The organism is Bradyrhizobium sp., assembly GCF_030646015.1.
In the GTDB taxonomy this organism is placed as follows: domain Bacteria; phylum Pseudomonadota; class Alphaproteobacteria; order Rhizobiales; family Xanthobacteraceae; genus Bradyrhizobium.
Map to the genome: position 1 here is coordinate 1 of NZ_JAUSLT010000045.1, position 54,379 is coordinate 54,379.

At 64.6% G+C, this 54,379-nt stretch carries 60 protein-coding genes and 1 pseudogene (1 of these 61 cut by a window edge); 35 read left to right on the plus strand and 26 right to left on the minus strand.

Annotated elements, in window-relative coordinates:
- Positions 1–108 precede the first annotated feature (108 nt).
- From acsA to Q7T45_RS06525, 5 genes are read left to right on the plus strand one after another with little or no spacing between them, the layout of a single operon-like run.
- Positions 109–1,866: an acetate--CoA ligase gene (acsA, locus tag Q7T45_RS06505; protein ID WP_304868925.1), complete on the plus strand. Its 1,758-nt coding sequence runs from the start codon at positions 109–111 to the stop codon at positions 1,864–1,866.
- Positions 1,863–2,855 carry a pyruvate dehydrogenase (acetyl-transferring) E1 component subunit alpha gene (pdhA, locus tag Q7T45_RS06510; protein WP_304868927.1) on the plus strand — a complete coding sequence of 331 codons (993 nt, stop codon included), beginning with the start codon at positions 1,863–1,865 and terminating at the stop codon, positions 2,853–2,855. The genes acsA and pdhA overlap by 4 nt, the downstream gene beginning before the upstream one ends.
- Before the next feature lie 6 nt (positions 2,856–2,861).
- A complete protein-coding gene (locus Q7T45_RS06515; protein ID WP_304868929.1) occupies positions 2,862–3,869 on the plus strand; it encodes an alpha-ketoacid dehydrogenase subunit beta in 1,008 nt (335 codons plus the stop codon).
- Between the two features lie 3 nt (positions 3,870–3,872).
- Positions 3,873–5,090, plus strand: coding sequence for a dihydrolipoamide acetyltransferase family protein (locus tag Q7T45_RS06520; RefSeq protein ID WP_304868932.1), 1,218 nt, complete (start codon positions 3,873–3,875; stop codon positions 5,088–5,090).
- Entirely contained in the window at positions 5,087–5,344 is a 258-nt protein-coding gene (locus Q7T45_RS06525; protein WP_304868933.1) for an acyl carrier protein, read from the plus strand. Before Q7T45_RS06520 ends, Q7T45_RS06525 begins: the two co-directional genes overlap by 4 nt.
- An 85-nt stretch (positions 5,345–5,429) precedes the next feature.
- On the opposite strand, the gene Q7T45_RS06530 is transcribed toward Q7T45_RS06525, so the two are convergent.
- A complete protein-coding gene (locus Q7T45_RS06530; RefSeq protein ID WP_304868935.1) occupies positions 5,430–6,419 on the minus strand; it encodes a DUF2778 domain-containing protein in 990 nt (329 codons plus the stop codon).
- Between the two features lie 282 nt (positions 6,420–6,701).
- On the opposite strand from Q7T45_RS06530, the gene Q7T45_RS06535 reads away from it, so the two are divergent.
- The 5 genes from Q7T45_RS06535 (at position 6,702) to Q7T45_RS06555 (ending at position 11,430) form a co-directional block, all read left to right on the plus strand.
- A complete protein-coding gene (locus Q7T45_RS06535) occupies positions 6,702–7,571 on the plus strand; it encodes a xanthine dehydrogenase family protein subunit M (RefSeq protein WP_304868937.1) in 870 nt (289 codons plus the stop codon).
- Positions 7,572–7,575: 4 nt separating this feature from the next.
- Positions 7,576–8,058 (plus strand): (2Fe-2S)-binding protein, encoded by a 483-nt coding sequence (locus Q7T45_RS06540; RefSeq protein ID WP_304868939.1) that lies wholly within the window; start codon positions 7,576–7,578, stop codon positions 8,056–8,058.
- Positions 8,055–10,316, plus strand: a complete 2,262-nt coding sequence (locus Q7T45_RS06545; RefSeq protein ID WP_304868941.1) for a xanthine dehydrogenase family protein molybdopterin-binding subunit — start codon at positions 8,055–8,057, stop codon at positions 10,314–10,316. Before Q7T45_RS06540 ends, Q7T45_RS06545 begins: the two co-directional genes overlap by 4 nt.
- Before the next feature lie 63 nt (positions 10,317–10,379).
- On the plus strand, positions 10,380–10,601 hold the full coding sequence (locus Q7T45_RS06550) for a hypothetical protein (protein ID WP_304868943.1): 222 nt from the start codon (positions 10,380–10,382) through the stop codon (positions 10,599–10,601).
- 85 nt (positions 10,602–10,686) lie between these two features.
- A complete protein-coding gene (locus Q7T45_RS06555) occupies positions 10,687–11,430 on the plus strand; it encodes an enoyl-CoA hydratase/isomerase family protein (protein ID WP_304868945.1) in 744 nt (247 codons plus the stop codon).
- Between the two features lie 47 nt (positions 11,431–11,477).
- On the opposite strand, the gene Q7T45_RS06560 is transcribed toward Q7T45_RS06555, so the two are convergent.
- Together Q7T45_RS06560 and Q7T45_RS06565 are read right to left on the minus strand one after the other, a co-directional pair.
- On the minus strand, positions 11,478–11,945 hold the full coding sequence (locus tag Q7T45_RS06560) for a hypothetical protein (RefSeq protein WP_304868947.1): 468 nt from the start codon (positions 11,943–11,945) through the stop codon (positions 11,478–11,480).
- A gap of 189 nt (positions 11,946–12,134) precedes the next feature.
- A complete protein-coding gene (locus Q7T45_RS06565; protein WP_304868949.1) occupies positions 12,135–13,271 on the minus strand; it encodes a GGDEF domain-containing protein in 1,137 nt (378 codons plus the stop codon).
- A 204-nt stretch (positions 13,272–13,475) separates the two neighbouring features.
- Here Q7T45_RS06565 and Q7T45_RS06570 point away from each other — a divergent pair, with 204 nt between their 5' ends.
- Positions 13,476–13,811, plus strand: coding sequence for a hypothetical protein (locus Q7T45_RS06570; RefSeq protein ID WP_304868951.1), 336 nt, complete (start codon positions 13,476–13,478; stop codon positions 13,809–13,811).
- Between the two features lie 143 nt (positions 13,812–13,954).
- Here Q7T45_RS06570 and Q7T45_RS06575 read toward each other — a convergent pair whose 3' ends face one another.
- The 3 genes from Q7T45_RS06575 to Q7T45_RS06585 form a co-directional block, all read right to left on the minus strand.
- Positions 13,955–14,230, minus strand: a complete 276-nt coding sequence (locus tag Q7T45_RS06575; protein ID WP_304868954.1) for a transglycosylase — start codon at positions 14,228–14,230, stop codon at positions 13,955–13,957.
- 159 nt (positions 14,231–14,389) lie between these two features.
- Positions 14,390–14,578 (minus strand): hypothetical protein, encoded by a 189-nt coding sequence (locus tag Q7T45_RS06580; protein ID WP_304868956.1) that lies wholly within the window; start codon positions 14,576–14,578, stop codon positions 14,390–14,392.
- A gap of 134 nt (positions 14,579–14,712) precedes the next feature.
- Entirely contained in the window at positions 14,713–14,952 is a 240-nt protein-coding gene (locus tag Q7T45_RS06585; protein ID WP_304737757.1) for a hypothetical protein, read from the minus strand.
- Positions 14,953–15,337: 385 nt separating this feature from the next.
- Here Q7T45_RS06585 and Q7T45_RS06590 point away from each other — a divergent pair, with 385 nt between their 5' ends.
- Positions 15,338–15,496, plus strand: coding sequence for a hypothetical protein (locus Q7T45_RS06590; RefSeq protein ID WP_304868958.1), 159 nt, complete (start codon positions 15,338–15,340; stop codon positions 15,494–15,496).
- Entirely contained in the window at positions 15,487–15,699 is a 213-nt protein-coding gene (locus Q7T45_RS29015; protein ID WP_370691223.1) for a nucleotidyltransferase family protein, read from the plus strand. Before Q7T45_RS06590 ends, Q7T45_RS29015 begins: the two co-directional genes overlap by 10 nt.
- 80 nt (positions 15,700–15,779) lie before the next feature.
- On the opposite strand, the gene Q7T45_RS06595 is transcribed toward Q7T45_RS29015, so the two are convergent.
- The 4 genes from Q7T45_RS06595 to Q7T45_RS06610 all read right to left on the minus strand — a co-directional run bounded on the left by Q7T45_RS06595 (position 15,780) and on the right by Q7T45_RS06610 (position 19,446).
- Complete coding sequence (locus Q7T45_RS06595; RefSeq protein ID WP_304868960.1) at positions 15,780–17,540, minus strand: hypothetical protein; 1,761 nt, start codon at positions 17,538–17,540, stop codon at positions 15,780–15,782.
- Positions 17,537–17,983: a DUF3617 family protein gene (locus Q7T45_RS06600; RefSeq protein ID WP_304868962.1), complete on the minus strand. Its 447-nt coding sequence runs from the start codon at positions 17,981–17,983 to the stop codon at positions 17,537–17,539. Before Q7T45_RS06600 ends, Q7T45_RS06595 begins: the two co-directional genes overlap by 4 nt.
- A 79-nt stretch (positions 17,984–18,062) precedes the next feature.
- A complete protein-coding gene (locus tag Q7T45_RS06605) occupies positions 18,063–18,344 on the minus strand; it encodes a hypothetical protein (RefSeq protein ID WP_304868964.1) in 282 nt (93 codons plus the stop codon).
- A 178-nt stretch (positions 18,345–18,522) separates the two neighbouring features.
- The gene (locus tag Q7T45_RS06610) at positions 18,523–19,446 is read right to left on the minus strand and encodes a 2-dehydropantoate 2-reductase (protein ID WP_304868966.1); all 924 of its coding nucleotides are present in this window, start codon (positions 19,444–19,446) and stop codon (positions 18,523–18,525) included.
- A 130-nt stretch (positions 19,447–19,576) separates the two neighbouring features.
- Between Q7T45_RS06610 and Q7T45_RS06615 the strand changes: the two genes are divergently transcribed.
- On the plus strand, positions 19,577–19,792 hold the full coding sequence (locus Q7T45_RS06615; protein ID WP_304868968.1) for a hypothetical protein: 216 nt from the start codon (positions 19,577–19,579) through the stop codon (positions 19,790–19,792).
- Between the two features lie 132 nt (positions 19,793–19,924).
- Positions 19,925–20,116 (plus strand): hypothetical protein, encoded by a 192-nt coding sequence (locus Q7T45_RS06620; protein WP_304868970.1) that lies wholly within the window; start codon positions 19,925–19,927, stop codon positions 20,114–20,116.
- Between the two features lie 202 nt (positions 20,117–20,318).
- Here Q7T45_RS06620 and Q7T45_RS06625 read toward each other — a convergent pair whose 3' ends face one another.
- Positions 20,319–21,764 carry a short-chain fatty acyl-CoA regulator family protein gene (locus Q7T45_RS06625; protein WP_304868972.1) on the minus strand — a complete coding sequence of 482 codons (1,446 nt, stop codon included), beginning with the start codon at positions 21,762–21,764 and terminating at the stop codon, positions 20,319–20,321.
- 183 nt (positions 21,765–21,947) lie between these two features.
- Here Q7T45_RS06625 and Q7T45_RS06630 point away from each other — a divergent pair, with 183 nt between their 5' ends.
- The 4 genes from Q7T45_RS06630 (at position 21,948) to Q7T45_RS06645 (ending at position 25,348) form a co-directional block, all read left to right on the plus strand.
- Positions 21,948–23,585, plus strand: a complete 1,638-nt coding sequence (locus Q7T45_RS06630; RefSeq protein WP_304868974.1) for an isocitrate lyase — start codon at positions 21,948–21,950, stop codon at positions 23,583–23,585.
- Positions 23,586–23,606: 21 nt separating this feature from the next.
- On the plus strand, positions 23,607–23,816 hold the full coding sequence (locus Q7T45_RS06635) for a hypothetical protein (RefSeq protein WP_304737740.1): 210 nt from the start codon (positions 23,607–23,609) through the stop codon (positions 23,814–23,816).
- Between the two features lie 226 nt (positions 23,817–24,042).
- Complete coding sequence (locus Q7T45_RS06640) at positions 24,043–24,600, plus strand: hypothetical protein (protein WP_304868977.1); 558 nt, start codon at positions 24,043–24,045, stop codon at positions 24,598–24,600.
- A 19-nt stretch (positions 24,601–24,619) separates the two neighbouring features.
- Positions 24,620–25,348 carry a hypothetical protein gene (locus Q7T45_RS06645; RefSeq protein WP_304868979.1) on the plus strand — a complete coding sequence of 243 codons (729 nt, stop codon included), beginning with the start codon at positions 24,620–24,622 and terminating at the stop codon, positions 25,346–25,348.
- 149 nt (positions 25,349–25,497) lie between these two features.
- Here Q7T45_RS06645 and Q7T45_RS06650 read toward each other — a convergent pair whose 3' ends face one another.
- Positions 25,498–26,388: a metallophosphoesterase gene (locus Q7T45_RS06650; RefSeq protein WP_304868981.1), complete on the minus strand. Its 891-nt coding sequence runs from the start codon at positions 26,386–26,388 to the stop codon at positions 25,498–25,500.
- 147 nt (positions 26,389–26,535) lie between these two features.
- Between Q7T45_RS06650 and Q7T45_RS06655 the strand changes: the two genes are divergently transcribed.
- The 3 genes from Q7T45_RS06655 (at position 26,536) to Q7T45_RS06665 (ending at position 28,605) form a co-directional block, all read left to right on the plus strand.
- A complete protein-coding gene (locus Q7T45_RS06655) occupies positions 26,536–27,021 on the plus strand; it encodes an NUDIX domain-containing protein (protein WP_370691225.1) in 486 nt (161 codons plus the stop codon).
- Between the two features lie 65 nt (positions 27,022–27,086).
- The gene (locus Q7T45_RS06660; protein ID WP_304868985.1) at positions 27,087–28,022 is read left to right on the plus strand and encodes a glycosyltransferase family 2 protein; all 936 of its coding nucleotides are present in this window, start codon (positions 27,087–27,089) and stop codon (positions 28,020–28,022) included.
- 70 nt (positions 28,023–28,092) lie between these two features.
- On the plus strand, positions 28,093–28,605 hold the full coding sequence (locus tag Q7T45_RS06665) for a GNAT family N-acetyltransferase (protein WP_304868987.1): 513 nt from the start codon (positions 28,093–28,095) through the stop codon (positions 28,603–28,605).
- A gap of 280 nt (positions 28,606–28,885) precedes the next feature.
- Here Q7T45_RS06665 and Q7T45_RS06670 read toward each other — a convergent pair whose 3' ends face one another.
- From Q7T45_RS06670 to Q7T45_RS06695, 6 genes are all read right to left on the minus strand, one after another.
- Entirely contained in the window at positions 28,886–31,270 is a 2,385-nt protein-coding gene (locus tag Q7T45_RS06670; RefSeq protein ID WP_304868989.1) for a TonB-dependent receptor domain-containing protein, read from the minus strand.
- A 157-nt stretch (positions 31,271–31,427) separates the two neighbouring features.
- Positions 31,428–31,838 carry a DUF2946 family protein gene (locus Q7T45_RS06675; RefSeq protein ID WP_304868991.1) on the minus strand — a complete coding sequence of 137 codons (411 nt, stop codon included), beginning with the start codon at positions 31,836–31,838 and terminating at the stop codon, positions 31,428–31,430.
- A 162-nt stretch (positions 31,839–32,000) separates the two neighbouring features.
- Positions 32,001–34,064 (minus strand): hypothetical protein, encoded by a 2,064-nt coding sequence (locus tag Q7T45_RS06680; RefSeq protein WP_304868993.1) that lies wholly within the window; start codon positions 34,062–34,064, stop codon positions 32,001–32,003.
- Between the two features lies 1 nt (position 34,065).
- The gene (locus Q7T45_RS06685; RefSeq protein WP_304869044.1) at positions 34,066–36,885 is read right to left on the minus strand and encodes a DUF4159 domain-containing protein; all 2,820 of its coding nucleotides are present in this window, start codon (positions 36,883–36,885) and stop codon (positions 34,066–34,068) included.
- The gene (locus Q7T45_RS06690; RefSeq protein ID WP_304868995.1) at positions 36,885–37,829 is read right to left on the minus strand and encodes a DUF58 domain-containing protein; all 945 of its coding nucleotides are present in this window, start codon (positions 37,827–37,829) and stop codon (positions 36,885–36,887) included. The genes Q7T45_RS06685 and Q7T45_RS06690 overlap by 1 nt, the downstream gene beginning before the upstream one ends.
- Positions 37,829–38,833 (minus strand): MoxR family ATPase, encoded by a 1,005-nt coding sequence (locus Q7T45_RS06695; RefSeq protein WP_304868997.1) that lies wholly within the window; start codon positions 38,831–38,833, stop codon positions 37,829–37,831. The genes Q7T45_RS06690 and Q7T45_RS06695 overlap by 1 nt, the downstream gene beginning before the upstream one ends.
- Positions 38,834–39,108: 275 nt before the next feature.
- On the opposite strand from Q7T45_RS06695, the gene Q7T45_RS06700 reads away from it, so the two are divergent.
- The 5 genes and pseudogenes from Q7T45_RS06700 to Q7T45_RS06720 all read left to right on the plus strand — a co-directional run.
- Positions 39,109–39,744, plus strand: a complete 636-nt coding sequence (locus Q7T45_RS06700; RefSeq protein WP_304868999.1) for a DUF1285 domain-containing protein — start codon at positions 39,109–39,111, stop codon at positions 39,742–39,744.
- Between the two features lie 8 nt (positions 39,745–39,752).
- On the plus strand, positions 39,753–40,412 hold the full coding sequence (locus tag Q7T45_RS06705; protein ID WP_370691224.1) for a CoA pyrophosphatase: 660 nt from the start codon (positions 39,753–39,755) through the stop codon (positions 40,410–40,412).
- Positions 40,409–40,672 carry a DUF6111 family protein gene (locus tag Q7T45_RS06710; protein ID WP_304869004.1) on the plus strand — a complete coding sequence of 88 codons (264 nt, stop codon included), beginning with the start codon at positions 40,409–40,411 and terminating at the stop codon, positions 40,670–40,672. Before Q7T45_RS06705 ends, Q7T45_RS06710 begins: the two co-directional genes overlap by 4 nt.
- Positions 40,669–41,925, plus strand: a complete 1,257-nt coding sequence (locus Q7T45_RS06715) for a CCA tRNA nucleotidyltransferase (RefSeq protein WP_304869006.1) — start codon at positions 40,669–40,671, stop codon at positions 41,923–41,925. The genes Q7T45_RS06710 and Q7T45_RS06715 overlap by 4 nt, the downstream gene beginning before the upstream one ends.
- Positions 41,926–41,949: 24 nt before the next feature.
- Positions 41,950–42,060: pseudogene (locus Q7T45_RS06720) on the plus strand (sulfite exporter TauE/SafE family protein); the annotation flags it as partial.
- Positions 42,061–42,538: 478 nt separating this feature from the next.
- Here the strand turns inward: Q7T45_RS06720 and Q7T45_RS06725 are convergent.
- On the minus strand, positions 42,539–42,931 hold the full coding sequence (locus Q7T45_RS06725) for a cupin domain-containing protein (RefSeq protein WP_304869008.1): 393 nt from the start codon (positions 42,929–42,931) through the stop codon (positions 42,539–42,541).
- 223 nt (positions 42,932–43,154) lie between these two features.
- Here Q7T45_RS06725 and Q7T45_RS06730 point away from each other — a divergent pair, with 223 nt between their 5' ends.
- Entirely contained in the window at positions 43,155–43,979 is an 825-nt protein-coding gene (locus Q7T45_RS06730; protein ID WP_304869010.1) for a sensor histidine kinase, read from the plus strand.
- 227 nt (positions 43,980–44,206) lie between these two features.
- Complete coding sequence (locus tag Q7T45_RS06735; RefSeq protein ID WP_304869012.1) at positions 44,207–44,521, plus strand: hypothetical protein; 315 nt, start codon at positions 44,207–44,209, stop codon at positions 44,519–44,521.
- A 10-nt stretch (positions 44,522–44,531) separates the two neighbouring features.
- Here the strand turns inward: Q7T45_RS06735 and Q7T45_RS06740 are convergent, their stop codons facing one another.
- Positions 44,532–45,287, minus strand: coding sequence for a Crp/Fnr family transcriptional regulator (locus Q7T45_RS06740; RefSeq protein ID WP_304869014.1), 756 nt, complete (start codon positions 45,285–45,287; stop codon positions 44,532–44,534).
- A gap of 78 nt (positions 45,288–45,365) precedes the next feature.
- Entirely contained in the window at positions 45,366–46,040 is a 675-nt protein-coding gene (locus Q7T45_RS06745; protein WP_304869016.1) for a Crp/Fnr family transcriptional regulator, read from the minus strand.
- A 297-nt stretch (positions 46,041–46,337) separates the two neighbouring features.
- On the opposite strand from Q7T45_RS06745, the gene Q7T45_RS06750 reads away from it, so the two are divergent.
- From Q7T45_RS06750 to Q7T45_RS06760, 3 genes are all read left to right on the plus strand, one after another.
- A complete protein-coding gene (locus Q7T45_RS06750; RefSeq protein ID WP_304869018.1) occupies positions 46,338–46,796 on the plus strand; it encodes a Spy/CpxP family protein refolding chaperone in 459 nt (152 codons plus the stop codon).
- 131 nt (positions 46,797–46,927) lie between these two features.
- Positions 46,928–47,101 (plus strand): CsbD family protein, encoded by a 174-nt coding sequence (locus Q7T45_RS06755; RefSeq protein ID WP_304869020.1) that lies wholly within the window; start codon positions 46,928–46,930, stop codon positions 47,099–47,101.
- Positions 47,102–47,277: 176 nt separating this feature from the next.
- Positions 47,278–47,442: a DUF3309 family protein gene (locus Q7T45_RS06760; protein WP_304869022.1), complete on the plus strand. Its 165-nt coding sequence runs from the start codon at positions 47,278–47,280 to the stop codon at positions 47,440–47,442.
- Positions 47,443–47,853: 411 nt separating this feature from the next.
- On the opposite strand, the gene Q7T45_RS06765 is transcribed toward Q7T45_RS06760, so the two are convergent.
- The 5 genes from Q7T45_RS06765 to Q7T45_RS06785 are packed head-to-tail and all read right to left on the minus strand — an operon-like array spanning position 47,854 to position 50,967.
- Positions 47,854–48,597 (minus strand): HAD family hydrolase, encoded by a 744-nt coding sequence (locus tag Q7T45_RS06765; protein WP_304869024.1) that lies wholly within the window; start codon positions 48,595–48,597, stop codon positions 47,854–47,856.
- Positions 48,588–49,475: an oxygen-dependent coproporphyrinogen oxidase gene (hemF, locus tag Q7T45_RS06770; protein ID WP_304869026.1), complete on the minus strand. Its 888-nt coding sequence runs from the start codon at positions 49,473–49,475 to the stop codon at positions 48,588–48,590. Before hemF ends, Q7T45_RS06765 begins: the two co-directional genes overlap by 10 nt.
- 9 nt (positions 49,476–49,484) lie before the next feature.
- Positions 49,485–49,850, minus strand: a complete 366-nt coding sequence (locus Q7T45_RS06775; RefSeq protein ID WP_304869028.1) for a 6-carboxytetrahydropterin synthase — start codon at positions 49,848–49,850, stop codon at positions 49,485–49,487.
- Between the two features lie 17 nt (positions 49,851–49,867).
- On the minus strand, positions 49,868–50,500 hold the full coding sequence (gene queE / locus Q7T45_RS06780; protein ID WP_304869030.1) for a 7-carboxy-7-deazaguanine synthase: 633 nt from the start codon (positions 50,498–50,500) through the stop codon (positions 49,868–49,870).
- Positions 50,497–50,967 carry a tRNA (cytidine(34)-2'-O)-methyltransferase gene (locus Q7T45_RS06785; protein WP_304869032.1) on the minus strand — a complete coding sequence of 157 codons (471 nt, stop codon included), beginning with the start codon at positions 50,965–50,967 and terminating at the stop codon, positions 50,497–50,499. Before Q7T45_RS06785 ends, queE begins: the two co-directional genes overlap by 4 nt.
- A gap of 277 nt (positions 50,968–51,244) precedes the next feature.
- Between Q7T45_RS06785 and petA the strand changes: the two genes are divergently transcribed.
- From petA to Q7T45_RS06800, 3 genes are all read left to right on the plus strand, one after another.
- The gene (gene petA / locus Q7T45_RS06790) at positions 51,245–51,775 is read left to right on the plus strand and encodes a ubiquinol-cytochrome c reductase iron-sulfur subunit (protein WP_304869034.1); all 531 of its coding nucleotides are present in this window, start codon (positions 51,245–51,247) and stop codon (positions 51,773–51,775) included.
- A 63-nt stretch (positions 51,776–51,838) separates the two neighbouring features.
- Positions 51,839–53,908, plus strand: coding sequence for a cytochrome c1 (locus tag Q7T45_RS06795; RefSeq protein WP_304869036.1), 2,070 nt, complete (start codon positions 51,839–51,841; stop codon positions 53,906–53,908).
- Between the two features lie 276 nt (positions 53,909–54,184).
- A protein-coding gene (locus Q7T45_RS06800) for a dienelactone hydrolase family protein (RefSeq protein WP_304869038.1) crosses the window boundary here: on the plus strand, positions 54,185–54,379 show its 5' portion. Its footprint extends 480 nt past the window's final position; 195 of the gene's 675 nt are visible here — the first part of the coding sequence; the start codon lies at positions 54,185–54,187; its stop codon lies off the right edge, out of view.

Genomic DNA, 54,379 nt, shown 5'->3' on the forward strand with positions numbered 1-54,379 from the left:
CGGTTTCGCTCGGCATGGATTGCGCGGGTTCGCGGGCTTGACCCACGTCAAGGCCGCTCGAAATCGGCCATGTAGCCTTTTGACCACAGATCACCTTCAAGGTCGGCCATGGACTGGGAGCGTATCCGGAAGCAGCCCGAGGATTACGTCGGCGCCAACCTTCAGGATTATCAAGAATACGCGGGACGATTTGCGTGGTCGCAGGCGCGGGCGCTGCTCGATGGTCTGCCCAATGGCGGGATCAATATCGCGTTCGAGGCCGTCGACCGGCACGTGCTGGCGGGACGCGGCGACAAGCTTGCGCTGCGCTGGATCGGGCGCGGCGATCAGGTTCGCGATTTCAACTACCTGGCTCTGCGCGCGCAGATCAACCGGTTTGCCAATGTCCTGGCGGAGCGCGGGGTCGCCAAGGGCGATCGGATATTCTCCCTGCTCGGCCGGGTGCCCGAACTCTACATCGCGGCCCTCGGCACGCTGAAGAACGCAAGCGTCTTCTCGCCATTGTTCTCGGCGTTCGGGCCGGATCCCATCAGGGCCCGCATGGCGATCGGCAATGCCAAAGTGCTGGTCACTTCCGAGGCATTTTACCGGCGCAAGATAGAGCCCTGGCGAAAAGAACTCGCGAGCCTCGAGCACGTCTTCCTGACCGAATGTTCAGATCGCCTTCCAGCCGATACGATCGATCTGTCCGCGGCGCTGGCGCAGGCTTCGGATTCGTTCGAGACGGTGTGGACGGGGCCCGAGGACATGGCCTTGCTTCACTTCACCAGCGGGACGACCGGACGCCCAAAGGGCGTCGTGCATGTCCATGAAGCCGTCGTCGCCCATCATATCACCGGCCGGCTCGCGCTCGATCTGCGTCCCGATGACGTCTTCTGGTGCACCGCCGACCCCGGATGGGTGACCGGGACATCCTATGGCATCATCTCGCCGCTCACCAATGGCGCGACCATGATCGTCGACCAGGCCGAATTCGACGCGGAACGCTGGTATCGCATCCTGCAGCAGCAGAACGTCACCGTCTGGTACACGGCGCCGACGGCGATCCGCATGTTGATGAAGGTCGGAACCGAAATTACCAAACGGTTCGATCTTTCCAAAGTACGCTTCATGGCCAGTGTCGGCGAGCCGCTCAATCCCGTGGCCGTGGCGTGTAGCGCGGCCACCTTCGGCAAGCCGTTCCACGACAACTGGTGGCAGACGGAGACCGGCGGCATCATGATCTCCAATTACCCCTCGATGGACGTCAAGCCGGGCTCGATGGGCCGCCCGCTGCCGGGGGTGACGGCCGGCATCGTGGAGCGCCTTGAAGGCGGCGAGTTGCGCGAAATCACCAAACCGATGGCGATGGGCGAGCTCGCGCTCCGCCCGGGCTGGCCGTCGATGATGCGCGCCTATCTCAACGAAGAGGAACGCTACAAGAAGTGCTTCGTGAGCGGCTGGTATCTGACCGGCGACCTCGCGATGCGCGATGGCGAGGGGTATTATTGGTTTGTCGGCCGCGCCGACGACGTGATCAAGAGCGCCGGCCATCTCATCGGCCCGTTCGAAGTGGAAAGCGCGTTGATGGAGCATCCGGCCGTGGCCGAGGCCGGCGTGATCGGCATTCCCGACCCGACCGCCGGCGAAATGGTCAAGGCCTACGTTGCCCTCAGAAACGGCTTCGAGGCCAGCGATGCGCTGCGCAAGGAATTGCTCGGCCATGCGCGCCAGCGCCTCGGTCCGGCGGTGGCGCCGAAGGACATCGCCTTTCGGCAGAACCTGCCGAAGACACGCAGCGGCAAGATCATGCGCCGCCTGCTCAAGGCCCGTGAACTGGGCCTGCCGGAGGGCGACATCTCGACGCTCGAAAGCGAGGAGCGATGACCGCACCAGGCGACAAGCCGCATCTGTCGCGCGAGCACATGCTTGCTTTGCTGAAACAGATGATCCGTATTCGGCGCTTTGAGGACAAGTGCGCCGAACTCTATACAAGGGAACAGATCAGGGGGTTCCTGCACCTCTACGACGGCGAGGAAGCGGTTGCCGTCGGCGTCATTCCGGTGCTGGAGCCGCGCGACAGAATCGTGGCGACCTACCGCGAGCACGGGCATGCCCTGGTGCGCGGCGTACCGATGAAAGCGGTGCTGGCGGAAATGTACGGCAAGCAGGAAGGCTGCAGCCGCGGACGCGGCGGCTCCATGCACCTGTTCGATAGGGCCACCAATTTCTATGGCGGCAACGCCATCGTCGGCGGCGGTCTGCCGATGGCGATCGGACTGGCGCTCGCCGACCGGATGCGGGGCGAGGACGCCGTCACGGCCTGCTTCTTCGGCGAGGGCGCCGTCGCCGAAGGCGAGTTTCACGAAAGCATGAATCTGGCCGCGCTGTGGGAGTTGCCGGTGCTGTTCGTGTGCGAAAATAACCGTTACGCCATGGGAACGGCGCTGGCCCTTTCGGAATCCGAAACGGATATCCAGCGCAAGGCGGCGTGTTACCAGATCGCTTCCGAGGCGGTCGACGGCATGGACGTGATCGCCGTCGAGGCCGCCGCCCGGCGGGCGGTGCATGCGGTGCGCGAAACCCGCAAGCCCCGTTTCCTGGAATGCCGGACCTACCGGCTGCGCGCGCATTCGATGTTCGACGCGCAGCTCTATCGCGACAAGGCCGAGGTCGAGGCCTGGCGGCACAAGGAACCGATCGTGCGCTTTCAGGGCTGGCTGGAAACCAATCATATGATTCATCCGGAGGATCTGGCGCGCATGGAGTCGGAGATCGCGGCCGAGATTGCCGAGGCGGTCGCCTTCAGCGAGGCGGGAACATGGGAGCCGGTCGAGCAGCTCACCCGCTTCACCCACGCAGAAGCCGAAGGGTGAAATGTCGTGCCGCAAGAGATGATCCAGCCCGCCACCACTGAAATCACCTATCGCGATGCGATGCGCGAGGCGATCCGCGATGCCATGCGTCGGGACGACCGCGTGTTTCTGATGGGCGAGGACGTCGGCCGCTATGGCGGCTGCTACGGGGTGAGCAAGGGCCTGTTGGCGGAATTCGGCGCGGAACGGATCCGCGATACGCCGCTGTCGGAATCCGGCTTTACCGGCGCCGGCATCGGTGCGGCGATGGCCGGCATGCGCCCGATCGTCGAACTGATGACGGTGAATTTCAGCCTGCTCGCGCTCGATCAGATCCTCAATACCGCGGCCACGCTGCGCCACATGTCGGGAAATCAGTTCGGCGTGCCGCTCGTCATTCGCATGGCGACCGGCGCCGGCCGCCAGCTTGCGGCCCAGCATTCGCACAGCCTCGAAGGCTGGTATGCCCACATTCCGGGCATCAAGGTGCTGGCGCCGGCAACCGTGGAGGATGCGCGCGGCATGTTGTGGACGGCTTTGCAGGACCCCGATCCGGTGCTGATCTTCGAAAATGTCATGCTCTACAACATGACCGGCACGCTGGCTGCGGACGCCGGTCCTGTTGACATCGCCAGGGCCGCCGTTCGCCGTCCCGGCCGCGATATTTCCCTCATCACCTATGGCGGCTCGCTGTGGAAGACGCTGGAAGCCGCCACGGTGCTCGCCGGCGAGAATATCGATGCCGAGGTGATCGATCTGCGCAGCCTGAGGCCGCTCGACGACGCGACCATCATGACGTCGGTCGCCAGAACGCGCCGGGCCGTCATCGTCGACGAAGGCTGGCGCAGCGGCAGCCTGTCGGCGGAAATCGGCATGCGTATCGTCGAGCAGGCATTCTGGGAACTGGATGCGCCGATCGGGCGCGTGTGCAGCGCGGAGGTGCCTATTCCATATGCCCGGCATCTCGAGAATGCGGCGATCCCGCAGGTGCCCGGCATCGTCGCGGCCGCCAAAGCCGTGCTCGGGCGAGTATAGACCGTGGCCGAATTCCGCATGCCCTCCCTCGGCGCCGATATGGAAGCGGGCACGCTGGTGGAGTGGTTGGTCAAGCCCGGCGACCGGGTCAAACGCGGCGACATCGTGGCCGTGGTCGAGACCCAAAAAGGCGCGATCGAGATCGAAATCTTCGAGACCGGCAAGATCGAGCAGATTCTGGTCGGTCTCAACACCGAGGTGCCGGTCGGGACGCCGTTGGCGCGGATTCAAACCGAACTCGAAGGATCGGCGGGCACCGGTGCCGCCGCGCCGCCGCCGGCACCGGCTGCTCCGTCCGCGGCTCCGTCTTCGATATCGGCACCCGTGAAGCCACCATTGCCACCATTGCCACCATTGCCGCCAGTACCGCCACCGGTCGCGCCGGCCGCCGTAGCGCGCCCGCGCGTATCACCGGCCGCGCGGCGGCTCGCCGGGGCGCAGGGAATCGATCTTTCGACGGTGACCGCAAGCGGTCCGGCGGGGGCGATCGTCTATGCCGACGTGGAGCGTCGGCTCGGTGGGGTCGTCGCTCCACCGAAACGCGCGCCCGGCCTCGATCTCGACGCCATGCGAACGGCGATCGCCGCCGCCATGGCACGATCGAAACGGGAAATTCCGCATTACTATCTCGAGCACCAGGTCGACGTCACCGCAGCCGAACAATGGCTGACGCAGAAGAACGCGGCGCGGCCGCCCGACGAGCGCCTGCTGATCGGCGCGCTCATGATCAGATCGGTCGCCCTGGCCGCGCGCCGCTTCCCGGCCTTCAATGGCTTTTGCCGCGACGGCAAGTTCGAACTGTCGAGCGCGGTGCATGTTGGCGTCGCCATCGCGATTCGCGGTGGCGGGCTGGCGGCGCCGGCCCTGCATGACGCCGATCGAATTCCGCTCGACGAGCTGATGACGCGGATGCGCGACCTCGTTCAGCGTACCCGTGCCGGCCGCATTCGCAGTTCGGAGATCTCCGATCCGACGATCACGGTGACGAGTCTGGGGGAACGCGGCGTCGAAACGCTGTACGGCATCATCTATCCGCCGCAGGTGGCGATCGTGGGCTTCGGCAAGGTCGTGACGCGGCCATGGGTCATCGACGGCGCCATCGGACCGCGTTCGGTCGTCACCATCACGCTGTCCGCCGACCATCGGGTCAGTGACGGACACGCCGGCGCGTTGTTCCTGGCCGAGATCGGCAGGCTGCTGCAGGAGCCCGACAAGCTATGAATGACCTCGACATCCGCAACGCGGTCAAGGAAGAGCTCAACAATATCGCCCCCGAAATCGATCTGGCGACGATTGATCCGGCCGGCGACTTGCGCGAGACTTTGGATATCGACTCCATGGATTTCCTGAACTTCATCACCGCGATCCACCATCGCCTCGGCGTCGACATACCCGAACTCGACTATCTGAAGCTTGTCACGCTCGACGGGGCGGTCGCCTACCTCGCGGCACGGCTCGGGTCGATCAAGAAGTAAGGGCCGCGGGGATACCTCCGCCGAGCGCCACGATCTAGCCGATCCTTCCGCGCACGAGATAGTTCCAGGGTTCCGGGCGCCCGTTTCAGGACGGCGAGTCCGGCTTGCGCGAGGCCGATGCGGCCTCGGTGAGGCTGGTCACGACAACGAGGCGCTTGACCTCTCCATTCTGGAACGCGGTCAGGAACTTGTCGTAGTTCTTGAACGATACGCAGCCGTTCGAATCGCCGTTGGGGCCGAGCAGATAGCTGTGTGTCAGCAATCCGTCGCGCCCCAGCGCCGCGCTCTCGTCCTGAGGGATCATGCGCAGCGCCTTGACCCCGTGAAACGGACGCTCGCGCGGTTTCAGGTCATAGACATTGGGCGGCGTCGGGCCGACATCGCGTTCGCCGACATATCTCGGATCATCCATCATGCTGCCCATGCCCGAATGCGCTTCGAGCCTGGCGCCATCAGGCATGTAAACGGTGCGCGCGGAAATGTCGTACACGGCCGTGAGGCTGTCGTAACCAAGCGCCGCGAGATCCGGGCCGTTGCTGAACAGCCCGCCATTGGGCGCCAGCGACGCCAGCGTGAGCCGCGCCGGCAGCAGGTCGGAGAGTTTCTGCAGCAGTGTGCGATCGTTGGCTTGCGCGGCGGGAGCGGTGTTTACAGCTGCGAGCGCCGTCTCGACCGGACGAGGTTTTGGAAGCGGAACGGCAATGGCCGATGGCGCGGGAGCGGCAGGCTCCATCTCGGGGCTTGCCTGCCAGTTCCCTGCCTTGAGATTCTCCGCCAGCAGGCGCCTGGCCTGTTCGCGTTCGAGCTGATTGTCCGCAGGCAGGGAGCGATCAGGGAAACGCTGGGCAAAGTCGGTCGCGCCGGAATCGGACGCCGGGCCAGGATCGAAACGATCCCTAAACGACGAAGCCTGGACATCGTTGGCAACCGGAATGGCGGCGACGGAAATGAAATCGCCGACCCAGCCCGCCACCGCTGCCAGGGCCAGCGCGGCAATACCCGGTACGAGCCTGCTGATAAACAGCGTGCTGTATCGCGACCAAAGCTTGCCGGCGGTCGTTGGCGTATAGGTCATCCGTTCCCCGGGTTCGACGCCTTGAACTGCTTGCCCCGCCAAGGTCCGTCAAATCCGGTGTCATGATGGGGGGCTGACTGAGGCATTATCTTGGCGGGCAGGCGGCCCGCGCCTTGGCCGTCCCGCCGGCGCAAGCCCGTCCGGCGCATGGGAGCCCGCCGCCGGAGCGGGTCCCGGAGGCTGTTCCAATCGGTTTTGCCCGTGTAGGCTCTTGGGCCTGCGGGCCTGGGCAAGGTGAGCCAACAATCACTGGCGGCCGGCGGATGAGGGAAACCAACCGACATGACTGAACTCCGATATCTGGCGCCCAACACGCTCGACGAAGCCATCAAGGCCCTTGCGTCAGCCGGAAGCGCCGGGCGCATCCTGGCCGGCGGCACCGATCTGCTGGTCCAGATGCGCTCCGGCGCGGTGAAGCCCGGCGTGATCGTCGACATCAAGAAAATCGCCGAAATGACTGCGATCGAGCAAACCGCCGATGGCGGTTTTCGCATCGGCGCCGCCGTTCCGGGCGCGGTGCTGGCCGAGCATCCGCGCTTCGGCAAAGTCTGGCCCGGCCTGCTGGAGGCGATCAATCTGATCGGCTCCACCCAGGTCCAGGGCCGCGCCTCGGCGGGCGGCAATCTCTGCAACGGCTCGCCGGCCGGCGACAGCGTGCCCGCGTTGGTCGCCGCCGGCGCCATCGCCACGCTGCAGGGCCCAAACGGCCGCCGCGAGATGCCGGTCGAGAAAGTGCCGGCCGGTCCGGGCCGCACCAACCTCTTGCCCGGCGAGATCCTGGTCAGTTTCACGCTGCCGCCGCGCGCCAAGGGTTCGAGCGACGCCTATCTGCGCATGATCCCGCGCACCGAAATGGACATCGCCGTGGTCGGCGTCGGCGTCAGCCTCACCATCAAGGACGGCGTTTGCACCGGCGCCCGCGTCGGCCTCGGTGCGGTTGCGCCGACCGTGCTGCTGGTCGAGGACGCCGCCAGGGCGCTCATCGGCAGCAAGCTCGATGACGCGGCGCTGAATGCCGCGGCATTAGCCTGTTCCGCCGCCTGCCGTCCGATCGACGACAAGCGCGGCACCATCGTTTACCGCACCAAGGTTGCCGGCGTGCTGCTCAAGCGCACCGCGGCCATCGCCGCCAAGCGCGCTGGAGGAAATTGAGACCATGGCCAAGCTGCACGTATCCACCACCATCAACGGCGAGCCGATGGAGTTTCTCTGCGAGCCGTCCGACACCATGCTCGACGCGCTGCGCGGGCCGCTCGGCCTGACCGGCTCGAAGGAAGGCTGCGCCTCCGGCGATTGCGGCGCCTGCAGCATTACGGTCGACGACCGGCTGGTCTGTTCCTGCCTGATGCTGGCGGTCGAGTCCGAAGGCCACGAACTGCAAACCATCGAGGGCATGGCCCATGGCGACAAATTGCATCCGCTGCAGCAGAAGTTCCTGGAAATGGCCGCGCTGCAGTGCGGCATCTGCACCTCGGGCATGCTGGTCGCCTCCGATGCGCTGCTGCGGAAGAATCCGAAGCCGAGCGAGGAGGAGGTGCGGTTCTGGCTGGCCGGCAATCTCTGCCGCTGCACCGGTTACGACAAGATCGTGCGGGCGGTGATGGAAACCGCCGATGAAATGCGGGAGGCAGCGCAATGAACATCGTCACCAACAACAAGTGGATCGGCCAGCGCACCATCCGGCCCGACGGCGCCGACAAGGTGACGGGACGCGCGGCGTTCGCCGCCGACACCAACATGCCCGGCATGATCTGGGGCAAGGTGCTGCGCAGCCCGCATCCGCATGCCCGCATCAAGTCGATCGACACCTCGAAAGCCGAGGCGCTGCCCGGCGTCAAGGCGGTGGTGTCGGCGCGCGATATCGTCGACTTCCCGATCGACAAGTCGGTCATGCTCGGCATCCAGGACATGCGCTGGATGTGCCGCAACGTGATGGCGCGCGAGAAGGCGCTGTTCCCCGGCCATCCGGTCGCGGCGGTTGCCGCCACCTCGGAGGCGATCGCGGCCAAAGCCTGCGAGCTGATCGAGGTGGAATACGAGGTGCTGCCGTGGGTGATCGAGATCGACGACGCGATCGCGCCGGGCGCGCCGATCCTGCACGACTTCATGAAGTTCGAAGGCAAGCCGTCCAACATCGGCGGCCGGCTCGAGGTCAAGAAGGGTGACGTCGCCGAAGGTTTTGCGCAGGCCGAAGTGATCGTCGAGCGCACCTTCACCACCCGCCCGGTGCATCAGGGCTATATCGAGCCGCACGCCTGTCTGGTCAGCGTCGGCGCCGACAACAAGACCACGATCTGGAGCTCGAGCCAGGGCCAGTTCATGGTGCGCGCGATGACGGCGTATCTCACCGGCATTCCGCAGAGCGACATCCGCGCCATCCCCGCCGAAATCGGCGGCGGGTTCGGTGGCAAGACCATCGTCTATCTGGAGCCGCTGGCGACGCTGCTGGCGAAAAAATCCGGCCGTCCGGTCAAGATGGTGATGACCCGCGAGGAAGTGATGCGGGCAACCGGGCCGACGTCGGGCTCAAAGAGCACGGTCAAGATCGGCGCCAAGAAGGACGGCACCATCGTCGCCGCGCAAGGCACCTTCTACCTGCAGGCCGGCGCGCTGCCGGGCTCGCCGATCCGCGGTGCGGTTGGCTGCAGCTTCTCGCCCTATGATATCCCGCATGTGCTGTCGGTCGGCTTCGACGTGCTGTCCAACCGCTCCAAGGTCGCGGCCTATCGCGCCCCGGGCGCGCCGATCGGCGCCTATGCGGTGGAGTGCGTGCTCGACGAGCTCGCCGAAGCGCTCAAGATGGATCCGCTGGAATTGCGCCTGAAGAATGCCGCGCGGGCGGGCACCAAGGCCGCGTTCGGCCCGGTGTTTCCCCGCATCGGCTATGTCGAGACGCTGCAGGCTGCCAAGGCGCATCCGCATTACTCTGCGCCGCTCGGCAAGTGGCAGGGCAGGGGCGTGGCTTCCGGCTTCTGGTTCAATGCCGGCGGCGAATCCTCGGCGCAGGTCAACATTACCGAGGATGGCAACGTCGTCGTCACCACGGGCCATCCCGACATCGGCGGCTCGCGCGCCGCGATCGCCAACATCTGCGCCGAGCTGCTCGGCATCGACTACAAGCGGGTATCCGTGCTGATCGGCGACACCGCCACCATCGGCTTCTCCAATCTCACCGGCGGCAGCCGCGTGTTGTTCGCCTCGGCGATCGTGGTGACGCAGTCGACCGACAAGATCATCACCACGCTGAAGGAGCGCGCCGCAAAGATCTGGGACATCGATCCCGAAGCGGTGAAATGGGAAAATGGCGCGGCGCATCCGGCCAGCCCCAACGCCGGCCAGTTCGAACCGCTGACGCTGGCCGAACTCGCCGCCAAGGCCCCGTCGATGGGCGGGCCGATCGGCGCCGGCGTGCAGCTCAATACCGAAGGCGCCGAGGGCGGCTTCGGCACCCACATCTGCGACGTCGAGGTCGATCCCGAACTCGGGATCGTCCGGGTGATCCGCTACACCGCGGTGCAGGACGTCGGCCGCGCCATTCATCCGGGATATGTCGAGGGCCAGATGCAGGGCGGCGTGGCGCAGGGCATCGGCTGGGCGCTCAACGAGGAATACATCTACAACAAGGCCGGCAAGGTCGATAATCCCGGCTTCCTCGACTACCGCATGCCGGTTTGTTCGGATCTGCCGATGCTCGACACCGTGATGGTCGAAGTGCCGAACCCGAAACATCCGCAAGGCGTCAAGGGCGTCGGCGAAGTACCGCTGGTGCCGGTCATGGCCGCCGTCGCCAACGCCATCCACAACGCACTCGGCAAACGCTTCTACAGTTTGCCGATGTCGCCGCCGGTGGTGCTGGAGGTGATCGAGGGGCCGGAGACTCGTCAAGCGGCGGAGTGATCTGCGTAGGGCGGGTTAGCGAAGCGTAACCCGCCGCTACCCCCAGGGGAGTCGGAAGACACCATGGAGGAGCGCTACTACATTTATGAGAACTGGCACCGCAAGCGTGGCCGCATACATCTCGCCAGTTGCGGTTATTGCAATGATGGACGTGGTCCCCAGCAGGCGGACAGCGGCAAGAACGGCAGGTGGCACGGTCCATTTGACAGGAACCATGCCTTTGCCGCTGTCGAGCACCTCCAAATGAGTGCGGACATTCAACCGCGCGCCGTCTGCAATCCGTGATGTACCGCGCCGCTAACGAATGACATTGGCGGGTTACGCTGCGCTAACCCGCCTACGATCTGTGCCGATCGAAAAAGGAATCCCCATGCAAAAAGTCCTGGTCGAGAACAACGCCGACGGCACCACGCTGATCACGATCAACCGGCCGGAACGGCGCAACGCGATCTGCGCCGAGACGGCGCTGCTGCTGCAAAAGGCGTTTCAGGAGTTCGAGCGTTCGCCGACGCAGAAGGCCGCGGTGCTGACCGGCGCCGGCAACGAGTCGTTTTCCGCCGGCGCCGATACCGGCAATTTTCCGGAGCTGTGGCGCTGCATTCCCACCGTCGGCTTCGAGACCACCAAGCCGATCATTTCGGCGGTCGGCGGCTGGTGCATCGGCGGCGCGCTGGTGCTCTCCATGATGTGCGATCTCACGGTGGCGGCGGAGAATGCCAAATTCTCCTATCCCGAGGCGCGGCTGGGTTTTACCGGCGGCCTGATTGCCGGGCTGGCGGCGCGGATTCCGCACAAGGTCGCGATGGAGATGCTGCTGCTGTGCCGGGTGCTCGATCCGCAGCGCGCCTTCAATATCGGCCTCGTCAACGAGGTGGTGCCATCAGGACAGCAGGTGCCGGTGGCGCTGAGCATGGCGCGCGAAATGGCCGAGTTCTCGCCGCTGGTGCTGAAGACATTGAAGCGCTTTGTCACCGAAGGCGTGCTGGCGCAGGGACCGTCCGAACAATCCGGCCGGGCCCAGCGCGCGCTGTACGAGGTCAAGGAAAGCGAAGACGCCATTGAGGCGACCGCGGCGGTGAAGGCAAAGCGCAAGGCGGTCTACAAGGGACGCTAGCGCGTAGGATAGGTATCGCTTCGCTCCACTCATCCTGCGCGTTGCGGCTAGTGCTTCAGCTTCTTCCAGCCGGCATGGTTGAAATGCGCGCCATACAGGTCGAGCGCCTGCACGATCTTGACGGCGCCCTGGTCGCGGCCCTTGTCCGCCTTCATCGCGGCAATGCCGTCGAGGATCTGTTCCAGAACGACGTGAAGCTGGTGGTCGGCCGCTTCGGGCAACTTGCAATTGGCCGTGACGTAGTCGATCTGCCCTTGCACGCGTCCAGCCAGTTTCTCGAATTCTCCACTGGAGAATTTGTCGCGATGGATGGCGGGAACCGCGTCCGCCATGGCGTTGCGGATCTCGCCCATGCCCCGTCGCAAGGCCTCGTCGGTCGGCCACTTCTTGCCGTGATCGAGGCTGATCTTGGCGGTGGCGGCGTGGCTGTGCGGCTCGGCCGCAATGACGCCGGTCGGGGCCAATGCCAGACCGAATGCAACCAATCCTGACATCAACAATTTGGTGGTGAGCATGTCGTCTATCCTCCTGGGCCCATTGCGGGCCGCGAACGGCTTCCTGACCGGGAGATAGGGATCGTTCGGAGGCCGGAGTTTGCGTTGGCGCAACCTCCGGGACGAAAGCGACGAGCGGGCTATGAGCGACAAGCCACTGCGTCCGAGTCGCAGATGGGGATGCCGTTGCTTGCCGGCGATGAAGTTCGATCACAGCCGGTCAGTGGCGATCCGGTTGCGGCCGCCTGCCTTGGCGGCATAGAGCGCGCGGTCGGCGCGCGCCAGGATCGCGTCGGAGGAATCATCCGGCGCGAGTGTCGCAATGCCGGCGGAAATCGTCACGGCCATGTCGATCGCGAATGCTTTCCAGTCGAGCTCCGCGATCATCACGCGCAGCCGCTCCACGATCGGTCCCGCCTCGTCGCGGGCCGTGTCGGGCAGCACCAGCAGGAATTCCTCGCCGCCATAGCGGCCGAACCGGTCATTGGCCCGGATGTTGGCGAACACCGTGTTAGCCACGGTGCGCAGCACCTCGTCGCCGGCGGGATGGCCATATCCGTCGTTGATGCGCTTGAACCAGTCGATGTCGATCATGGCCACCGAGCACGGCGTGCCGCGGTGGCCCCGGGCAATTTCATCATCCAGCATCTTCACGATGCTGCGGCGGTTCGGCAATCCCGTCAGTTCATCGGTTTGCGCGAGTTCCTCGATGCGCAGATAGGCAAGTCTGAGCTCGACCGTGCGCTGATGCAGCGTCTTGCGCATCGTGCTTCCGAACAGGCCGATATAGGCGCACTGGCCGATCGTCACGAAAAATGAAAAGGCAGCGGCAAGCCATTCCGCGGTCGTCGCCATCGGCAGCGCGATCGGGGTTCTCTGCAACAGGAATATCGCGGCGACGGCGGCACCGGTCAACGCCCAAAGAATGATCGCTTCCCGGGACGTCATTCGCAGCGACGCAAATCCGAAAATCACGAACATCACGCTGAGAAACAGATAGCCGATCTCGGGCGCTACCAGCAGGAAGCCGAGCTGCAGCACGATGTTCGAGGCGGATTGCGGCGTGGTCAGGAAATGATCCTCGAACCGGTTGCTGACGCCGGATTCCGACAGTGCCGCGAACAATCCGGTGAGGCCGATCCCGCACAGCAGGAAGGTCACGGGGATGGCGATCGGGATGGTGCCGGCATAGGCATAGATCCACAGCACGATATCGCCAAGCAGATAGCTCATGGCCTGAAGCACGAGCATCTCGCGGCGCTGCCCGAGTCGCCGCCGCGCCACGTCGGGCGGCAACGCCCTCGCGCCCGAACGGTCCTCGTTGACTGCCAATACTGCGCGGCTCATTCGCCTCGTCCGGGGTTAGACGGGCGACGCTATGTGAGGAACGTTTAGGTTTGGTATCGGCGTCGGGGAGCGGACATTGCCGAGGGCTTAACGGATACATCAACAGTTCCGCAGTTCTACGGAGAGCGGGTTTCGGTTGGGGAACTGCGGAACATTCGGCAACTGCACCCGTTGACTCCGTTGCAACCCAAAAGGAGGTTCAGCATGAACAAGGTCATTATCGCCCTTGCGTTCGGCGCCAGCGCGCTGTTCGCGACGGCAGCGTCGGCGGCTCCGCTGTCAAACGGTATCGCGGTGATGCCCGACAACGGCATCGAAAACGTCCGCATGGTCTGTGATGAGAGCGGGCGCTGCTGGCGGCAACGCGGCCAGCGCCGCGTCGTGGTCGAGGATTCCTACAACTATTACGCGCCGCGGGAGCGCTACATCGAGCGTCGCGGCTACTATAACAACGGCTACTACAATAGCGGTCCGAGCGTCGGCATCGGCGTTGGTCCTGCTGGCGTAGGGGTCGGATTCGGCGTCGGCCCGCGCTGGTAAGCGCGCGGCGACAGTCGATCACCAATAGCCCGAACAAGGCCGCGGAGAAATCTGCGGCCTCGTTCCGTTTGATTCAAGCGACGTATTCTTGCGGCGAAGCCGGCCAGCGCGTTTCGGTTACGACGCCGGAGAGCGAAGCGCGATTATTTGGCCATCCGCCAGGCGAACAGCACCGCGGCCGCGCCGAGCGCCGCCGCGATCGCCGCCATCACCAGCCCGCTGCCGAGCGCCAGCAGCACCGCGACGTGATAGCCGATGAACGCGCCGGCAATTCCCACCAGCGCGCTGGTGATGATGCCGCGGCTTGATCCGGAGAATTGACGGGCCAGCCATGATGGCCCTGCCAGCCGGTCGAACAGCAAGCCGGCGGCAATGCCGATGACGAGGATGACAAGGAAGGTGACGGCGGGATCGCGCATGCGGGTCGCCTCGATGGTTGTGGGTCCAGGCGGGCTGCCTTGGAGTTCGGCGTCGAACGGTGGGAAAGATGCGCCTTTGCGCGAGGAAAGTCCAAGGGAAGACCGAGGGGAAGTCGACGAAATTCGTTTGGGCAAGCCAGCCGAATTAGTTTCGCCGGTTTAGCCCTTCAGCGCCTGCCGCTGTTTATTCAGCGAACCGCGCCGGCTGATCTTCGCCTTCGCGATACGAACCGCGTCAGCCCTGGATTGTTTCTTCGAGGCCTTCTTCGGCTTCTTGGTCGTCCCGGACGACATCGGCCGCGATTGCATCGGCGTGATCGAGCCATGCTCGACGGGCTGCACGCTCATGGGACCTGTCAACGTTGGATTCGGCCGGGGCATGCCCGATAACGCCTTGCGGGCCAACTGGTTCAATCCTGCTTCTGGAGAAGACCGGCTTTTCAATCAGCGGGCCTGGTTCGGAGCGCCGCCTTCTGGCGGCGTCAGCGATCGAACGGCAGGGTGGCTTGATCCTCGGACCAGTCGATGACCTCGAAAAACATCCCGCGCTTGAGCATCTCGGCTTCGAGGTCGGCGGCGTGCTTCTTCCAGTCGGGAGTTTCGCGTACGCGAAACCGGCGTTCCTCGCCGAGCCCGGCAAGCGCATCGTCCGACGCCAGCGCGCCGCGCACGCTCTCATACATCATGGTCAGGCTGTCGTTGTTGAAGGCTCGATAATCCATGGGGGCTCCGCCCAATGAAATGGCCGCCCTGCGCCCGAGTGACGGCTCGTGCCCAAGGGCCACCCCAAGGGCCACCCCAAGGGCAGCGGCAATGTGCGCCCGATCGGTTAATCCTGCGTTGCGGCCGCGGCGCGGGCCGCAGCATGTATTGGCCAATGGGTCGCGCAACCCGCCGGCCGCGCGCGGAAATCCCGGCCGCGCCATGGGGTGAATTAGGGTTAAGAACAATTGGAACCCGGCCGCGCGACCGGGCCGGCCGCAGCCATGGTATCAACCTCCCGTTAAGCGAACGCGTCAAAACAAAAGGCTGCAGCCCGGTCCTGATTCAATCAGAACCGAACGGCTCCACAGGGGACGGACGATCGTGGGTTCCAACGGAATAAGAATGATGCTTGGCCTCGTTGCACTGGCCGCCTTCGGAGCGGCCGAGATCGCCGTCGTCTACGGCGTCGTCGGCGCTGTCATGGAATTGACGTTGGGTGTGGACGTGCCGCTGATCGGGCTGGTGGATGCCAGCGACGATGCCTCGACGGGATGCACGTAAGGCGCGGTCCGGAAAAATCCTGGATATGCTCCGGCGGTTCTTGCGCTACCCGCGGCGACGATCGCCCGGAGAGCGACATCGATATCATGGTCGAACTCGCGCCCGACGCGCGCATTGGCCTGTTTCAACAGGTCGGCATCGTCCATTTCCTCGAAGACATGTTTGCCGGCCGCGTTGACGTGGCTAACCGCGACGGCCGGTAACGCCCGGCAGGCAAGCCGGTTCAATCCGGCGGGGAGCAGCTTCGGAATGCGAAACCGTGCGAGGCAGGATGCCGCGACTCTCAACGTTGCCTGTCGAGTTGCCGCGAGTGCGGTCGCGCTGCCGGTTTCAATCGCTGTACCGGCGCGATGATTGGGCGTGGCCGTTGCGGCGGCGCTGACACCGGCGGCCGCCGCGGCGGCGGGCGCACCACCGGTGGGACGGGCGGCTGCCGCGGGACGACACCGAGATCGGGCCTGCCGGGCTGCCGCGCAGGCCGGGTCGATTTCGGCGGCGGTGGCGTGTAGACCGGCGGCGCGAGGCAGGCCGTCGATCCCGGCTTGGCGGTCGAGCCGGCCGGGCAGGGCTCGCACGAGCCGGTGCTGCCGATCATGTATTTCGCATAGGTGTTGGCGGGGCATGCCTGACAGCCGCTGCCTTGCAGGATTTCTCCGGGCTTGCAGAGATTGACGCATGTGTTGCTGCCGCGCGCCGGATCCGGCTTCTGGCCGATCGGGCAATGCACGCAGGCGAGCTGCTTAGCATCGTAGATTTCGGTCGAGGTGCAGGCCCGGCACAGCCCGCCCTCGAGCTGATAATTGTCCGGACAGCCGCACACCAGCTTGCCGTTGCTCATGCGCGGCACCTGACCGAGCGACGGACACTGACACGATTTCGTACTGCCGAAGAACGAGCCTTCCTGCATTGGCGCCGGGCAGAGGCACGCCGTCAGCGTCTTCTTGCCCGAAGGACCGAACTGGTAGACCGGCTGGTAGCCGGCCGCGCAGCCGCAGACGCCGGCTGTGAGCGGCACGGCGTTGGCGACGCCTTCGCACGGCATACATTTCAGCCAGGTCCGCCAGTTAGTCGCGCTCCAGGGATCCTTCTGTCCCATCGGCGTGGCGTTGTGCCAGGCGAGCCAGGCGGGGTCGGCGGCGCACTGCGATCCGACCGGGCAGGTCGACTGCGCCGGATCGAAGCTGGCGCAGAGCTGCGGCTTGCCGCCGGGTCCCGGCTGACAGGTGCATTTCAGGTCCGCCGGGCATTTGTAATAGGAGACGGGAGCCGGATCCGATCCCGAACAATACGAACTGTCCGGCAGGCACCAGGCCGTGCTCGGCGGGTAGCACGCGACGTCGCCTTTCGGCGGCGCCGAGGTGGTGGGCAGATCGTCGCCGCCGGCGATCGCATCGAACACGTCTTCGAAGGCGTCGACGACTCCGTTGATGAAATCCTCGATCGCCGACAGCGCGCCCTTGACGCCTTCGGCGATGACGCTGGCGATCTCCTGCAGCACCGCGCCGCAGGATTCCGCCATCGCCTTGAGGTTGGCCAGCGATTTCTCCAGCCCCTCGATGCCGTAGACCGCCACCGCGCAGCCGCAGCCGATCTCCTGGGTCACGATCTGGCCCAGCGCGTTGTCGGTGATCCATTGCGCGAGTTTCTGGCTGTCTTTCCTGATGTCGTCGGGGATGCTGATGCCGAGCTTGTCGGCGACCCCGAGCACGACCTCCGCGGTGATCGAAGGGATCAGGTTCCTGCACTGATCCACCGTATCGAAGGCGCCGGCCTGCTTGATGGCGATCAGCACCGCGACAATGGCATGAAATTCAAAAGTCGGGTCGGCCAGCAGTGCCAGACAGGGAAAGTTTTCGGGATGACTGAGAAAGTCATAGGCGGCCTCGAGCTCTGGCGCGGAGATCGCCGCCTTGGCGAGGCTGGCGACGCAGTCGCCGGCGTCGCTGGCGCGCGCCGGCGCCGGATGGAATGCCAGCAATGCGGCGACGAGGATGGCCTGAAGCGCCGCCGCGATCCGCGCCGGCCTGAGCGCGCGGGCGATCACTTCGGGCACTCCCCGATGCGCCGTCCCTCGACGGTCAGGGTGGAGGCCATCGTCTTGCCGGCGAAACTGGTCTCTGATTTCACCGTCGCGACGTAATGTTGCGGACCGTCGAACGCGTAGGACGCCGTCGCCCGCAGCGGCATCTCGGGCGCGCACTGGATGCTCCAGCTCATGCCGGTATCGGTCTTGCGCGGCTCGATGCTCTTGCAGGTGCCGGTCGCGGTGATGAGGTCGCGCTGCAGCCTGGCGCCGAAATCGCGTGCCTTCTCCGGCGTCATGCAGGTGGTGCGCAGCGGCCGCGTCTTCACGACGCCGCTGCGCTCGGTCTTGCTGGCGATCTCCCACTGGCCCGGTTGCGGCGCGTCGGCGGCGAGCGCGACACCCGCGGCGAGGACCAGCGCGACCGCGAAGCTGCAAGCAATGAAAGTCAGCCTTCGCCGCATCGGTCAGCCCACCTTTGGGACGAAATTTCATCCCGGACCGGATCGGCCGCCTTGCGCAGGATCAAACCGCAGGTATTTTTCAGCCGGGGAGCGGCTTGGCGATTTTCTTCTTCTGCTTGCTGGCTTTCTTCTTCTTCGGAATCGGAGACTCGGGGGTCGTCGGCACGCTGCGGATCTCCTGCCCGGACGATTTTCGTTTCGCCGCGGCCAGTCTCCCGTCGACGGGGAATTGCAGGCCGGTTGCCTCCCGTGCCGGAGGCCCGATCGCGTTTCCGCCGAAACTGGCTTCCGAGCCGTGCGGAGCCAGGGCCGCCGCGAGTGCCAGGATGCTCATCGATAGGAGGGGCCTGCCATGCTTCATGTCCGTTCTCCCTCCATTTCATCCGGCCCACGCCACGCCGTGAACCGCGCGCCGGCACGCGCGCCATTGCCGCCACGTGCGAATGTGGACGCCCTCGACGCCATGGCGTTGATCGGGATCAAGCCGTGACATCGCCGATCTCAGCCAATCGCCGGCAGTCGCGCAGGATGCGAGACGCTCACCCCGTCTTCCCCATCACATACGGCTTCAGCATCGCATACATCACGCTGTGCGTCGGCGTCGGCACGCCGAGCTGGCGACCGAGCTCGGCGACCTTGCCGCCGAGCCACGGCAGCTCCAGCCGGTTGCCGCGCTCGAGGTCGAGCGCCATCGAGGCCTTCATGGTGGGCGGCGCGTGGCTGTTGAACTCCAGAATTTTGTCGAGCGCGTTGGCCGGCAGCGCCACGCCCCTGGCGCGGGCGACGTCGATCACTTCCTGGTGGGCGGCGATGAAGACCGGTCGGATGTCGGGGTCGTCGCGCAACTGGCCGATCGGCTGCCGCGCCAGCGCGGTGATGCTGGCGTTGGTGGCGAGCAGCACGAACTTCATCCAGAGATCGGTCAGGATCTGATCGCTCAGGGTGGCGTCGAAACCGGCCTTCTGGCACAGCGCGAGAAAATCCTCGGCGCGGGCGCTGCGTTGGCCGTCGAACTCGCCGAAGATCATGCGCATGAAGGTGCCGACCTGGGTGATCGTGCCGGGCGCGGTGATCGAGGCCGATATCTGCGCCACGCCGCCCATTACGGCGCGCTCGCCCAAAATCGGGATCAGCCGCTCGGGCGCGTCGATGCCGTTCTGCAGCGGGATCACGGCGGTGCCGGGACCAATCAAGGGTTTTATGCGTTCGCCGGCGCTTTCGACGTCCCACAGCTTGACGCAGAACAGCACGATGTCGACGGGGCCGATCTCGGCGGGATCGTCGGTCGCCCTGGTCGGCACCAGATGGGTGTCGCCGCGGGGGCTCAGCACCTTCAGGCCCGCGCTCTTCATGGCGGCCAGATGCGCGCCGCGCGCGAGAAAGCTGACATCGGCTCCCGCTTTCGCCAGCGCGGCGCCAAATCCGCCGCCGACTCCGCCGGCGCCGACTACCGCGATCCGCATGATCTATCTCCCTGACCAAAGTCCTTTTTGGGCTGCCCGCAGATTGCCACGCCGGGGTGCCAGTACGGACCGGAACAATGTGTGATATTTCCTGGTGCCCAACCATCGCACAGTGTTCCGGAGGTGGCGAATGAACAAGTTCCTGAAATGCACCGCAGCCCTGTTCGTCCTGCTCACCGCGACCGAGGCGCTCGCGCGCGGAGCGGCCGCCAGCATCATGAGCTCGCCCGGCTATCAGCGGCGCCTGCAGGAATCCCGGGGCTATGTCCCGAACCAGTCGGGCTCGGTTCTCTCGACGCGGCCAGCGCGCGTTGTTCATCCCCCGAAAAAGCGTCATCGCCATTAATGCGGCGACCGCGATCCTGGCCGGTAAGGTTGACGGGTTAGCTTAACCGGCGACTTCGATTGCGGCGAGATCGTCGCGCGCTATCGTGTGAAGCGTCGGAGATTTTCCATCCGGCGCATGGCGGATTCCAACATGCTCGCTGAAGGCCGGGAGCGATTTCGAATACTGGGTCTCAGCCCGAAACCGGCATGGGCCGAGGTCTGGCATCTGTGGAACGTGATCGTTCCCCGGCGATCGATCACCGGACGCCTGCTGACCGGCCAGGTCTGGCGCCGCCACGACGGCCGCCGCTGGATCTACAAGAAGTTCCAGGAATTTCAGTGAGCGCGGCGGCTCTTCCCTTCTCCCCTTGTGGGAGAAGGTGGCGCGAAGCGCCGGATGAGGGGTCTCCATCCCCAGGCACAGTGCTCGCTGAGCCAACCCCTCACCCGTCTGCGATGCTTCGCATCGCAGCCACCCTCTCCCACAAGGGGTGAGGGGAAGAATGAGCGCGCTGCGACTCGGGAGCTTGGTCGAACGCTCGCTCTCACAACTCCCTTGCATTGGAAAACGCGAACGAACTCACCCTCCGCGTATTCTCGTCCAAAATCAGCGTTCGCGTGATCGGCGGCTCGGCGCGCTGGCTGCAGTTTTCGCGCTCGCACAGCCGGCAGTTGACGCCGATCGGCGTGCCCTCGGCTTTGTCCAGATCCATGCCGGTGGCATAGACCAGCTTGGTCGCATGGCGGATTTCGCAGCCCAGCCCGATGGCAAAGCGCGGCTGCGGCTGCGGGTGCGGCGCCACCGGCCGGCGCACCATCTGCGCGATGGAGAAGTAGCGCGTGCCGTCGGGCAGTTCGATCACCTGCTTGAGCAGCCGGTCCGGCGTATCGAAGGTCGAGTGCACGTTCCACAGCGGACAGGTGCCGCCGAATTTCGAAAATGGAAACGTGCCGGAGGAGAACCGTTTTGAGACGTTGCCGGCATTGTCGACGCGCAGCAGGAAGAACGGCACGCCGCGCGCATTGGGCCGCTGCAGCGTGGTGAGGCGATGACAGACCTGCTCGAAGCCGGCGTTGAAACGCTGCGCCAGCACGTGGACGTCGTAGTTCAAGGCCTCCGCCGCGCCGTGAAAGGCCTGATACGGCATCATCACGGCAGCCGCAAAATAGTTCGCCAGCGTGATCCGGTACAGCCGTCGCGGCGTATCGTCGAGCGGGCCGGCGCGGTTGACGATGGCATCGAAAGTGCCGCTGCTTTCGGTGAGACCGATCTGGAACGCGAGCTGGAAGGCGCGGCCGGGGCTGTCCACCAGTTCGGAAATCAGGAGTTGCCGGCGATGCCGGTCGAACCGCCGCAAGGTCTCGCGCATGACGTCGACCGGCATGATGCGGGTGACGACCGAATGCTTTTCACGCAAGCGTGCCGCAAGGGCCGCGAACAGCTCTTCCGCGGGCACGTTCAACTCGTCGCGCAGCGTTTCCGCTGATTGTTCCAGCTCGGGGAAATAATTGCGGTTGGCCTCGATCAGGTCGCGGATGCGTTCGATCGGATTGGCCTCGTAACGGGTGCCCTCGTCGCGGTCGGCCATTTGCGCCGCCACCATGGTCTCGCCGCGGCGGGCCTCGGTATAGGCGGCATAGAGGCGCTGCAGGGAATGCGTCACGCCGGGGCATAATTCAGCGAGATCGCGCAGTTCCTGTTTGGGCAGGTCGATCTGCCGGAACAGGGGGTCGGAGAAGATCTCGTTCAGTTCGGCGAAGAAGCGGTCCTCGTCGGCGGTGGCGAGGTCGCGCAAATCGAGGTCGTAGGTTTCCGCCAGCCGGAGCAGCAGCTGCGCCGTCACCGGCCGCTGGTTGCGCTCTATCAGGTTGATATAGCTCGGAGAAATCTCCAGCCCCTCGGCCATCTGGGTCTGCGACAGCCCCAATTGCTGGCGGATTCGCCGGAACCGGGGTCCGACGAACAGCTTTTTTGCGGAATCGTTGGCCATGGCGGTAGCCTTTTGTGACAAACATTACAACGTGACATCTATGACAAGTACGGATGTTACATGACATCACCATTAAATGACAAGCTATCTATACGAATTCAGCAGTTTAGCGTTTAGCTCTCGGCACGTTTCGCAATGCACTGTCACGAATGTCAGTGGTCGTCACCGAAAAGGATCATGCACATGAACTACCAGCCACGCGGGATCAGCGACCAGGCTGTCCAGGGACCGGCCTCCTATCTCAGCGAGCTTGGAGCTGCCGAGGCGCTGCTCAAGCCCCAGCCGACCTGGAACGGCGTCACCCCCGAAGCCGTGGCGCGCATGCGCCTGCAGAACCGCTTCAAGACCGGCCTGGACATCGCCCGCTACACCGCGGCGCTGATGCGCAGCGATATGGCTGCGTATGACGGCGATCCCACCAAGTACACCCAGTCGCTCGGTTGCTGGCATGGCTTCATCGCGCAGCAGAAGCTGATTTCGGTCAAGAAGCATTTCGGTACGACCGATCGCCGCTATCTGTACCTGTCCGGCTGGATGATCGCGGCACTTCGCTCCGAATTCGGACCGCTTCCCGATCAGTCGATGCACGAGAAGACTTCGGTTCCGGCGCTGATCGAGGAGCTTTACACCTTCCTCCGCCAGGCGGACTCCCGTGAACTCAACGATACCTTCCGCGCGCTCGACGCCGCACGCAAGGCTGGCGACCAGGCGAAGGAAAAGGCATTGATCGAAAAGATCGACAACTTCCAGACCCATGTCGTGCCCGTCATCGCCGACATCGACGCCGGCTTCGGCAATGCGGAGGCGACCTATCTGCTCGCCAAGAAGATGATCGAAGCAGGTGCGTGCGCGCTGCAGATCGAAAATCAGGTCTCCGACGAAAAGCAGTGCGGCCATCAGGACGGCAAGGTCACCGTGCCGCACGAGGTGTTCCTGGCGAAGATCCGGGCCTGCCGTCATGCGTTCCTCGAACTGGGCGTCGAAGACGGCATCATCGTGACCCGCACCGATTCGCTGGGCGCCGGTCTCACGCAGCAGATCGCTGTGAGCCACAAGCCCGGCGACCTCGGCGATCAGTACAACAGCTTCCTGGATTGCGAAGAGGTCGATGCCACGAAGGTCGGGAATGGCGACGTCATCATCAGCCGCGGCGGCAAGCTGCTGCGCCCGAAGCGGCTGCCCAGCAACCTCTATCAGTTCCGCGAAGGCACGGGTGCGGATCGCTGCGTGCTCGACTGCATCACCTCGCTGCAGAACGGCGCTGACCTGTTGTGGATCGAAACCGAGAAGCCGAATATCGAGCAGATCGCCTCGATGGTCGACCGCATTCGCGAAGTCATTCCGAACGCCAAGCTGGCCTACAACAACTCGCCCTCGTTCAACTGGACGCTCAACTTCCGTTGGCAGGTGTACGACGCGATGAAGGAAGCCGGCAAGGATGTCAGCAAGTACAACCGGGCCGAGCTGATGAAGCCGGAATACGACGATACGCCGCTGGGCCGTGAAGCCGACGAGCGCATCCGCACCTTCCAGGCGGATTCGGCCAAGCGTGCCGGCATCTTCCACCATCTGATCACGTTGCCGACCTATCACACGGCAGCTCTGTCGACTGATAATCTCGCCAAGGAGTATTTCGGCGAGCAGGGCATGCTGGGCTATGTGAAGAATGTTCAGCGCCAGGAGATCCGTCAGGGTATCGCCTGCGCCAAGCATCAGAACATGGCCGGCTCCGATATCGGCGACGATCACAAGGAATATTTCGCCGGTGAAGCCGCTCTGAAGGCGGGCGGCGCCCACAACACGATGAACCAGTTCGGCTAACGGTAGGAACAGGAGACGATCATGACCAAAGGCAGCAATTTCTGGGTGATTGGCGGCGAGTTCGGTTCGATGAACTTCCACAAGCTCGTGGAAGGCTCGGCCCAGGTACAGGGTCCGTTCAAGACCCGCCAGGAAGCCGAGGATGCCTGGCGCGCCGTCTCGGAAGAGAACCGGCACAAGGCCGGCGTGCGCTTCTCCATCGTGGAAGAGCCCGCCCGCGTCTCGGCGTAAGGCCCGCTGCCGGCCAGAACCAGAAGAAGACGTCCAGGGACGAGAGCGGCCCCATTCGGTAACCCCGGATGGGGCCGCTCTTTTTTCTCCCTCTCCCGCCCGCCCGCGGGAGAGGTAAGAAAGAAGCCGGCGGCCTAAACCCTTGGGAACAAGGAACCTTTGCGCAAAACGTGGTTACTGATAGGTTAACGCTTCGGGGACCCTCAGGACAAAGGCGATCAAGCGGATGTCAGACGCGCAGAATACCGGGAGCCAGGCCGTCAGCAGCACGCGTCCAGTCCGTCTGCGCGATGCCCTGCGGCAGGCGCGGATCGAGGCCGCCGACCGCACCGGGGTGGTTGTCGATCTGCGCGACGCCGAAGTGGCCCGGCTCGAAATTCTCAACGACGCGCTGGAGCCCCTGTTCGCGCAAATCCCCGAAAAGGTCGACCTGTTCGACCGCGGCATCAGCCAGGGCGATACGCCGCGGCTGTGGATCGACGTCGTCGCCCATGTGCTGATGGGCCGCGACAAGCGCATCTACCGCTTCGTGCAGGACACCCGCTTCGGCCGCATCGTGATATCGGAGTCGCATGACGTCGCCGCCATCGTCGATGCCGTCACCGACTACGTCGCCCGCCGCATGATCGAGCGCGAGCACGCGCTTGTCGCGACGCCGGCGCCGGCGCCGGTCGTCGTCGAACAAAAGCGCCGCAGCGGCTTCTGGACTTTCGTGCTCGGCTTCCTCGCCGGCGCGATCGCGCTGTTCGCCCTCGCGCTGTTCGCGACCTTGCGGAATCTCTGACCGCGCCGGAGCAGCGTTGATGTCTCCGGTCATAGCGATCGCACTGATTGGTGTCGGCGCGGTCGTGTTGCTCGTGATCGTCCCCCGCTGGCTGCAGCTTCGACGCGCCGAGTTCATCCGCACCTATCGCTGGCCGCCAGGGCTGCTGGAGCGGCTCGAGAAACATCGCCCGGGACTGGAGCGCAAGAACAGCGCGCTGGTGTCGCGCGGCCTGCGCCAGTTCTTCATCGCCTATCTGATGAGCGGCAAGCGCTACGTCTCGATGCCGTCGCAGGTCGCCGACGATCTGTGGCACGAATTCATTCTCTATACCCGCGAATACGATGCATTTTGCCGGCGCGGTTTCGGCGGCTTCCTGCACCATACGCCGGCGGTCGTGCTGTCGGAACACCGCAAGAGCAACGAGGGTCTTCGCCGCGTGTGGTGGTACTGCTGCAAATACGAGAACATTGACCCGGTCAACCCGACCCGCCTGCCGCTGCTGTTCGCGCTGGACTCCAAGCTGAATATTCCGGGCGGATTCGTCTATCACCCGCAATGCGAAGAGCTGCGGAAGAGCGGCAGTGGCGCGGCCTATTGCGGTGGTGATTTCGCAGATGGTTCCGCCGACGGCGGCACCGCGGGCTTCGGCGATGCCGGAAGCGATGGCAGCAGCGATGCGTCCGGCGGCGGCGATGCAGGTAGCGGAGGCGGCGACGGTGAGGGAGGGTGCGGAGGCGGCGGCTGCGGTGGCGGTGGTGGCGATTGAGTCGCTTGCGGCCCATGCTTCGAGACGCTCGCGCTGCTCGCTCCTCAGCATGAGGTCGTTATGTTTCAACAAGTCAACCTCATCCTGAGGAGGCCACGAAGTGGCCGTCTCGAAGGATGGGCAGCAATACCGATCTACGACTACAGTTGCTATGATAGGCGTGCCTGCCTTACCTCGCGAACGCGCAGCGCATCGTCCACCCCCCGCACGGTCTGTTCGCACCGCCACGCATCGCCCTCGCGTTCGATCGAAAACAGATTATAGGCCGCCGCCGGATAGCGGCCATGGGCGATGGCGGAGGCCGACGGCACGCCGACGACAGGGATTTTTCCCTTGGGACCGTCGATCCAGATCGTGGAGTGAACGTGATCGTGGCCGTGCAGGACCAGCTCCACGCCGTGCCGCTGCAACAGCGCGAGCAGATCAGCCGAATCGGTCAATCGCTTGAAGCGCGAATCCGAACGCAGCGGATGGTGGACCAGCAGCACGCGAAACGCTTGGGCAGCGGCGAGCCCCGCCAGCATGTGCTCCAGCCTGTCGAGCTGGCTGCGCCCGAGCCAACCGGTCGCCATCAAGGGCGGTGTCGGGACCGCCGACGACGCGCTGATCAGCGCCAGCGGGCCGCGCCGGCGCAGCAGCGGAAAGGCGACATCGCCATCAGGCGCCTCGTCGCCGCGGAGATAATCTCCCCAGGCCTCCGCAAAGCGGTGCCGGGTGGCGCGAACATAGGCGTCGTGATTGCCGGGGATCACCGTGACGCGATCCGCCGCACCGACGCTTTCCAGCCATGCCCGCGCCGGCGCAAACTCGGCGTCCAGCGCCAGATTGACGAGGTCGCCGGTGACCGCGATCTGGTCCGGCGCCTGCGCCTGCAGGTCCGCCACCAGCGCGTCCAGCACCTCGCGCCGGTGGACCTTGTGCCGGTTGCGGGTCCAGTTGAGATAGCCGAGCGCGCGTTTGCCCGCGAGATCGCGCAGCCGCGCCGCGGGCATCGGCGGCAGATGCGGATCGGACAGATGGGCCAGCGTGAAGGCCGCCATCAGCCCGGTCCGCTTCGGTTGCCTGCGGGACGGAGCCGCCGCGCGATCATCTCGTGATATCCTCTGGAAATCCCTCCAAAGTATTGGCAAGCCGGCTGGCGCGGCGCAAGGATCAAACGCGATGTCAGGATATGAGGTTCGATGGCGATGAACCTGCAGAAGCTGCGAACGACGCTCGAGCCGGCGCTGCGGCAGGTTTTCCATCTCTACTGGCGGTTCGCCCGCGGCATGACGCTCGGGGTCCGCGCCGTGGTGCTGGACGGCGATGACAGGGTATTTCTGGTCAAGCACAGCTACGTCTCGGGCTGGCATCTGCCGGGCGGCGGCGTCGAGGTCGGCGAAACCTTTCGCGAGGCGCTGCGCCGCGAACTGGCGGAGGAGGGGCGGATCGAACTTGCAGGCGAGCCGCCGCTGCATGGCCTGTTTCTCAACAGCCATGTTTCCCGCCGCGACCACGTCGCGGTCTATGTAATCCGGCAATTCCGGCAGGACCGGCTGCCCGAGGCCAACCGTGAGATCGTCGCCTGCGGCTTCTTCGACGCGACAGCCTTGCCGGAGGAGACCACCCGGGGCACCCGGCTGCGGATCGCGGAAGTGCTCGAGGGCAGGGAGCCTGCCGCGACATGGCGTTAGCGGCCGGCAACCGGTAAAAGCGTGCGCGACCTCATGACAAACCTGATTCGGCTGATAGAACGGCGATGATCACACCGACGATGCGGATTGCGGTTCTGGTGCCGTGCTTCAACGAGGAAGCCGCGGTCGCAACCGTGATAGCGGATTTTCGTAAAGCCCTGCCCTCGGCGCAGATCTTCGTCTACGACAACAATTCGTCGGACCGTACCAAAGCGGTGGCGCGCGAGGCGGGTGCCGAGGTGCGCAGCGAACGCCGCCAGGGCAAGGGCCATGTAGTGCGGCGGATGTTCGCCGATGTCGATGCCGACATCTACTTGCTGGTCGACGGCGATGCGACCTACGACGCCGCCAGCGCGCCGCGCATGATCGAGATGCTGCTGTCGGATCATCTCGACATGGTGGTGGGGTTTCGCGTCGACCAGGCCGTGGCCGCCTACCGGCCTGGCCATCGCACCGGCAACTGGATGCTGACCAGCTTTCTCTCCGCGGTGTTCGGCCAGGCCTTCAAGGATATTCTTTCCGGCTATCGCGTGTTCTCGCGGCGCTTCGTCAAATCCTTCCCGGTGCTGTCGGACGGTTTTGAAATCGAGACCGAGCTCAGCGTGCACGCGCTCGAGCTGGCGCTGCCGGTCGCCGAGATCGAGACGCCCTATTACGCCCGGCCCGAGGGATCGTTCAGCAAGCTCAACACCTGGCGCGACGGATTTCGCATTCTCGGCACCATCCTGAAACTCTACCGCTCGGAAAAGCCGCTGCGCTTTTTCACCGCCATCGGAATCTTCCTGACGCTGGTTTCGATCGGCCTCGCGATTCCCGTCATCGTCACCTATCTCGAGGAAGGCCTCGTGCCGCGGCTGCCGACGGCGGTCCTGTCGATGGGCCTGATGATCCTGGCGGTGCTGTCGGTATCGTCGGGGCTGGTGCTCGACACGGTGACGCGCGGACGGCGTGAGATGAAGCTGCTGGCCTATTTGTCCCAGGGATCCGTCAACAGGAACTGATACGGCCGGGAATTTAACGTGGGATGGCCGATGGACCGCGCGTCCGCCAGATGCTATCCCGCGCCCCAGCATGAGCGACCTCTCACTGACCATATTGGCCGAGACCCCCAGCGACGCGCTGCCGATCGAACGCCTGCACCAGCGCACCTTCGGGCCCGGCCGCTTCGCGCTGAGCGCCTACCGGCTGCGCGAGCATGTCGATCACCTGCTCGACCTGTCGTTCACCGCCCGGATCGGCACGCTGCTGGTCGGCTCGGTCAGGCAATTGCCGATTTGCGTCGGCGATACCAGGGCATTGCTGCTGGGGCCGCTGACGGTCGAACCGCCGTTCCGCAGCCGCGGCGTCGGCCGCAAGCTGATGGATCGCGCGCTGAACGACGCCAAAGCCAAGGGGCATCGTCTCGTACTGCTGGTCGGCGACGAAGCCTATTACAGTCGCGTCGGCTTCAAGCCGGTCCCGAAGGGACGGATGACCATGCCCGGCCCGGTCGACTACAGCCGGCTGCTGGTGGCCGAACTCGTCGATGGCGCGTCCACGGATGTCTCCGGCGCAATCCGCCCGGACTGGAGCCAGGCGAAGTAGCCGGCGCATTGCTCGTCGCACCTGTAGCCCGGATGGAGCCAACGGCTCGCGCGAATGCGCGGGCCGATGGCGTAATCCGGGGACTTCGCGCAACTGATGCACCGGTCCCGGATTGCGCCGCCGGGACGGCGCGTTGCGCCGGCCCGACAGCTCCATCCGGGCTACGGGTTGACCCATCAACGTCATTGCGAGCGGAGCGAAGCAATCCATTCTTTCTTTGTGAGGCGACATGGATTGCTTCGTCGCAAGCGCTCCTCGCAATGACGTTGATGGAGTTTGATTAAAACTTCAAATTCGCGAACGCTCTTACCCCGATCCCCGGCATCAACACCTCATCCTTGTTGTACGACACCGAATTGCGCATGTTCTCGTTCAACAGGTTGTTGCCGACCAGACCAACCATCATCTCGCGGGCGCCGAACCAGCTCGCATCGAGTTTGGTCTTGTAGCTGATTTCCGCCTTCAGGAGATTATAGCCCGCCGTCGGGGTTTCACCGATCACGGCGATATGGTTCTGCGCGAAGGCGTGCAGATAGTTGATCCGCGCCAGCCAGTTCGCATCGCGCCAGAACACGCCGACGCCGGCGCGCACCGGTGGAATTCTGGGAACGTTGGTGCCGTCCGAGAAGGTGGCGCGCACGACGTCGAACTGATTTTCGATGCCCCAGATACCGCCGTGGAATTGCGAGATATCGAGCTGGCTCTGGAATTCGCCGCCGCGGAAGGTGGCGTCGCGCTGCGAATAGATCGCCTGATTGAGCTCGAGCGGAGCAGCCGGGTCCGCCGGGCCGACGCAGGCGACGTCCTCGCAGGTGTTGCCGGTCAGGCGCCGGTAGATGAAGCCGTTGAACTGCGTGTAGAAGGCGGTGGCTTCGAACCGCAACGGTCCGGTTGCCCGCCGCAACCCGATCTCGACGGATTTGGCGGTCTCGATGCCGAGATTGGGATTGCCGATGTCGAAGGTAACGGTCGCATCGTGTCCGCCGCGCGAAAACAGTTCGGCCGGCTTGGGCGCGCGTTCGACATATTGGCCGGTGATGCTGGCAACGAGGCCGGCTGGAAGGTTCTGGATCAGGCCGATGCTTCCGCTTTTCGGCGTAAAGGACAGGTTGCGCGCCGTTGGCGGGCCGATATCGCCGGGGTTTGCGGCGAGGTCGAACCGTTCTGGAATGAACGCGGGCGTCGTTCCCGTGAGATTGACGCGCTCGATGCGGCCGGCGATCTGCGCCTTGGTGGTCTCCGTGAATTTCAACTCGTTGAACACGTAGCCGGCGACCTTGGTGTTTTTGTTGGGATCGAACAGACCGTTGAGCGGCGAGGTCGGATCGTCAGGGCTTGGCGCGGTCAGTTCCTGATGGCTGGCCTGCAGGCCGAGTGCTGACGTCACCGTCGCAAAGCGCGCGTTGAACGGCATCAACTGCATTTCGACGCGGCCTTCCTGCTCCTTGTTGGTGAAGGTCTGCCGCACGCCGAGCGTGGTGAGATCGGCCGGATCCGACAGACCAATCTCGTTGTGCTTGTAGTCGGTAGCCCCGGCCCAGAAGCGGATCGCCTCGATCGCCGCGGCATCCGGGCGATACTCGCCCTTGGCCGTGATCTTGGTCTGGCGCGCGTCGATCCGGGTCTGGTGATCGGCGCCGTCGATTCCGGGGATGCGATAGATCGAATCGTTCTGCGTGATCGCGGCGCCGACAAAACCGCCGTCGAAGATGTACGAACCGCCGATCGATCCGCCGGCCGCCTGCGCCGCCGAGTTGGGTTGGCGGCCGTTGACCGGCCGGGTCTGGTCGAACAGATAGGGATAGCCCGGGATATTGTAGTCGTTGCTCTTGCGGCCATAGGCGTCGGCGTGCACGGCGAAATTGCCCGCGCCGGCATCGAGCAGGATGCCGCCTTCGACGCCGCGATCGACCGAGCTGACCGCCGTTCGCGTTTCCACGGTCACGCAGGACGGCGATTGCACATTGGCGAGCGGAGCCTTGGCGGGGAGGCCGTAGCTCTGGAACGGCGCCGCCGCGCAGGAGGGCAGCGCATCGGGAATCCGGTTGTTGGAAGCACTAACGACGCCTCCGATCGCGCTCGATCCATAGCGCATGGTCGCGGGTCCGCGGATTACTTCGATCTGGTTGGTCGCGAGCGGGTCGATCGGAACGAAATGATCCTCGCCGAGATCCGAAGCGCCGTTGCTGCCGATGCCGTTTTCGACGATGCCGACGCGATTGACGTCGAGCCCCCGGATGATCGGCCGACTTGAGGCGCCGGGCGCGAAGCTGGAGCCGGTAATGCCCGGCTTGGAAAACAGGACATCGCCGAGCGTGGCGCCGCCCGAGCGGCGGATTTCCTCGTTCGGTAACACCGTGACGGTGGCGAACTGATCGGCCACGATCGGCAGCACGCCCTGTTGGGGCGCGGCGGCGACGGGCGCCGGTTGTGTTGGCGGCGCCGGCTCGCGATTGGGGACGGCGCGCGCGACCCGCGAAGGCGTTCGTGACGGGGTCGTATTCCGCCGCTGAATCGGGCTCGGCGCGGTCACCGTGATTTCCGGCAGCTGCGTGGCGGGCCGTGCTGGCGTTGCGTCCTGTGCCATCGCGCCGCATCCCATCGCGCACAGGAATAGCCAGCTTGCTCCACTGGCGTGGAATGCTCGTCTTGTTTGGAATGTCATTGTCCAGATCCTGAGAGAGTCGCGACCGGATTCGTTCACGTTGACGAATTCGGAATGCGCCTGCCGTCGATGTGCGACGGACCGATTTCGATTTGTCCCGGCAGAATCGACCGCAGACGACGCGGCGATCCCTTCAGGGAGCATCAAGCCATCGATGTCAGGAGGCGGGGGGAGCGCGAGGCTGGAACGCGACGCCGACCGGGTTCAGATCGACGAACGCGGCGTCGGTGACGCGATATTGAAATGCTTCGGCTTGCGGCAGCAGCATTGTCGGCGGCGTTGCTGATACCACCGTGCGCGCCAGCGCGATGACGGCGCAGATGGCGCAGTCCTCGCCTGGGTGCTGGGAATCGTTATGGGACGCCGGCAGCGGGGCAAACGGATCGACGGCGTCGGCCGTGGCGAGGGCGGCGGCAATGTCGGACTGCGGGACGGCCGATTGAATGGCCAGCGCCGCCGCCTGCGCGGCGCCTGCGTGGAAATGCCCGAACGACAGCCCAAACTGCAGCGCCAGCGCCAACAGCGCCAGCCGTGCCCCGTGTTTGATGTTCGCGCGAAACCACTTCATGCCGACAGGTGCCTCACATCGACCGGCCGGGATATCCCGGCTCGTCCAATGTTACAATATAACATCCGGTGATCGGGCGGGTGTCAACCGTGCTCGAACCGCCCATGGGGCGAATTCGCCGGGTGCGTGTGATTTGCGCAACGGCCGGCGAGCGAGTGCCGCTCAGCGCCCCTCGCGCAACCACGTCGCGGCGAAGGCGCCGAGCAGCAGCAAGAGGCCGATCAGGCCGGCGAAGATCGGCAGCACGCCGACGCCGCGCACCACGCTGGCATCGCGCATCCTGACGCCCATCCAGCCATCGCCGCGGAAGATGCCGGAAGCGCGGACCGGCACGATGCGCGGAACCTCGAAGCTGGAGCCGTCCACGAGGCGCCGTGCGTCGCCGCCGGTGGCCTGCGCCAGCGGCCGGAGCATTTCGGTGGTGGAGGTGACCTCGGAAAATTCCTTGGGGTTGGTCGGGCCGACATTGATCAGTGCCTTCAGCGTGCCGTCGGTGGCCTGCCACAGACCGAGTTCGCTGGCGGGGATCGCCGAGCGCCAGCTGCCGGGTTCGCTGCTGCTCAGCGTCAGCTCGCGGGTGGTGCCGGAGGGTGACGTCACCGTCACGGGCGGGACGCTGTCGGCCATGGTCTGGCGCAGCACCACGAGATCCTTGCCGCTGATCTGAAGCCGCAGCGCTTCCTCGTCGAGGTCAGGCTGCTTCATCAGCCAGTGCGAGGTTCGCCGCAGCAAATCGAGATGCGGCCCGCCGCCCTCATAGCCGCGCGCCCACAGCCAGATGTGGTCCGACAGCAGAAGCGCGACGCGGCCCTCGCCGACCCGCGACAGCAGCAACAGCGGCTTGCCGTCGGCGCCGGTCATGACCGGAGGGGTGGTGGCATTGCGGGTGTCGACGGTGCGGAAGAACCGGCTCCAGCGCGGCGGCTCGGTGGCGGAGCCTTCCAGTCCGCGCGTCACCGGATGGCGTTTGCCGGCGTCGCTCAGATGCGCGTAATACGGCTTCTCGGAGACCCCGACAGGTTCGGCGGGTAACACCGAATCCAGCGGCGTGCGCCAGATGCTGGTGGTCGACGCATAATCGGGGCCTGCCGACACCAGCACCGCGCCACCGGCGCGCACGTAGCGCGCCATGTTGTCGAAATAGGGGATCGGCAGCACGCCCTGGCGGGCGTAGCGGTCGAAGATGATCAGCTGGAATTCGTTGATCTTCTGCTGAAACAGTTCGCGGGTCGGAAACGCGATCAGGCTGAGTTCGTTGATCGGCGTGCCGTCCTGCTTCTCCGGCGGGCGCAGAATCGTGAAATGCACGAGATCGACGCTGGCGTCGGATTTCAAGAGGTTGCGCCAGGTGCGCTCGCCAGAATGCGGCTCGCCGGAGACCAGCAGCACCCGCAATTTGTCGCGCACGCCGTCGATCGCCACCACCGCGCGGTTGTTGACCAGTGTCAGTTCGTTGGGCAGCGGCGAGGCCTCGATCTCGATAATGTTCGGCCCGGCATGCTTGATGTCGACATCTATATTGACGGTCTGGCCGCTCAGGACGGTGCGCTCATTGATCACCTCGCCGTCGCGGCGCACCACGATCCTGGCGCGCTCGCCGCTGACGCCCTGGTCGTCGAGCCGGTAGGTGATGGTCTGCGCCTGTCCGACGATGCCGAAGCGCGGGGCTGCAGCAATCGCGATGCGGCGGTCGCGTTCGTCCTTGCGCCCGGTGATCAGCGCATGCACCGGCGCCTGGAATCCGACCGCGGCGGCATTGGCGGGAATATCATGCACCCGCCCGTCGGTGATCAGGAAGGCGCCGGCGACGCGATCGACCGGAACGTCCGACAGCGCCGACGACAGCGCGCCGAACAGTTTGGTGCCGTCGGTTTCGCCGTCGGCCTGCCCGGCCTCGACGACGCGGACTTCGACGCCCTTGATCTTCTTCAGGCTGTCGACCAGCGCCTCGCGGGCCTTTTCGGTTTCGCCAGTGCGCTCGCCGAAATTCTGGCTCGGGCTCTTGTCGATCACGACGGCGGCGACCGACGACAGCGGCTCGCGGTCCTCGCGGGTAAACGACGGGTTGGCCAGCGCCAGCAGGATCAGCGCCAGCGCGGTGACGCGCACCGCAGCGCCTCGGGCGCGGGCCAGCAACAGCAGCGCCGCGATCACGGCAATGGCGGCCAGCGCGATCCAGAGCACCATCGAGGGGACGAGCGGGGTGAAGGCGATACCGTATTGCATGCTACTGCCCGAGCCGTTCGATCAGCGCCGGCGCATGCACCTGGTCGGCCTTGTAGTTGCCGGTCAGCGTGTACATCACGATGTTGACGCCGGCGCGGAAGGCGAATTCGCGTTGCCGCGGTTCGCCCGGCGTCAGCGGCAGCATCGGCTGGCCGTCCGGACGCAAGGCCCAGGCGCCGGCCAGGTCGTTCGAGGTGATGATGATCGGCGAGACGCCGTCGCCGCCGCGGGCGGGCCGCGAGGCGGCCTCGTCGTCTTCGTCGCGCGGCAGGGTTTCCACCCAGGTCTGGCCCGAGGTGAAGCGGCCGGGAAAATCGCGCAGCAGATAGAAGGTCTTGGTCAGCACGTGCTCGCGCGGCACCGGCTCGAGCTCGGGAACGTCGAGCGAGGAGAGAATGCTGCGCAACGCCAGCATGCCCGGCGTCTGCGATGCGCCATTGGCGCCGGGCGGCGCCTCGATGGCGTCGCGGGTGTCGAACAGCACGGTGCCGCCCTGCTTCATGTAGGCGTCGATGCGGTTGATGGCGTCCCGCGCCGGCTTCGCCGCCCCCGGCAATACCGGCCAGTAGATCAGCGGGAAGAACGCCAGTTCGTCGCGCGCCGGATCGATGCCGACGGGATCGCCGGCTTCCAGCGCGGTGCGCTGCGCCAGAAACAGCGTCAGCCCGGACAGGCCCGCCTTGACGATGGAGTCGACGTCGGCGTTGCCGGTGACGACATAGGCCAGCCGGGTTTGCGACACCGATTTGATGGCGAACTCGTCGGCGGTGTCCGCGCGCGCCGGCCAGGACGTCGCCATGTTCGTGGCGACGATCGTGGACAGCGCCAGCGCGAACGCCAGTGCGGCGGGTACCGCGCGCCGCCGCAACAGCGCCGCGATGCCGGCGCCGAGCAGAGCGACGATCACGGCGTCGATCAGGAACAGCGCCAGCGACGCGGCCAGCAGGATTCCCCGCAAGTCGCGCGGCTCGGCATTGGTGTAGCTGGCGCGCTGCGCGCGCAGCGAGGCGGTATCGAGCGGCGCGATGCGGTCGGCCGCCGCCAGCGCGTTGACCGCGAGCGGGCCGTCGGCCGGTCCATAGAAGCCGGGCGGATGATCCGGCGTGGCGCGGTCGCGGAAATCGGCGGGCAGCGGCTTCGCCGTCGAGGGCGGCGGCCCGAAAGCGCCGAAGCCGTCGAGCGTGCGCAGCGGCGCCACCGTCTCGGCGCTGGCTTCGCCCGCGACGCCGGCGCCCGGCGTGGACGTGTAGCCGGAGGAATCGACGATCCTTCGCAGCATCTCGACGAAGCTGCCGGACATCGGCAGGTCGGACCAGCGCATGTCGGCGCTGACGTGAAACAGGCTGACCACGCCCTTGCCGCGATGTTCGCCTGTGACCAGCGGCGTGCCGTCCTCCAGCGAGGCCCAGCTCCTTGTCGCCAGCGCCGCATTGGGTTCGGCGAGCACCTGCCGCGTCACGGTGACATCCTTCGGCGCCACGAGGCCCGCGAACGGCCCGTCGGCCGCGAACGCGGCCAGGCGCTGCGGCTTTTCCCAGGTGAGGCTGCCGCCGAGGCTGCGTCCGCCGCGGCGCAGCTTGACCGGCACCAGGTCGTCGTCGGCCTGCGCCAGCCGCGGGCCGGCGAATCGCACCAGCACGCCGCCTTGCTCGATCCATGCGCCGATGCGCTCGCGAATTTCGGACGACAGCGTGCCGACATCCGCCAGCACGATCATCGGCAGCTTCTGGTCGAGAAACTGGGTGATCGCCTGCTGCGGCGCGCCGCGATCGCCGAGCCGGACGTCGGCGAACGGCGCCAGCGCGCGAGTCAGATAGAAGGTCGAGGCCAAGAGCGGCTGCGCGGTATCGCTGGTCGATCCCGAGACGATGCCGATGGCGCGGCGGCGCCAGCGCTTGTCGAGCAACTGCACCGCGCCGGCGGATCGCTCGCCGGCTATTTCGAGCCGGGAAATGTCGTTGCGCAATTCGACAGGCAGGTCGAACGAGGCTTCGGTCTCGCGATCCCCAGGCGCAAAGCGGTAGCGGGCCTCGCCGATCGGCGAACCCTTCAGGTCGATCGCGCGCACCACGCCCGCGGCGATGCCGCCGCCGGTGCGCAGCACCTTCACCGTCATCTTCGCCGCGGCATTTTCGGCCGCGACCAGCGCGAGCGGGGGGGCGGTGCCGCCCTCAAAAACCGTCAAGCTGCGATCTCCGATGGTCTTGCCGAGGGCTTCGAGAAACTCCGGGCCGCGCCCGGTATCGACGCCATCCGACAGCCAGGCGATCTCGGCGTCGCCGGTGGCCTTCAGGAAACGCTCCAGCGCCGGCAGGGTTTCCACCCGCTCGATCGAATAGGGTTTGGGCGCGAGCTGGCGCAGCGCCACCCGTGCGGTGCCCGCCGGCATCAGGGTGATGTCGCGCGCCGGCTCCGACAGCGGCACCAGCGTCACGCCGCGCCGGTCGTTGTCGGCGTTCGCAATCAGTTCGTCCGCCGCCTTGATCCTGCTGTCCCAACTCGCCGCCGCACTCCAGCCGTCGTCGAGCAGGATCACCAGCGGCGCGCTGGAGCCGGCGAGTCCGGTTTGCGGATTCCAGATCGGCCCGGCCGCTGCCAGGATCACCAGCGCGGCGGCGGCGAGCCGCAACAGGGTCAGCCACCATGGCGTGCGCGAGGGGGTTTCCTCCTTCGGCGCGATGTCGAACAACAGCCGCGTCGGCGGAAACTCGATGCGCCGCGGCCGCGGCGGCATCACCCGCAGCAGCCACCACAGCACCGGCAGGCTCAACAGGCCCAGCAGAAGCAGGGGTTGCGCGAAAGCGAGGGGGAGTCCGGCGATCATGCCCGTCGCCCCACTTTGACGGTGGCGCCGCGCGCGCTGCCCTTGCTCACCATCATGCCGGAATGCAGGAACAGCAGCAGCTCGGCCGCCGAGCGGCTGGTGGTGTGGGTCGAGAACAGCCAGTCGAGCTTGTTGGTCTCGGCGCGAATTTCGGCGCGGTGCAGCGCCACGCGCGCGACGTAATCATCTGCCCATTTTTCCGCGCGGCCGGCGGTGATGACGGTGCCGTTCTCCGGTTCGACGAATTCGATCCGGCCGGAATAGGGGAAGGTTTCCTCGGCGGGATCGACGATCTGGATCAGCGTGCCGTGCGCGCCGGAGGCCGACAGGCCGGCCAGCATGGTCCGGATTTCGGGCATCGGCGACCAGAAGTCCGACAGCACCACGATTTCGGCCAGCGCCGCGGGCACGAAGGACGGCGGCAGGCTGAGCCGCGCCGCGTCGTCATGCAGCATCGCCTGCGCCATCTTGTCGATCACGCTGCGGCTCGCGGTCGGGTTCATCAGGCCGGGAATGCCGACGCGTTCGCCGCCCGCGACCAGCAGTTCGGCGAGCGCGAAGGTGACGATCAGCCCGCGTTCCAGCTTGCTGTCGCGCGCCTGCTTCGAGGCGAACGCCATCGACGGCGAGCGGTCCGGCCACAGCCACACTGTATGCGAGGCCTCCCATTCCTGCTCGCGGACATAGAGATGATCGTCGCGCGCCGAGCGCCGCCAGTCGACGTTCTGCGACGGCTCGCCCGAAACGAAGCGGCGGTACTGCCAGAAACTTTCGCCGGAGCCGGCGCGCCGCCGCCCATGCAGGCCGTGGATGACGTTGGCGGCAATGCGGCGGGCTTCGAGCACGAGCCGGGGCAGCGAGGCGGCGAGCGTCCGGCTTTCGCCGTCGGCCCGTCGGATGGCTGTGATCTCTCTCGGCGCGTGCTCGGTGTCCGCGGCCATCAACCGATCCGCGTCTTCAATTGCCTGATGACGTCGGGGATGGTGCGGCCTTCGGCGCGGGCGGAGAACGTCAGCGCCATGCGGTGCTTGAGAATGGGTTCCGCCAGATCGAGCACGTCGTCGATCGAGGGCGCGAGGCGGCCGTCGAGCAGGGCGCGGGCGCGCACCGCGAGCATCAGCGACTGGCTGGCGCGGGGACCCGGTCCCCAGGCGATCAGCTTGCCGGTTTCGCCGCCTTCGTCGCCCGGGCGCGCCGAGCGCACCAAAGAGAGGATCGCTTCCACCACGGAGTCGCCGACCGGCAGCCTCCGCACCAACCGCTGCGCCGTGATCAGGATCTCCGAAGTCATTGCGGCCTTCGCCAGCGTCTCGTCGGCGCCGGTGGTTTCGAACAGGATGCGCCGCTCCGCGTCGCGGTCCGGATAATCGACGTCGATCTCCATCAGGAAGCGGTCGAGCTGTGCCTCCGGCAGCGGATAGGTGCCTTCCTGCTCCAGCGGATTCTGCGTCGCCAGCACGTGGAACGGTTTCGGCAGATCGTGGCGAGCGCCGGCCACCGTAATGTGCTGCTCCTGCATGGCTTGCAGCAGCGCGGACTGGGTGCGCGGGCTGGCGCGGTTGATCTCGTCGGCCATCAACAGCTGTGCGAACACGGGGCCCGAGATGAAGCGGAAGGAACGCTTGCCGGAGACGCTCTCGTCCAGCACTTCGGCGCCCAGAATATCCGAGGGCATCAGATCGGGCGTGAACTGGATGCGCTTGGCATCCAGCCCGAGCGTGATCCCTAAGGTTTCCACCAGCTTGGTCTTGGCGAGGCCGGGCACGCCGATCAGCAGCGCGTGGCCGCCGGACAGGATCGTCACCAGGGTATTTTCGATCACCCGGTCCTGGCCGAAGATCACGCTGGAGATAGCGTCCCTCGCGACACGGATTTGACCGGCGACCTGTTCGGCCGAGCGGACGATCACGTCGTCGAGTTTTTCGACATTGTCTGCGCCAGCCATCTGGTTCTCCTCAGGAGCGAATCTTCGGGTCACGTCTCGGGATCATCCAGCCCGCAGCGCCGCTTGCGCCATGATGCCGGCAACCCCATGCTAAACTTATGCGAAGGCCATGTATTCGTTGAATTAAACTATCCCCACCTTATCGGCGTTTCGGGGTATGAACGGCATCACGATGTAGCGACCTGAGCGGTAGTCTATCCCGGCATCTCGCTCGGGATATGTACCGGAAGGTGCATCAATCGTGCCAAATTGAGGCGTCAGAGTCAGGGCAAACAATGGCGAAGCAAGGGCAGACCAGCACCCAAGGTACTACCAAAGGCACTACTCAAGGCCTCGAAGGGCTGACCGCTGCAGCTACCAATGCAGCGAATAGCAGCCCTGCGGCGAAGGGGCTGCCGCCGGTGCATCTGTGGAACCCGCCGTTCTGCGGCGATCTCGATATGCGAATCGCCTCTGACGGCACGTGGTTCTACATGGGGACGCCGATCGGACGGCCGGCGCTGGTCCGGCTGTTTTCGACCATCCTGAAGCGCGAGGACGGCAAGCACTTTCTCGTGACTCCGGTGGAAAAGGTCGGCATTCGCGTCGACGATGCGCCGTTTCTGGCTGTCGAGATGACCAGGGAAACCGATGACCGCGGCCGGCTCTTGCGCTTCCGCACCAATGTCGACGACTGGGTGCCGTGCGATTCCGCCCACAGCTTGCGATTCGAGGCCGCCGCCGACGGCGGCCTGACGCCCTATCTGCATGTCCGCGCCGATCTGTGGGCGAAGGTGACGCGGGCGCTTTACTACGATCTGGTTGACATGGGCGAGGAGCGGGTGGTCGATGGTATCACGATGTTCGGGATCGAATCCGGCGGCGAATTCTTTGCGATGGCCGATGCGGAGCAGGTGAGGGAAGCGCTTTGAACGAGCCGATGCTGAAGACGGATCCGGCCGCGATCAGCTCCATGGAGTTTTTCGATCGAAGCCGGGCGCGGCTGGGTTTCGACGTGCCGCCGGGCCTGGTCGATCCCAACATCATTCCGAAAAGCGGCGATCACGGCACCGACCGCATGCTGGAGATCATCGCGCGCGAGCAGCCGGTGCGGCCCGCCGCGGTCCTGATCCCGGTGGTGGACCATCCGCAGCCGACCGTGCTTCTGACCCAGCGGGCCGCGCATCTCAACGATCACGCCGGCCAGATTGCCTTTCCCGGCGGCAAGATCGACGTGACCGACGCCTCTCCCCTCGACGCCGCGCTGCGCGAGGCCGAGGAGGAGATCGGGCTCGATCGCAGGTTCGTCGAACCGCTCGGCTATCTCGACCTGTACGCGACCGGTTTCGGATTTCGCATCATGCCGACGGTGGCGCGTGTGAAGCCGGGCTTCAAGCTGCACATCAACCAGTCCGAGGTCGACGACGCCTTCGAGGTGCCGCTGGCGTTCCTGATGGATCCGGCCAACCACCAGGTGCACAGCAAGGAATTCCGCGGCATGGAGCGCTCCTATTACGCCATGCCGTTCGCCGAACGCTATATCTGGGGCGCCACCGCGGGTATTCTGCGCGTGCTGTACGAACGGATAGTCTTGCGATGATCCGTCCGGTTCTGACCGAAGTCGGAATTTTCCTGATCCCGTTCGCGGTCTATGCGGCGTTCCTGATCGCGACGCGCTCCGGACTGCTGGTGCAATCGTCCTGGCCGCTTCATGTCCTCGCCAAGCTGGCGATCGGCGCGCTGGTGCTCGTCGTGGTCAGCTTCCTGCTGCTGGCGGAGTTCGGCGGGGCGCCGCCGGATTCGACCTACGTTCCCGCACATATCGAGAATGGCAGACTCGTTCCCGGAGTTGAAAAATGAGCACACCGCGCGTGCTGTCGGACGCGCCCTGGCTCAGATCCGGTCCGACCGCCCGCGTGCTGGAACTGCTCAACGGCCATGGCGAGGAGGCGCGCGTGGTCGGCGGCGCGGTCCGCAATGCGCTGTTGAAGCGTCCCGTCGCCGATATCGACATCGCGACCACCGCGCTGCCATCAGAGGTGATCCGCCGCGCCAAAGCGGCCGGCATCAAGAGCGTGCCGACCGGCATCGACCACGGCACCGTGACGCTGGTGGTCGATTCGCATCCGTTCGAAGTCACCACCTTGCGCGAGGATACCGAGACGTTCGGGCGCAAGGCCGTGGTCGCGTTCGGCCGCGACTGGGTCCGCGACGCCGAGCGGCGCGATTTCACCATCAACGGCCTGTCGGTCGATGCCGCCGGTGTCGTGCACGACCATGTCGGCGGATGGGACGATATAGCCGCACGACGCGTGCGCTTCATCGGCGATCCCCATGCGCGGATCGCCGAGGACTATCTGCGCATCCTCAGGTTCTTCCGCATTCATGCCGCCTATGGCGCGGGCGAGCCCGATCGCGCCGGCATCCTCGCCTGCATCGGCGGCCGCGCCGGCCTCGCCACGCTGTCCGCCGAGCGCGTGCGGATGGAAATGCTCAAGCTGATGGTCGCGGAGGGGGCGGCGGTCGCGGTGCAGGCGATGGCGGACGGCGGGCTGCTGCTGCAGATTTTCGGCGGCGTCGCCTATACCGGTCCCTTCATCGCGATGATCGCGGCGGAGCGGCTGCTGGGACTTCCGCCGGATCCGGTTCGCCGGCTCGGTGCGCTCGCGGTCGCCGTCACCGAGGATGCGAAGCGCGTCGCGCTGCGCATGCGTCTCACCAATGCCGAAACCAAAGCGCTGGATTCCATGGGCCACCGCTGGTGGCGGCTCGCCGGCATGGATGAGGCGATCGCGCGGCGCAGGCTCTACCGGCTCGGCGAGGACCGCTACCGCGACCGGCTGATGCTGGCATGGGCGCGGGCCGGACGCGGCGTCGATCCGGCGCCATGGCGCGAACTCGCTACCCTGCCGACGCGCTGGAGCGCGTCGAAATTCCCGCTGAAGGCGGCGGATTTCATCGCCCGCGGCATCGCCCAGGGCCCGCTGCTCGGACAGGTGCTGGCGCTGGCCGAGGACGGCTGGCTGGCGGCGAATTTCCCGCTGGACGAAGCCGCCGTGCAAGCCATTGCCGACCAGGCCGTCGCGCGCTTTACCCGCGACCTCAGGCTGTGAGCATCGTTCTTTGAGCATCCTTCCTTGAGCATCCTCGCTGGCTTCGCCGATATTTCCGTTGGCCAGCTTCTGCTGGTCGCCTGCGTTGCGCTATTCGCCTCGGTGGTCGGCGGTCTCGATGCCGTCACGACCGGAAAAACCAAGACGCGGCCAGGCCAGCGTCGCCCTGACAGGTTGACTGCTTTGGGATGCTTCCCTCAGATCGAGACGGCAAACGTCTCGGTGTGATTGCATCTTTCGCATTGGAAAGTGCGCACGTCGAAGCCCGGTGCAGTCAGCTCGATGCAGGACAGCTTCATGGGCCTGCAACATTTGGCGCAGGGGAAAACGCCGATGTCCGCGACACTAAACAAAGCTTCGATTTCAGTTGTAGGCATGCAGCACTCCGCTGGATCGGGCGGGAGCACGCAGCGCCCTCAGTCACCGGTAGCAGCCCGATACGGTGCGGCGATCAGGAGAAGGTGGCTTATTGGCTGTTCGAAGTTATGGTCAAGATTGACCACTCCCGCAAACTTCGACGTTTGGTTTTATGAGTGGAACCCGCGTCGACCGGAATTGCGCCGGTCGTGGGCTGATGGTTGCGTGCACGCGCCTGACATGTCGGAGACTTCATTTATTCCGTGGTCTTGCCGTCGAAATGCTCGTTGTCCTTCTCGGCATCCGCACGCGTGCGATGAACCACGCCGTCACGGTGGTTTGGCGGAGCATAGAGCGTATAAAGCTTCAGTGGGGCCGCACTGGTATTGACGATGTTGTGCTTGGTGCCCGCAGGAACGAGCACAGCGAAGCCGGCGCTGATCGGAGTGCGGACGCCGTCGAGGATAGCTTCCCCGGATCCTTCCTCGACGCGAAAAAACTGGTCAAGCTTGTGAACCTCCATGCCAATCTCTTCAGCAGGATGTAGTGACATGACGACAAGCTGACAGTTTTTCGCGGTATAGAGAACGCGCCTGAAATTCGCGTTCTTTGTCGCCAGCGCCTCGATATTTTGCACAAAACCCTTCATCACGGGATCTCCTCATGGGCTAAAATGACAGTCTTGCCGTGTTTTCTGGTTCAGCCGGGCAGTAGCGAGGGCAGCGCCTTCTGACGATTTTCGCCGTCAAACCTTCCTCGAAACTGGTCGATCAGGCACAACCAATATTTCCAGATTTACAAGGGGTGCATGTCGCGCCGGTCATATTGATCTGCATCAATCCGGCCCTCTTTTGCGCGTCTAGGTTGATTGCATGCTGGCGATCAGCCCCTTGAGGCGGCCGATAATCATGATCGATGAACCTTCGTCAGGACCCAGCCAACCCCCGGGCGTCATTTTTCGGAACCCTGAGCAATGTTTACCTGCTGCGGTGCCGACGGACTACCGGCTCGTGGAGATTCAATTGCGAAAAGCGCTCGCGAAAAGCCAGGAGTTGCTTCTTGAAAAGGACGAGTTGATCCACAGACAGCAGCTGTTGAAAGAGGAATCCGATCATCGATTGTTGAACGATCTGCAGATGACCATCAGCCTTCTTTCCATGCAAAGCCGGAACTCAGCAAATCCGGAAGTGGCTGCGCAATTGGCCGCGGCGGCAAACCGCGTATCCATGATTGCGCGAATCCATCATCGACTTAACTCCTACGAGGGTGTCAGAACCATCGAGTTCAGAAAATTTCTTGAGGACTTTTGTCGGGATTTTTCGGCCTTGTTGTCCTCGGACGGGCCCTGCTGCAAGATCAGCTTCGAAGGCAGTGAAGTCATTCTGCCGGCCGCCATCGCCATCCCGCTCGGCTTCATCGCCAGCGAGTTGATCACGAACGCGGCAAAGTACGGCAATGGCCGGATCGTCATCAGGTTGGGGGCGGATCCGAAGCATGGTTACGCGCTTTCGGTGGCCAATGATGGCCCGGCGTTGCCCGAGGGGTTCGACCCCGGCGCCAGCAACGGGCTGGGGATGAAAATTATCCAGTCATTCGTTGGACAGATCGACGGTGAGTTGAGGATCGGTCGGGGCGACGACGGATCAGGTGCACGTTTTACCGTGATGTTTCCAGTATCGACCGGAGCAAGCGATTAGCCGCCTTCGCCACCATCCAAAAACACGTCTCGTCGACCTCATCGGATGGTTGAGGGCGGTGGTTCCTGGCGCCCCGGCGCTATCATGGGGTCCGACCGCAATGCATTCGGCAGGCCCGCGCGGACGTTGACGCGACCAGATTTAAATTCCCGTCTGTGGCGTGGGCCACCGACAGGCCGTGCATCGCCGTGCCATGACCAAGCATTCCTCTCTCAAGGACGTGCACGGTGCTGGATTCGGATCATTCGCAGGAACTCGAGCAGGAAGACGTGCGCCGGGCGGCGGGCTGCATGCAGTCGGCGCGCGTTGACCTCGGCGCGGCCCTGAAATTCGAGATCGGCCGTTTGGCTGGCGGACAGCCGGCCGATCGGGAGTCCGCGCGAAAGCACGAACTCGCCTGCCTGCGGATGGCGTCCGACTGCATGGAACTGGTGGGCGCCATCCAGGACACCGCTTTGCAGCGACGCTTCCTCGAACTGGCCAGACAGTTGACCGCAGCGGCGGAGCGAGCCCCGACATCCGCGCTCGCGAAGTCGATCTGAAGCCTGCCGCCTACCGCTTGCGTTGTGAGGTGTCTCCCTGGACTGCGGTCGAGGGCGGCGTCAGGAATGCGTCGAACCGCTCCTTGACGATGGCGTAGCACTCGCAGGATGCTTTTTCGAGACCGGCGCGATCGACAATCTGGATCTTGCCGCGGCGGTAGCTGATCAACCCCGCCGACTGCAGCGCCTGCGCCGCCATGGTCACCGACTTGCGGTTGGCGCCGAGCATCTCCGACAGGAATTCGTGGGTGTAGGGCAGCGCTTCGCCCTCGGCGCGGTCGTGCATCATCAAGAGCCAGCGGCACATCCGCTCCTCCGTGCTGTGCAGGGCATTGCACGCGACAGTCTGTTGCACCTGCGACAACAGCGTCTCGGAGTAGCTGACGAACAGGTTGCGGACGTGCTCGCTGTTCCTGAACTCCGATTGCAGCAGTTCGATCGGACAGCGGACCATGTCCCCCTCGAGTTGCACCAGGCACCGGTTGAATGAGACCCGGCTGTACATGGCAGCGAACAGACCGAACGCGCCCTCACGACCGATGTTCGCGGTCTCGATCGCCGAGCCGTTCTCCAGCACGGTCAGCAGCGATAGCACCGAGCCTTCCGGAAAATAGGCGTGTTTGAGCAGCCCACCCGCATCGCAGACCACCGCGCCCAACTTGAGCTTGACTGGCTCGAGATGGGGGGCGATGCGCTTGCGGCTGGAAGCCTCCAGCGCGCCCAGCAACCGGTTGCCTTTCGGCTCAGTTATTCGAATCGTCGGCATTCGTTCGATCTTTCTGCACTCCGGGATATTCCTGGAGGACCAGCAGACACTGCATATGACCACATTGCCGCCGGCCGGCTAATCCCTCCGGATCTGCGGCTTGTCATGAAGAACGGCGTTCAGAAGCGAGCTATGGACCTCGATCTTGCCGCTATAACTGATGAAGCCGAGCTTTCGGAATTTGTTCATGAAGTGACTCACACGCGACCGCGTGGTGCCGATCATCTCCGCCAATGTTGCCTGGCTGACATGAACCTTGATCGGCTGCAGGCTGCCGTCCTTTCCAAAGTTTGCCAGCAGCAGCAGCAGTCGCGCCAGCCGCTTCTCGCTCGAATTGAACAGTTGATCGATCAGGTCCTCTTCAATTCGGCTGTTGCGGGACAGCAGATAGGCCATGAAGAGTTCGGTGAATTTCGGCTGGCTGTGAAGGACCGCGAGCATCGCGGTTCTCGTGATGGCGGTGATGACGCAATCTTCCAACGCCGTGGTTGTGGAAATCCGCAGCGGGTGGCCGTGCAGGCAGCCCTCGCCGAAGAACTGACCGGGCTCCAAAATCCCGACCACCGCTTCCTTGCCCTGCTCGGACAGCACGACAACCTTGACCCTGCCTTTCTGGATGTAGAAGACCTTGTCCGCCACATCTCCCTGCGAGAAGACAGTCTCGTTTTTGTGGAAGGTCGAAAGGGTTTTTCCCTCGCCAACCGTTGCGAGGAAGGCCTGAGGGTCGAACTCGCTCCTGGTAGCCGTTGCCATCGCTCGTCTCCTGGACTGCTGTCGGCCTCGCGAGCCGGGCGCGCAAGTATGATGTCCGGTAGCGGACATATGCTTGATTTAGCTCAAACGATGTCGGGCAACGCCCGGTCGCGAAACGAATGTCGGGTAAACGACACAAGCTTGATCTGAATCAAAACCATTCTGCCATCCTGACCGCATCTTTGATTTGGAGTTCAGCAGCGAATTTGCGACGGGCTTCGGCATTCGCTGATCCTTGGCGCTACGCGACGGCGCGATACGAACTATCGAACTCGAAAATCCTCAAAGGAGGACGTCATGCGAAAGACCCTCATTCTCGTTACCACTGCGGCCATGCTGGCTGGTACGGCAATTACCGGGGCAGCGGTCGCGCGAGACCGTTCGGACCGCACGGAATTGACCGCGGGCCAGATCACGGATCAGGCGGCGGCACGCGCTGCCCAGATGAAGGCCGACCTGCGCCTCACCCCGGAGCAGGAGAAGAATTGGGCTGCGTTTGAAACCGCCGTGGTGGATATGTGGAAGAAGCGCACCGAAGCGCGGATTGCATGGCGAACTGCTCACGCCAAACAAGAGGGCAGCGTCGATGTTCTCGACGAAATGCGCAAGGACGCCGACCTGCAAATCGACGAAGCCAATGCTCGGAAGAAGGTCGCAGATGCCGCCCAACCGCTTTACAGCGGCCTCGACGATCGGCAAAAGCGGCGCTTTTTCGAGACACTTTTCCGCAGGGATCGTGATCGCCGCGCCGATTGAGTGGGACGCATTCTGACTGCAATTGAATCACGCGTGCTGGCCCGACTTCAACAACGACCACCCGTCGACGCCAGACCATAACGACCCGACTCGATCGTTTCCTTATCTCATTTACATCGGAGGACACAGCTATGGACAAAGACCGGATCGTTGGATCGGCGAAGCAGATCAAGGGCACCGTCAAGCAGGTGGTCGGCAAGGTGGCCGGCGACGCCAAGCTGGAGGCGGAAGGCAACGCGGACAAGATTGAGGGCAAGGTTCAGAATGCCGTCGGTGGCATCAAGGACACGCTCAAGGGAAAATAGGTCAGGGTACGAACCTGTTCTTCTCTGTCGCCTTCGCCATTTCCCTCGAAAGAAACCAGGCGTCGTCATGCCGGTGACGCTACCGCGTCGCTGGTAAGAATGAAGATCGAGGCCTCACGATTGGGCTACCAAGAGACCTAAACCCTCATTTCAGGACCCACAAAGGGATTCAGACCATGTCGCTCGGACTTATACTCGTCATCATTCTGGTCATCTTCCTGCTTGGCGGCTTCAGCGGCCGCTTCGGCGGCTACGGCTACGGCTTCGGTCACGGCGGCATGGGCATCATCGGTGTCATCCTGGTCATCCTCGTCGTCTTGCTGCTCTTGGGCCGGCTTTGATCTGCCGGTTGGCATGCTGGGATAAGCGGCGGGTCGCTTGATTCACACCGATGCCGTCGTAATCACGGGCGGGCTGGTGATGATTTCTGCGGCGCAGCTTGAAGTGCCGTCGAAATGGAAGCAACGGGCAGCGCCGTCGCGTACAGACCCCAAACGATGTCCGACACGGGTCCAGAGCACCACAGCGGACGTTCACCAACGCCTTTGACCCCTGCAAAAAGGCGAGGAGAGGTGAAGTGAATTCCCGCGCGCCTTGATGAGGCCGCACCTTGAATTAGGGCCGGTGATTTGCCCGACGTGTCAAATGGGCGTGCTGGCATCACGCATGCCAGCGACCGGTTTGTTACTGCATGGGGTTGTTTTCGATATTTTTGTTTGGAAGCAGGACCGGGGCCTGCTTTGGCTCTATGCTCACTCGACCGGCAGCAGCTCCGTCAGCGAGCGGATGATTCGGTCCGGCCTGATATGGGTGTCGGCGGGCAGGCCGTCGCCATGCGCGTCCATCCAGATCGCATAGATGCCGAGGCGCTGCGGCACCTCGATTTCCCATTCCAGGTTGTCGCCGATCATCCAGGTATCGGGCGCCGTCACGCCGAGCGCTTCCATGGCATGCAGATAGGCGCGCTCCTCCGGCTTGCCGAAACCATGCTCGCCCTCGATCTGGATGTGGTCGAACCGGTGCGCCAGCTCGAAGCGCTCGACCTTGGCGCGCTGGGTGTCGGCTGCGCCATTGGTCACCAGCGCCAGTCTTACGCCGCGCGCTTTCAGGGCGTCGATCGCGTCATGCGCGCCCGGAAACATGAACATCTCTTCTTCGCGATAGGCAGTCAGGCGGTCGGCAAGGCGGACGGCAAGATCGACAGGTAAAGCGGGCTGTCCGGCGGCGGCCAGCGTGGCAAACCCGTCCTTGACGACCAACTGCCTCGCTTCGGCGAGCTTCAATCGCCAGGCGGCTTCCGCCGTCGCCCAGAATTTTCGGCCTGACTCCAGCACCGCGGCGGCGACCTGTTGCGGCGAGTGCGGCGCCAGTTCGCTAGTGAACTCCGCCGCGATCTTGTTCCAGGCGATCTCCGGCCGGCCATAGGCGGACAGGATGGTGTCGTCCATATCGATCAGCATCGCACGCGGTAGCTGCGTCATTGTGTTCAGGGCCATTTCACTTCCGGCGGCATCGACGACAGGATGGAATCGACGTTGCCGCCGGTTTTCAGCCCGAAGATGGTGCCGCGATCATACAACAGGTTGAATTCGACGTAACGTCCGCGCCGGACCAGCTGCTCCTCGCGGTCTTCGGCGCTCCACGGCGTCTCGAAATTGCGCCGTACCAGCTCGGGATAGACTTTCAGGAAGGCGCGGCCGACGTCCTGGGTGAAGGCGAGATCGGCATCCCAGTCGCCGGAGTCGAGCCAGTCGTAAAAGATGCCGCCGATGCCGCGCGCTTCCTTGCGATGCGGCAGATAGAAATACTCGTCGCACCATTTTTTCAGTCTGTCGTAATCGGCAACGGCGCTGTGCGCGTCGCAGGCGGCCTGCATCGCGGCGTGAAAAGCCACCGTGTCGGGATCCGCCTGGGTCCGCCGCCGGTCCAGCACCGGCGTCAGATCCGCGCCGCCGCCGAACCATGATTTGGTGGTGACGACGAAGCGGGTGTTCATATGCACCGCCGGGATATTCGGATTGCGCATATGCGCGATCAGCGAAACGCCGGAGGCCCAGAACCGGGGATCATCGGCCGCACCTGGAATCTGCGCGCGGAATTCGGGGGCGAATTCGCCATGCACGGTCGAGCAGTGTACACCGACCTTCTCGAACAGCCGCCCGCGCATCACCGACATCACGCCGCCGCCGCCGGGTTTTCCGGTGTGGTCGGTGCGATCCCAGGCCGTGCGTACGAAGCGGCCCGCGGCACCCGGATAGAGCGAGGCCGGGGCGTCGTCCTCCAGTTCTTCGAAGGCGGCGCAAATGTCATTGCGCAGCCGCTCGAACCAGCTCCGGGCGCGCGCCTTGCGGTCTTCGATCACGGATAGGTCCATGGGTCGTTCCTAGCCTTGCGGGCCGAAATAGGTGCAGCTCTCGTTGCAGCTGTCACGATGCACGCTGACGCGCGCGAGTTGGCCGGCATGTGCCACCCGCTCCCAGATGAAGCGCGACAGGTTTTCCAGCGTCGGCTGCCCCAGCGCCTCGACCTTGTTGAGCAGCTTGTGGTCGAGGATTTTCTGCACCTCCGCCATGCTGCGATCGAGCAGGCCGAGATCCATCACCATCCCGGTGGCGGGATCCGGCGTGCCGCGTATCGTGACCTCGGCGCGGAACGAGTGGCCGTGAATTTCCATGCTGGCGTCGCCCAGCGTCGTTCCCGAGAGCGCATGCGCCGCCTCGAACCGGAACGATTTCGTCAGTTCCCACATTTCTGAAAGTCCAACCTTTACCTGATGCCGAGTGTCTTGTGTGTCTGCACGCTGAGCCGCCATTGCGGGTGGCGCATGCAGTAGTCGACCGCGCGCTCCGTATTGGCCCCGATATCAGGGCCATCCATCGGCTGCAGCGAGAATCGTTCGAAGGCGAGATCCGCGAAGGCCGCGGGCATGGCGTCCGCCTGCGGGTAGACCAGCTTGAGTTCGTGGCCTTGCCGGACCAGCAATTCCGCGCCGGCTTTCGGGCTGACGCAGATCCAGTCCAGGCCATCCGGCGGTTCGATCGTGCCGTTGGTCTCGATGCCGATTTCGAAGCCTCGCGCGTGCAGGGCTTCGATGAAGTCGGCATCGACCTGCAGCAGCGGCTCGCCGCCGGTCAACACCACATAGCGATGTCCGTGCTCGCCAGCCCATTGGCTGGCAATGGTATCGGCGAGTTCGTCAGCCGTGCCATAGCGGCCGCCCAGCGTGCCGTCGGTCCCGACAAAATCAGTGTCGCAAAACCGGCAGGTCGCGGTGGCGCGGTCCTGCTCGCGGCCGCTCCAGAGATTGCAGCCCGCGAATCGGCAAAACACCGCCGCGCGGCCGGCATGGGCGCCTTCGCCCTGCAGGGTCAGAAAGATCTCTTTGACCGCGTAACTCACCGCGCCGTCTCCATGGTTGCGGGACTGGTCTGCCGCAGGGCCTCGCCCAGTGCCATCGCCGCCGCCACCGCGACGTTGAGCGAGCGCAGGCCTGGTTTGATCGGGATCACCACCCGCGCGTCGGCGACGGCCACCACCTCGTCGGGCACCCCGGCGGATTCGCGCCCGAACAGCAGGATGTCATCAGCCTTATAGCGGTAATCAAGGTAGCAGCCGGGGCTTTTGGTCGTGAACAGGATCAGGCGATAGCCCTGTTCGTTACGCCATTGCTCGAATTTTGACCACGAGTCGTGGCGCATGATGGTTACCTGGTCGAGATAGTCCATGCCGGCCCGGCGGAAGTGCCGGTCGGATACCGGGAAGCCGGCGGGCTCGATAATATGGGCCGATACATCCAGGCAGGCGCAAAGGCGCAGAATCGTCCCGGTGTTCTGGGGGATGTCGGGCTGGAAAAGCGCAACCTGCATGATCTGACCGCCCGTTGAGGGCTCCATGAAATGTCTGAATAATTCGCCGCGCGGTGCGGAATTAGTGCATTGCACACATGGGAGCCGATAGCGGGCTTGCGCTCTTCCGGCAAGGGTGCCAATAGAACGATTCTGGACTGCTTGTTCCGCCCGATTGGGCGGGAAAAGTGGTCTTTCTGCCGCCGCGGGGGTCGCGGGCGCCGGCAGCCTCCTCCGGTTCGTATTGGCGTTCCCAGGGGCGGTTCCACCGGCTGCGGACAAGAAAGGGATTGGGATCGTGACGACAGCGTCTTCGGCGGATCATCCGACACGCCGTGATTTCCTCTTTGTTGCAACGGGAGCCGTCGCCGCGGTCGGCGGAGCGGCGACACTGGTGCCCTTCATCTCCCAGATGAATCCGGACGCCTCGACGATTGCGGCCGGCGCGCCGATCGAAGTCGATCTGGCGCCGATCGCCGAGGGGCAGGACATCAAGGTGTTCTGGCGCGGCAAGCCGATCTTCATCAGCCACCGCACCAAGAAGCAGATCGACGAGGCCCGCAAGGTGCCGGTCGCCAGCCTGCCGGATCCGCAGAGCGACGAGGCCCGCGTCAAGCCGGGCAAGGACCAGTGGCTGGTCGTGATCGGCATCTGCACCCATCTCGGCTGCATTCCGATCGCGCATGAGGGCCAGTACGACGGCTTCTTCTGCCCCTGCCATGGCTCGCAATACGATACCTCGGGCCGCATCCGGTCGGGACCGGCACCCACCAACCTGCCGGTGCCGCCCTATCAGTTCGTTTCCGATACCAAAATCCAGATCGGCTAGCCTCGGAACCTGCTTTTCGAGACCTGAGCCCGTCGCATCGTCTTATTTCCCTAGGATCGCATCATGAGCGGACCATCCGACTACCAGCCGACCAATCCCGCATTGAAGTGGATTGAACGGCGCCTCCCGATCTTGGGACTTATGCATTCCTCGTTCGTGGCCTACCCGACGCCGCGCAACCTGAACTACTGGTGGACCTTCGGCGCCATCCTCTCGATGATGCTCGGGGTGCAGATCATCACCGGCGTGATCCTGGCGATGCATTACACGCCGCATGTCGACATGGCCTTCAAGTCGGTCGAGAGCATCGTGCGCGACGTGAATTACGGCTGGCTGCTGCGCAACATGCACGCCACCGGCGCCTCGATGTTCTTCGTCGCGGTGTACGTCCACATGTTCCGCGGCCTGTATTACGGGTCGTACAAGGAGCCGCGCGAGATCCTGTGGATTCTCGGCGTCATCATCTACCTCTTGATGATGGCGACCGGATTCATGGGCTACGTGCTGCCGTGGGGCCAGATGAGCTTCTGGGGCGCCACCGTGATCACCAATCTGTTCTCCGCCATTCCCTATGTCGGCGACAGCATCGTCACCCTGCTGTGGGGCGGCTATTCGGTCGGCAATCCGACGCTGAACCGGTTCTTCTCGCTGCATTATCTGCTGCCGTTCGTGATCGCCGGCGTGGTCGTGCTGCACGTCTGGGCGCTGCACGTCGCCGGTCAGAACAATCCGGCGGGCGTCGAGCCGAAGACGGAAAAGGACACCGTGCCGTTCACGCCCTACGCGACCATGAAGGACGCGTTCGGGGTCTCCTGCTTCATGCTGTTCTTCGCCTGGTTCATCTTCTACATGCCGAACTATCTCGGCGAGGCCGACAACTACATCCCGGCCAATCCCGGCGTGACACCGGCGCACATCGTGCCGGAATGGTACTATCTGCCGTTCTACGCGATCCTGCGCTCGATCCCGAACAAGCTCGCCGGCGTGGTGGCGATGTTCGGTGCGATCCTGGTTCTGGCTTTCCTGCCCTGGCTCGACACCGCCCGGACCAAATCGTCGAAGTATCGCCCGCTGGCGAAGCAGTTCTTCTGGATCTTCGTCGTGGTCTGCGTGCTGCTGGGCTGGCTCGGTGCCAAGCCCGCCGAAGGCATCTACGTGATCGCCGGCCGCGTGCTGACGTTCTGCTACTTCGCCTATTTCCTGATCGTGCTGCCGCTGCTCAGCCGGATCGAAAAGCCGAGGCCGGTGCCGAATTCGATCGCCGACGACGTGCTGGCCAAAGCCGGCAAGTCGGCGCCGATGGTGTCCTCCGTGATCGCGCTTGCGGTCGCGGGTGCTCTGTTCGCCGGAAGCGCGCCAAGCGCCCGGGCGGCGGAAGGGCAGGCAGCGCCGCCGTCGCAGAAATGGTCGTTCGCAGGTCCGTTCGGCAAGTTCGACCGCGGCGCGATGCAGCGCGGCCTCAAGGTCTACAAGGAAGTCTGCGCGTCCTGCCACGGACTGTCCTATATTGCGTTCCGCAATCTCGCCGACCCCGGCGGTCCCGGCTTCTCGGTGGCGCAGTCGGCAGCCTTCGCCTCCGAATACAAGGTCAAGGACGGTCCGAACGACGCGGGCGACATGTTCGAGCGTCCCGGCCGGCCGGCGGATTACTTCCCGTCGCCGTTCCCGAACGAGCAGGCAGCGCGGGCGGCCAATGGCGGTGCGTTGCCGCCGGACCTGTCGCTGATCACCAAGGCGCGTTCCTACCCGCGCGGCTTCCCGATGTTCGTGGTGGACCTCTTCACCCAGTTCCAGGAGCAGGGTCCGAACTACGTCAGCGGGCTACTGCAGGGCTATGAGGAGAAACCGCCGGCCGGGTTCACGCTGCCGGAGGGCTCATCGTACAACAAGTATTTCCCCGGCCACGCCATCAAGATGCCGAACCCGCTCAGTGACGGTCAGGTCACCTACGACGACGGCTCGCCGGCAACGGTGGCGCAATACGCCAAGGACGTCACCACGTTCCTGATGTGGACCGCGGAGCCGCACATGGAAGCGCGCAAGAAGCTGGGCCTGCAGGTGTTCGTGTTCCTGATCCTGCTCACGGGCCTGCTCTACTTCACCAAGAAGAAGATCTGGGCCGACGCGCACTGAGCGTTGCGTTCAAAATGTGAGTTTGAAAAAGCCCCTGCGGGGGCTTTTTTGTTGGATGCGTGTCCCGGACGCGGTGCAGCGCCCTTGCGCTGCTCCGCAGAGCCGGGACCCATACACTTTGCGCTCTGAACCATGGGCCCCGGCGCAGCAGCGCATCACGCCGAAGGCGGCGTGATGCGCTGCGTCCGGGGCAAGAACCTCTGCGATTGCATCCTGCCCCCACAGCGGCCAAAATGGCCGCCAATCGCCCCGCAAGAAAACTCCCCGGAGGAACCCATGGGTACCAGCATCACGTTCAAGCGCCCGGACGGCAAGGATGCCGGCGGCTATCTCGCCAACGCCGCGCGCGGCAATGCGCCGGGCGTGGTGGTGATCCAGGAATGGTGGGGGCTTTCCGATCAGATCAAGGGGCTGTGCGACCGCTTCGCGGTGGCGGGCTTCGATGCGCTGGCGCCCGATCTCTACAAGGGC

Bases quoted from the DNA above. Each gene is read 5' to 3' on its own strand.
- Q7T45_RS06580 (WP_304868956.1), bottom strand. From the start codon at position 14,578: ATGAGCGTGCAGCCCGTCGAGCATGGCTCGATCACGCCGATGCAATCG.
- Q7T45_RS06530 (WP_304868935.1), bottom strand. From the start codon at position 6,419: ATGACCTATACGCCAACGACCGCCGGCAAGCTTTGGTCGCGATACAGC.
- Q7T45_RS06690 (WP_304868995.1), bottom strand. From the start codon at position 37,829: ATGGCCGCGGACACCGAGCACGCGCCGAGAGAGATCACAGCCATCCGA.
- Q7T45_RS06700 (WP_304868999.1), top strand. From the start codon at position 39,109: ATGGCGAAGCAAGGGCAGACCAGCACCCAAGGTACTACCAAAGGCACT.
- Q7T45_RS06715 (WP_304869006.1), top strand. From the start codon at position 40,669: ATGAGCACACCGCGCGTGCTGTCGGACGCGCCCTGGCTCAGATCCGGT.
- Q7T45_RS06610 (WP_304868966.1), bottom strand. From the start codon at position 19,446: ATGCGGATCGCGGTAGTCGGCGCCGGCGGAGTCGGCGGCGGATTTGGC.
- Q7T45_RS06545 (WP_304868941.1), top strand. From the start codon at position 8,055: ATGAACATCGTCACCAACAACAAGTGGATCGGCCAGCGCACCATCCGG.
- Q7T45_RS06730 (WP_304869010.1), top strand. From the start codon at position 43,155: ATGCTGGCGATCAGCCCCTTGAGGCGGCCGATAATCATGATCGATGAA.
- Q7T45_RS06760 (WP_304869022.1), top strand. From the start codon at position 47,278: ATGTCGCTCGGACTTATACTCGTCATCATTCTGGTCATCTTCCTGCTT.
- Q7T45_RS06775 (WP_304869028.1), bottom strand. From the start codon at position 49,850: ATGTGGGAACTGACGAAATCGTTCCGGTTCGAGGCGGCGCATGCGCTC.
- Q7T45_RS06670 (WP_304868989.1), bottom strand. From the start codon at position 31,270: ATGACATTCCAAACAAGACGAGCATTCCACGCCAGTGGAGCAAGCTGG.
- Q7T45_RS06745 (WP_304869016.1), bottom strand. From the start codon at position 46,040: ATGGCAACGGCTACCAGGAGCGAGTTCGACCCTCAGGCCTTCCTCGCA.
- Q7T45_RS06555 (WP_304868945.1), top strand. From the start codon at position 10,687: ATGCAAAAAGTCCTGGTCGAGAACAACGCCGACGGCACCACGCTGATC.
- Q7T45_RS06590 (WP_304868958.1), top strand. From the start codon at position 15,338: ATGATGCTTGGCCTCGTTGCACTGGCCGCCTTCGGAGCGGCCGAGATC.
- Q7T45_RS06765 (WP_304869024.1), bottom strand. From the start codon at position 48,597: ATGGCCCTGAACACAATGACGCAGCTACCGCGTGCGATGCTGATCGAT.
- Q7T45_RS06750 (WP_304869018.1), top strand. From the start codon at position 46,338: ATGCGAAAGACCCTCATTCTCGTTACCACTGCGGCCATGCTGGCTGGT.
- Q7T45_RS06585 (WP_304737757.1), bottom strand. From the start codon at position 14,952: ATGGATTATCGAGCCTTCAACAACGACAGCCTGACCATGATGTATGAG.
- Q7T45_RS06655 (WP_370691225.1), top strand. From the start codon at position 26,536: ATGAACCTGCAGAAGCTGCGAACGACGCTCGAGCCGGCGCTGCGGCAG.
- Q7T45_RS06640 (WP_304868977.1), top strand. From the start codon at position 24,043: ATGTCAGACGCGCAGAATACCGGGAGCCAGGCCGTCAGCAGCACGCGT.
- Q7T45_RS06550 (WP_304868943.1), top strand. From the start codon at position 10,380: ATGGAGGAGCGCTACTACATTTATGAGAACTGGCACCGCAAGCGTGGC.
- Q7T45_RS06605 (WP_304868964.1), bottom strand. From the start codon at position 18,344: ATGAAGCATGGCAGGCCCCTCCTATCGATGAGCATCCTGGCACTCGCG.
- Q7T45_RS06525 (WP_304868933.1), top strand. From the start codon at position 5,087: ATGAATGACCTCGACATCCGCAACGCGGTCAAGGAAGAGCTCAACAAT.
- Q7T45_RS06600 (WP_304868962.1), bottom strand. From the start codon at position 17,983: ATGCGGCGAAGGCTGACTTTCATTGCTTGCAGCTTCGCGGTCGCGCTG.
- Q7T45_RS06660 (WP_304868985.1), top strand. From the start codon at position 27,087: ATGATCACACCGACGATGCGGATTGCGGTTCTGGTGCCGTGCTTCAAC.
- Q7T45_RS06625 (WP_304868972.1), bottom strand. From the start codon at position 21,764: ATGGCCAACGATTCCGCAAAAAAGCTGTTCGTCGGACCCCGGTTCCGG.
- Q7T45_RS06650 (WP_304868981.1), bottom strand. From the start codon at position 26,388: ATGGCGGCCTTCACGCTGGCCCATCTGTCCGATCCGCATCTGCCGCCG.
- hemF (WP_304869026.1), bottom strand. From the start codon at position 49,475: ATGGACCTATCCGTGATCGAAGACCGCAAGGCGCGCGCCCGGAGCTGG.
- Q7T45_RS06680 (WP_304868993.1), bottom strand. From the start codon at position 34,064: ATGCAATACGGTATCGCCTTCACCCCGCTCGTCCCCTCGATGGTGCTC.
- Q7T45_RS29015 (WP_370691223.1), top strand. From the start codon at position 15,487: ATGCACGTAAGGCGCGGTCCGGAAAAATCCTGGATATGCTCCGGCGGT.
- Q7T45_RS06575 (WP_304868954.1), bottom strand. From the start codon at position 14,230: ATGCGCGATCCCGCCGTCACCTTCCTTGTCATCCTCGTCATCGGCATT.
- Q7T45_RS06710 (WP_304869004.1), top strand. From the start codon at position 40,409: ATGATCCGTCCGGTTCTGACCGAAGTCGGAATTTTCCTGATCCCGTTC.
- Q7T45_RS06725 (WP_304869008.1), bottom strand. From the start codon at position 42,931: ATGAAGGGTTTTGTGCAAAATATCGAGGCGCTGGCGACAAAGAACGCG.
- pdhA (WP_304868927.1), top strand. From the start codon at position 1,863: ATGACCGCACCAGGCGACAAGCCGCATCTGTCGCGCGAGCACATGCTT.
- Q7T45_RS06540 (WP_304868939.1), top strand. From the start codon at position 7,576: ATGGCCAAGCTGCACGTATCCACCACCATCAACGGCGAGCCGATGGAG.
- Q7T45_RS06675 (WP_304868991.1), bottom strand. From the start codon at position 31,838: ATGAAGTGGTTTCGCGCGAACATCAAACACGGGGCACGGCTGGCGCTG.
- Q7T45_RS06535 (WP_304868937.1), top strand. From the start codon at position 6,702: ATGACTGAACTCCGATATCTGGCGCCCAACACGCTCGACGAAGCCATC.
- Q7T45_RS06740 (WP_304869014.1), bottom strand. From the start codon at position 45,287: ATGCCGACGATTCGAATAACTGAGCCGAAAGGCAACCGGTTGCTGGGC.
- Q7T45_RS06570 (WP_304868951.1), top strand. From the start codon at position 13,476: ATGAACAAGGTCATTATCGCCCTTGCGTTCGGCGCCAGCGCGCTGTTC.
- Q7T45_RS06785 (WP_304869032.1), bottom strand. From the start codon at position 50,967: ATGCAGGTTGCGCTTTTCCAGCCCGACATCCCCCAGAACACCGGGACG.
- Q7T45_RS06695 (WP_304868997.1), bottom strand. From the start codon at position 38,833: ATGGCTGGCGCAGACAATGTCGAAAAACTCGACGACGTGATCGTCCGC.
- Q7T45_RS06615 (WP_304868968.1), top strand. From the start codon at position 19,577: ATGAACAAGTTCCTGAAATGCACCGCAGCCCTGTTCGTCCTGCTCACC.
- acsA (WP_304868925.1), top strand. From the start codon at position 109: ATGGACTGGGAGCGTATCCGGAAGCAGCCCGAGGATTACGTCGGCGCC.
- Q7T45_RS06645 (WP_304868979.1), top strand. From the start codon at position 24,620: ATGTCTCCGGTCATAGCGATCGCACTGATTGGTGTCGGCGCGGTCGTG.
- Q7T45_RS06620 (WP_304868970.1), top strand. From the start codon at position 19,925: ATGCTCGCTGAAGGCCGGGAGCGATTTCGAATACTGGGTCTCAGCCCG.
- Q7T45_RS06630 (WP_304868974.1), top strand. From the start codon at position 21,948: ATGAACTACCAGCCACGCGGGATCAGCGACCAGGCTGTCCAGGGACCG.
- Q7T45_RS06795 (WP_304869036.1), top strand. From the start codon at position 51,839: ATGAGCGGACCATCCGACTACCAGCCGACCAATCCCGCATTGAAGTGG.
- Q7T45_RS06565 (WP_304868949.1), bottom strand. From the start codon at position 13,271: ATGAGCCGCGCAGTATTGGCAGTCAACGAGGACCGTTCGGGCGCGAGG.
- Q7T45_RS06560 (WP_304868947.1), bottom strand. From the start codon at position 11,945: ATGCTCACCACCAAATTGTTGATGTCAGGATTGGTTGCATTCGGTCTG.
- Q7T45_RS06635 (WP_304737740.1), top strand. From the start codon at position 23,607: ATGACCAAAGGCAGCAATTTCTGGGTGATTGGCGGCGAGTTCGGTTCG.
- Q7T45_RS06755 (WP_304869020.1), top strand. From the start codon at position 46,928: ATGGACAAAGACCGGATCGTTGGATCGGCGAAGCAGATCAAGGGCACC.
- Q7T45_RS06705 (WP_370691224.1), top strand. From the start codon at position 39,753: ATGCTGAAGACGGATCCGGCCGCGATCAGCTCCATGGAGTTTTTCGAT.
- Q7T45_RS06665 (WP_304868987.1), top strand. From the start codon at position 28,093: ATGAGCGACCTCTCACTGACCATATTGGCCGAGACCCCCAGCGACGCG.